The organism is Geminocystis sp. M7585_C2015_104, from assembly GCA_015295805.1.
In the GTDB taxonomy this organism is placed as follows: domain Bacteria; phylum Cyanobacteriota; class Cyanobacteriia; order Cyanobacteriales; family Cyanobacteriaceae; genus DVEF01.
This window is the reverse complement of the sequence record DVEF01000018.1, coordinates 1-47,462: the sequence shown is the minus strand read 5'-3', so window position 1 is coordinate 47,462 and position 47,462 is coordinate 1. Positions and strand designations below refer to the sequence as shown.

Sequence of the window (47,462 nt, the reverse complement as noted above, 5' to 3'; positions counted from 1 at the left end):
TAACAGGGAAGATGCCAAGAGACTTTTAAACCACAACCTCTTCCCCGTGGCAGTGGTGGTGGTAGTGGGAGTATTACCAAAAACCCTCACCATCGACGCAATTAATTTTTCAAGGAAATTCTCTTTTCCCCTTTCTATAAACAAGTCAACCCTGCCATTAGTCTTGTCAGTAACAACACCCCCAAGACACCATCCCAAAAACCATACTAACTCCCAGGTGATGGGAAGAAAACGGTCAAATTCCTCTTTCGGGGATGCAAAGGAGACAATTTTCACCTCTTCCTCTATAGTCATCAAATCTTGGAGAGTAAAACTGCTAAGAGGAAAACAATCAGTATTGTCATATTCCCGTTTGGTATTTTCCCTACTGTTGTGTTGGCGAAGAATATTTATATTTCCACCACCCCAGACAACACTGTCACTGGCACCAATAGCAGTAATATAGTTACAGATAAAAGGCCAATAATAAGTCTAGAGGGATTTTTGGGTGGGTCTGAGCCCACCCTATTGATTATACATCCAAATCGGTAATATTCAACTTGGGACCATAGGTTTCAATAAACTCCCTGCGGGGTCCAACTCGGTCCCCCATTAAAATGGTAAAAATACGATCGGCCTCAGCAGCATCCTCAATCTCTACCCTTTTTAAAATACGAGTTTCCGGATTCATGGTAGTCTCCCACAACTGCTCCGGCATCATCTCCCCTAACCCCTTAAATCTCTGAATGGTATAATTAGCATTGGGGCCAAAGGAGGCAATCCTTTCTTGCAATTCTCTCTCATTATAACAGTAATAGTAGTTCTTCCCCCTTTCTATCTTATACAACGGCGGGCAAGCAATATAAATGTAACCCTGTTCCACTAACTCCCGCTGGTAACGATAGAAGAAGGTTAGTAGAAGTGTGCGTATATGAGCCCCATCTACATCTGCATCAGTATTATGACAAGCTACAGCTCCGGTGCCACAAAGGAAATTCTCATCTTCTCTCACAGAGAAGTCATAAACATAATCCCCTTGTAAATCTACTTCTTGGTTAGCAATTACCCTCAACCCCATCAAGTCATCACTGATAGCAACACACTCTACTTCCTCCGCCTCGTCACCACTAGTAAGATACTTCTGCAACTGTTGACTATGGGGATGGAGTTGCCATATATGCCTACATTTTTCCAATTGTGACTTGCCGCTGATGCTGATAACATAACCGGAGGAAGAATGGTAATTGTCTGCAATGACACCCAACTGTAAGAGAAGATATAATAACCCCTCCTTCAACCAGTGAGAGGGGGTAATAAACAGGAGACTGTTGTTATGGATAAAGCCATCAGCCAAGAAATAAGCTTGCAAAAACTCATATTGTAACTCTTGAGGGAGGGTAAAAACCAAATTAGGCAAAGACTTTTGAGAGGGAGGTTTAGTCATCCCCCATGCCTGTAACAGGGAAGATGCCAAGAGACTTTTAAACCACAACCTCTTCCCCGTGGCAGTGGTGGTGGTAGTGGGAGTATTACCAAAAACCTTCACAATCGACGTGATTAATTTTTCAAGGAAATTCTCTTTCCCTCTTTCTATAAACAAGTCAACCCTGCTATTAGTCTTGTCAGTAACAACACCCCCAAGACACCATCCCAAAAACCATACTAACTCCCGGGTGATGGGAAGAAAACGGTCAAATTCCTCTTTCGGGGATGCAAAGGAGACAATTTTCACCTCTTCCCCTATAGTCATCAAATCTTGGAGAGTAAAACTACTAAGGGGAAAACAATCAGTATTGTCATATTCCCGTTTGGTATTTTCCCTACTGTTGTGTTGGCGAAGAATATTTACATTTCCACCACCGTAGACAACACTGTCACTGGCACCAATAGTAGTAATATAGTTCAGGAAGGAGAGTAAACTGGGTTTTGTTAACCCTTTTTCCCAGCGGTTGATTTCTCTTTCATCTGTTAACCCACAAACAGTAGCCAATTCTCTTTCAGTGATACCCCTTACCTTCCTCAGTGTCACTAATTTCTCCCACTGGCAATCATCTAAAGACACCCTCAAAGACTCGGCATCTACCCAAACAGTTACCCTTCGGCGAAAAATTTCAGACAATCCCCTACCACGAAGGTAAAAACTATCAGTAAAGCCTGCCTGGGAAAACAGCTGTAACAAGTCAATGGGAGTAGAGGGGGTATGACAGGAAGGCAAACGACGGGAGACTACCAGCCAGTCGCCTACTTTCACCTCATTCCCCTTTTTCAGTTTTACTTTGCCATCTTCATATACAAAGACACTATGAGAAGATGTTACCTTTACTGAACGATTATAACGAGTAGTGAGCTGATAAATTTTTCCGTGATGGGGATGACGGATAACGGCAGCAAGGGGGCGAAAACGAGTTAAATTAGTCTTCAAGTCAAAACACAATACCTGATAGTCTGTGGGGTTACGTCTGCCTTCCACACAGTCATCGATAAACCCCCCGACTGTAACTAACTGGATATTGCCATAATTGTCTTTTACTAGGGTAGTTTCATCGCCGGCAACGGACATGATAACAATCCTATGATAACGCAACTGGGAGGGGTCAAATTCGTCTCCCTTAATCCCCAAACCCAAGGCGGCAATGAGAGACTGAATTTCGGCATTTTTATAGATTTTGGCATCGTCAGTCTTTTCTATATTCAAAATTTTACCCCTCAATGGCAAGACTGCCTGGAAACGTCTATCTCTTCCCTGCTTTGCACTACCGCCTGCACTATCCCCTTCTACAAGAAAAATCTCCGATTCTGCTGGATCTTTTGAACTACAATCTGCTAATTTGCCAGGTAGGGGGGAAGACTCCAAAACCGATTTGCGTCTAACTAATTCCCGCGCGCGTCTTGCTGCCTCTGCCGCCTTGTATGCCTGAATTGCCTTTTCTATAATACTATCGGCCACTTGAGGATGGAATTCCAAATATTCACTTAAAGCCTCTCCCACTAATGAGTCGACTATGCCTCTCACCTCAGAATTGCCCAATTTAGTCTTAGTTTGCCCCTCAAATTCAGGATTAGGCACTTTTACAGAGATTACCGCCGTTAATCCCTCTCTGACATTCTCTCCCGCCAAATTAGGCTCATTTTCTTTAAGTTTATTTCTCCTACGGGCTATATTATTAAGAGTACGGGTTAAAACGGTTTTTAAACCCTCTAAATGTGTGCCTCCGTCTACAGTGCGGATATTATTAGCAAAGCCTAGAATAGTGTCACTATAAGAGTCTACACACCACTGCAAAGCCACCTCCACCTGGACACCATTTTTCTCCCCCGTAATGTATATGATGTCATCATGTAGCAACTCCTTGTCTTGTGTCATGTAGGCGACATATTCTTTAATACCCCCTTGATAACAATAGGTTTCTACCCTAGGGGGCTGAACTCGTTTGTCAGTGAAAGTAATACTAACACCGGCGTTGAGATAGGCTAATTCCCTAAGACGGGTGGCAATGGTGTTATAATCGAACTGGGTGGTTTCTGTAAAAATTTCCGCGTCGGGGAGAAAAGTAACGGAGGTGCCGCGGGGATGATTGGTATCATTGTCTCTAGTAATCAATTCAGTAACCGGCTTTCCTCTTTCAAAACGCTGGGTATACACTTTCCCATCACGCCATACTGTCACCTCCACCCAGGCAGACAAGGCATTGACAACAGAAATTCCTACCCCATGCAAGCCACCAGAAACCTTATAACCCCCGCCACCAAATTTACCCCCCGCATGTAATACAGTTAAAACTGTTTCTAGTGCGGATTTACCTGTACGTGGGTGAATGTCTGTGGGGATACCCCTCCCATTGTCTACCACCGTTACTGACCCGTCTTCGTTCAAGGATACATCAATATTGGTACAATAACCGGCCAAAGCCTCATCGATGGAGTTATCTACTACCTCATATACTAGATGGTGTAAACCTCTTATCCCAGTAGAACCAATATACATCCCCGGGCGCTTTCTGACAGGCTCTAATCCTTCCAATACCTGTATTTGTTCTGCACTATAATTGTCTGCTGGATTTTTTTTATTCATGGATAAATCCCCTTTTCTCGACCTCGACGACTTTTTTGTCAAAAAACAGACCATTTAACAGTCTAACATGATTTTATTTGCTTTTGGATGAATTTTTAGAAGGGGGTGCAGCTAAAGACTATTTTCCTGTATTACCTCAAAGTCCGACTCTTCCAAAGATAAAATTATCTCTTCTGGGATACTAGAGGGAATAACCACTCTTACTAGCCAACGGGAGGGAGATTCCTGCATGACTAGATAACCTACCAATCCCCTAGCATATTCTGGGTTTTTCACTCTCACCGCCATCCCCACTCGTAGCATTTCCTCCCTTCCACCTTTTTGTTATCCTTTCTTTAACAGCACCTTAAATTAAGGTTAAGATAGGGTTAATATAGATTAGTATAGGGCATTGTCCATATTTTGTTGAGGAAAAGGGAAGTTTCATCCCATGAAAAGACATTCAGAAGACTGCCAGTCAAAAAAAATAAGCCAAAAAAATAGCCTAGGAGAAAATTTGCGACTTTTTTCTCTAAAAGTGGAGTATATAGCCGGATTACATAGTAATGGTAAAATCTCTACCGCAGAGGCTATAGAGAGAATAAATCACCTGTGGCAACTAATAGAAGATCAGGTGAAAAATGGATACACTCAATAATAATATTAGCCTAAAATAAAACTGTGTTGTGTTGTTTTAAGGTTATAGAATAAAAGGGCAAAAAAATAGAGGCCATTTTCTCTCCTTTATTTTGACCTCAGGGGGGTGTGTTTTGGTAATTTTTATGCCAGTTTTAAGAGTTATTTTTTAACAAGCACCCTTGCCTTGGAATACTGCTTTAATCGTGAGGAGAATCAGGTATAAATCGTACCAGACTGACCATTTTCTTTGATATTCTAAGTCCATGTCTACAATTTTCTCAAAATCGGTGATAGATGAACGTCCTTTTGCCTGCCACTCACCAGTGATACCAGGTTTAACCCGTAGACGCGACCAGTGTCTTGCATTATAATATGCTACCTCATCAGGAATGGGAGGACGAGTCCCAACCAAACTCATATCCCCTATCAAGACATTCCAAAATTGTGGAAATTCGTCTATACTGGTTTTCCGTAGGAATCTACCGACTCTTGTAATTCTGGGATCATTTTCATTTTTGAATATATGTCCCCTCACCCTATTTTCCACTAGGTGTTTTTTCTTGTCGGCATCCTTATACATGCTACGGAATTTCCAGATGCGAAAGGGTTTCCCATTCAAGCCACAGCGAATCTGACTATAAAAAATTGGGCCTTCACTATCCAATTTAATGGCTATTGCCACAGGCAGGAAAATAATAGCCGTAATCGACAGGCCAATCAAAGCACCTACAATATCTATTACCCTCTTCCAGAAAGAGTAGACGGAGGGGTGTACTGTCTCATTATATCCCACAAGGGGAGCGAGGTTAGGATTCGACCACTTGTCGGTGTTATGAGTATCATTCACGAAGACTGCAAACATGGATCTAGACCTTAGGGCCACGGGGATTTATTTTTTTTGTTCAGAAAAAGAAGAATATATTGTGACAAAAAACTAAATAATATTTATTTCCTCTATCCTAAATTTTAAAACAGAAACCTCAAAAGTGTCACCAATCCTAGTATCAAGATTTTATTAAGTGACAATTTAAAGATTTTGTAAAGAGCAAATAATAACTTTAAATAAAATACATATTTTGCCCATGGCACCCCACAAATCCCTGGCTAATCCTTAAGAGCATGTAACTAAGTAGTCAAGAGGTATGGGGTTTGTAAGAGGCAAAAATAAGTTCAAACAGAATGTCCCACTCTTGCCCATTACAGCATATAGTTCCTCAACACTTAAGGAAAAACAACTAAGTATTGACTAAGGGGAGGGATTGCCCTTGAGGGAATCCAGGATTAGTTTGAATCCCAAGAGAGTTAAGCCTACAGCCACCAGGGAGAATACAAAGGTAGCAAGCATGGTAATACCAATAACTAAAGTCCTAACGGTGGCGGCAATATTGACAGCGAGGGGATTGGAGAAGGTGATAGGGGTGTTGGCATAGGTAAAAACCACTGCCTTAGTCAAATGGAAGGAGGCAAAACCTATACCGCCGGCAATGCTACCCCCTATAAAACAGCGTAGGGGGGTTATTTTTGTCTCGGCTGGTGAGGGGTTGGATTTGTTGTTTTCCTGGGGGTTGTTCATAATGAGGAGAAAATAGATGTTTATTACAGCCTTACATCGAGGGAAATTCTAACATAAATTGGTGGTATTTATTTGAGTCAGAATCAAGGCAAACCATTGGTTTTTGTCTGTCCAGTATTTTACTGTCTTCAAGTCATATTTCCCCAGAGTAGCCATTATATTTTGAAGGTCAAATTTGCGGGAAATTTCCGTCAGTATTCTATCTCCCCCTTTAAATGCTATTTCTAAATCTAGTTTATTTAGGACCACCGTGTGAGCTTTTACCGCTTGTAAATACATTTCTATTTGGTGTTTTTCAGGGTTATAGATTGCCTGATGTTCAAACAGAGCTAAATTAAAATTGCCTTCAAAACGCCAGTTGAGATGGGAAAGAATATTCAAATTGAAGGCAGCAGTAATACCCTGACTGTCATTGTAGGCTTTTTCTACGATGTCTATGGGTTTTTGTAAGTCAATACCCAAAAGGAAATAATCACCAGGATTTAAAACTTGCCTCACTAAGCCAAAAAACTCTTCAGTCTCTTCTGGGGTAAAATTGCCTAATGTACTCCCCAAAAAAATTAGCATTCTCCTATGCCAGGGAGAAGGCAACTGTAATAGGGCTTGTTCATAAGTACCCACTAAGCCTAGAATGGACAAAAGGGGATAATCGTGAAACAATTTAAGGGCACTATTGTAAAGAGTGTCCCTGCTAACGTCAATAGGGATATAACGCCAGGGTTTGCCCAAATTCTCATAAGCTGATAGTAGTAAACGGGTTTTTTGGGAATTGCCACTACCTAATTCCACTAACTCACATAACCCGGTAATAGAAGCAATCTCCTCACAAACAGAGACTAGAATAGCAGTCTCTGTGCGTGTTAAATAATACTCTGGCAATTCACAAATCCGTTCAAATAATTCCGAACCCCTACTATCATAGAAATACTTGGGGGGTAAAGTCTTGGGGGAGGAGGTTAAACCCCTAATAACATCTTCCCCCTCCCTGGCATCTGCCTGGTAGTTGTCTAGGTATTTGACTTCAAAACGGGCATCAGACAATAATCCGGGATTAGTGATAATCATAACTGTAAAAATGGATTAACTTTTCCCCTAAGATTAGCACTAAAGACGCCCCATTACTACTACTGCATTTTGACCACCAAAACCAAAGGCTAGGCTTAACATTATTCTCAGGGGGAGTAGGCGTGGCTGGGTTACAAAGTTGAGGGGAAACTCCAACTCCATCTCTGCTGTTTGGGGTAGTAATAACTGTTTTTGTAACGCCAAAAAATTCAAGGCTGTAGTAATGGCGCCTGCCCCTCCTAGTGTATGCCCTGTGTAGCACTTAGTAGAACTTACAAAACTGTGGGGGAAAAGAGATTGAATGATCTTAGCTTCCCTCTCATCGTTGAGGACAGTACCAGTGCCGTGGGCGTGGATATAATCAATATCAGAAGGGGAAATGCCACTGCGTCGTAAACAGTCTTCTATCATTCTGGTGGCAGTAATACCGTCAGCCGCAGGCGCAGTCAATTGCTGTGCGTCACAGGAAATGCCCCAACTGTAAATACGCCCATAAATCTTTGCACCACGTTTTTCCGCTTCCTCCAATGATTCCAATAGTAACATGGCACCTCCCTCTGCCAATACAAACCCATCCCGTTTTTTGGCAAAGGGATAACACCCCCTCCCGGACATCGCCTTCATCTGGATAAACCCTGCAATGGTTAACGGCGTAATCGCACTATCCAGCCCTCCTACTACAACTTTATCACATATATTTTGTTGAATTAATTCGTATCCCTGGGCAATAGCAACTAGGCCTGTAGCACAAGCATTGGCGGGAGATAATACTACTCCTTCACTCTGGAGATACTTAGCAGTGATTATGGCTGGCTGACAGGGGAGGGTATTTAACCAGTTGGAGGGGTGAATAGACTGCCGGAGGAATAATTCCCAATTACTCTGACAGCCTCTACTAGACCCAATTACCACTGCTATCTCTTTTTGGGGTATACTGAGGAGGGCATCTTGGCACAGTTGTTCAATCAGACTTACTGTTAAGTCTTCAATGGGGGTGGGTTTAGGGTTAATCATCCCCAGAGGCAGAGGCGGGAAACAAGAAAAGGGTTGATGCATTCTAATCCCCGACTTACCCTGAATAATACCTTCCCATGTCTGTTTTGTGTTGCCTAGACAGGAGATGATACTAATCCCCGTTACTACGACTACTTTTTTCTTTACATTCCCCATGATGCTTTCCTTGTCTCTAGTCAATGGTATTGGCGACTAGTATTTGGTGCTATGGAGGAATTATTGATTTTTATGGATGTCTATAGTACAATTGTCGGGCAGGACTGTCCCAATAGCCAAAAGGTAGGGCCTATTTATAGGGGGGTATGGCAATTCAAGAAGGGAAAGAAAAGATGCCCAATCTGACGCAACTTTTATTAGAGACTGGAATTGTTTTGGGAGAAAACTATAAACAATCAAAAACATGAGGACTTGACACAGGACTTTTACAATGGTTTATGATTATAAATACCCGCGTGGCGTTTTTTTATATTTTCTATTTTCTCTACAAAATTCCACGGTTTAACGCCAAAAGAAAGGTATAAAAACTCTTCCTTCGGGTAATAACAGATGGGAGATATAATATAGGCCTACATCTATTCCTCCCAGACAGTATAAGAGTGACATTATAAGAGTACCACAGGTTAAACCTCTTCCTAGAGAGGACATAAATATAGCCACAGTATACACGGAAATTTCAACAAACTTCTAAAACTAAAATTCCTAAAATCAAACACCTCTGTCAGTGCCGGCGGGGTTTGGATAGTTTTGTCTCCTACATCTAGAAGATATTTAAACAAATTTGTCTCAAGGTTGAAATAGGAGAATAAATGGTAGACCATTGCCTTATCCGGAGACAAAAATGAATGGTAATCCCCAAAAAAGTGACAAGGCTTTGGGGAAAGAAAACAATAGTAAATATGGGAGCATCGTTGCGGAATATTAGAAAAAAATGCCGGGGATAAATGGGTTTTCAAGAGATACAAAAAACAGCAAAAAAGTTCAGTTTTAAATTTAAAAATGCAGTTAAAAGGCGAAAGTAGGAACACAAAATCGGTCGTTTAGTAGGCCCATGGAGAAAAAAACAAGGCATACCAAGAAAATACAGACATGACATAATACGCCATTTGTGGTTCTAACCGTTGTGTTGAATGGGTTAAAATAGTGTTCAACCCTCCGGTAAACGAAAATTACTTTGGCAATGGGGAAAAACTTTTACATTAGAATCCTCAAGGACATCTCACTCAAAATCAAAAAAAATTCAATTCCTAAAAGTGGCTGAAGGTTTATAACTATATCCGCCATAAATGGAATAACTCCCATACCAAAAGGCCCTATCTCCTGTTGGATATACAGGGAAGTTAAAAGGTTAATTCAAAAAGAAGAAAATAGTTTAAAAAAATGACTAATGGGTTAGGGTAAGAAAAGGTGGAATACATGTCTTTTGACGAGGTGTGGACTTACGTTAAAGCAAGGAAAGGGGAGAAAAGAAAATCTGTACACATCTGGAATGCAGTAAAGTTTAAAGATGGAAGAGAAAAAACAGTTTTTGAGGTGGGGGATAGAAATGGGAAGACTTTTTTAGAGCCTTATGAAAAATTTTCCCTAGTATTTATGTATTAAAACATCTACTATAAAGTTTATAAAGAATGGATAGAGGGGTATAGACATGTGGTTGGGACCTATGGGGAAATAAATAACAACGAAGCTATACCCTCTATGTTAATAGATAAAAACAGTAGGTTAAGAGGAGGACAAAGGGATATAGTAGGAGTACAGATATGTTGAGGTATTCTATGGCTATAAGTCTTAAATTTGGAGATAATAAGCATGTATGGTGATAATCAACTATTGCAGTAAAATACCGGGGAATAAGGGATACATAGACGGGCCAATAAAAACCTACAGAAACCATTAGAAGATAGATGATAGGGAATAATACAAAACGAAGGAAAAAATCTAGGGGATAAAGATAGTAGAGATAAACCCGGCATACACGTCACAGAGATATAGTAGCTGTGGGTATAAAGATAAAAGCAACAGAAAAAAAAGACACACGGGGTATGGACTTTGTGGTGAAAGGGTAAAGAGTCAGGTAAACAAGGCAAAAAACATCCATTTGCCTATAAAAAGACATATTGAGGGATTAAACGGGTATAATGGTGTCCTTGTGGGGATTTTGATTTGAAGGGAAATCCATATTACAAGGATTCTCTGGATAAACTTATAAACCCCGCGAGTGTAATAAAAGCCAAGAGGTTTATGACTGTCAAGGATTGTGGTGTGATTTTGGTTACAACCAATAGTGAAGAAGAGGCTAAAAACATTGCCAGGATTTTGGTGTCGGAAAAATTGGCAGCCTGTGTTAATATTTTCCCTATTCACTCCATCTACCGTTGGCAAGGGGAAGTGTGTGAAGATAGGGAATGGCAGTTGGTAATCAAAACCAATTTAAAACTATTCCCCCAGCTAGCAGAAAAAATCAAAAGCCTACATTCCTATCAAACCCCAGAAATCATCGCTTTGCCACTAGTAGATGGCAGCCAATCCTATATTGAATGGTTACAAGACTCTGTTATTCACCTGTAGACATTGATTAGTACGTATATGGGATATATTATTAGTACAGTAAACATGAAAGGAGGGGTGGGAAAAACTACCCTCACCGTCAATTTAGCCGCTTGTCTAGCTAAAGCGTATAATAAAAAGGTTCTGGTATTGGATTTAGACAGCCAGATTAGTGCCACTTTAAGTCTTCTACCACCTCATGAGTTTGGCAAACTACGCAAAAACAGAAAAACCCTCAGCTACCTGCTTGATTTAGCAGTCACATCTAACCTCCATAGTAAACTCCCCACCACAGACCTTATCATATCCCCTCTTTCCAATTTGAGTCAACTACACCTTTTGCCAGGGGATATTGAATTGTATGACGAGTATCTTATCTCCGAAAAATTACACCAACAAGCCATTCAGGAGAATAAAGCAAGTGACTTTGAGGGGGTTTGGAATAATTTTGAGAGTCTATTGCTGCAGGATATTCTTAAACCTGTAGTAGCCAATTATGATTTTATCATTCTAGACTGTGCACCTGGCTATAATATTCTAACCCGTAGTGCCCTAGCTGCCAGTGATTTTTATATTCTACCAGCAAGGCCAGAATTTCTCTCCCTAGTGGGTATCCAGTTGTTAGAAAGAAGGGTGAGAAAACTGAGAGAAAGCCATCAGGATAACCATTCCCTCAAACTCCAACTGTTAGGTATTGTCTTCATCCTTTCTCAGAGTGGATTATTCGGGCGATACGCTAAGTATTACGAACAGGTAAAAAGAAGAATAAAACAAGACTTCCCCCCAGAGAAAATCTTTCTCACGGAAATCCCTATGGATGTAAATGTAGCCAAAGCGGTAGATGCTTCTATTCCGGTTACTATTATCACCCCTGACTGTAACGCCTCAAAGGCATTTTACCGTCTCACGGAGGAATTCTTACAAAAACTGACCCAACAAGCCACCCAAAAACAATCCGGCTAGTCACACCACTTCATCCCGGGGGGTGTTAGTCTTTATTTTTACTCCCCTATACTGCAACCCTTTAAACTGTGCCACTCTTCTATTCCCCCTTACACCATTATTATAATTGATGCCACGGTAAATCAGTGTAGACTTGCCTCCCAAATTGCCTGACTGTGTCTGTACTTGTTCTATCCTATTCTTATCCTCCTCTTTGATTAGGATATCCTCGCCGGCAGTTACACTATCAATGGATTTTTGGGTAAGAAGCAATCCAGCAGCCAGAATTACCAACAATACGGGGGTTGGTGCATTTATCAAGCCTATTATTCCCACCACCAATACCAGAAATACCGACAACACCACGGTTAAACAAATAATTAGTTCCATATTTGTTAGCCCCGCCTACATGCAAATTCTCCCAATATTCCTGTTATAACTCCATCTTATCCGAAAAATGCATTTTCCTCTATAGCATTCCCTATTATCTTTGTTTAAGACAAAGCCTAAAATTATTGGGTCTTTTATAATGGAGGACTGTAATGAAAAGGAGGGAAGGGATGTCATCAAAGAAAAAGACGATTTTGTTTATTCATCCCAATTTTCCGGCACAATTTCGTCATTTGGCAGTACATTTAGGGAAAGACACTAATTACAATGTCTTTTTTGCCACCAAACGAAAGGAAGGGGAAATAGAGGGGGTTAGGAAAATTCTATACCAGCCGGCGAGACAACCCCACCCTTCCACCCATCACTACGTCAAACCACTAGAAGGTCAGGTTTTAGAAGGACAGGCAGTATACAGGGCATTACAGGCTTTGAAACAGAAGGGGTTTTACCCCGACATTATATACGGTCATTCTGGATGGGGGGCAACACTGTTTATGAAAGACTTGTTTCCCAAGGCGCGATTTGTATGTTACTTTGAATGGTTTTATAGAGCACATGGGTCGGATGCCGATTTTGACCCAAATGAGCCCCTTACAGCCGATGATGAAGCTAGAATAAGGGTGAAAAACAGTAGCATCCTCATCGACTTATACACCTGTGAGGCTGGTTTGTCTCCCACCCACTGGCAGAAACAACAATTCCCCCCAGAATATCATTCTAAAATTACTGTCCTCCATGACGGCATAGATACAGACTACTTCAAACCTAATCCAGAAAATAAACTAATTCTCCCTAGGATAAATCTAGATCTCAGCCACGTATCAGAGATAGTTACATACGTAGCTCGAGGGATGGAGCCCTACCGGGGGTTTCCGCAACTAATAGAAACCATTGGTATTTTACAGAAAAGACGTCCTCATACTCATTTTGTGGTTGTGGGGGAAAATAGGGTGGCTTATGGCAAACAACCACCTGAAGGTCAGACCTATCTGGATATAATGTTAAAGAAGGTTCCTTTAGATCTTAGCCGAGTACATTTTACTGGTCGTTTGTCCTATGACGAATACTTGAAAGTAATACAGAATTCTTCTGCCCACATATACTTGACTCGTCCCTTTGTGTTATCCTGGTCTATGATGGAGGCCATGGCGACGGGTTGCGTGATAATAGGCTCGGACACTCCGCCGGTGAGGGAGGTTATCGTTGACAATTACAATGGCCTGTTAGTGCCATTTTTTGAGCCCAACAAGATTGCCGATAAAGTGGAGTATGCCTTAGATAATCCTGACTTGATGGTTAAAATCAAGGAAAGGGCGAGAGAGACTATTGTAAGGAATTATAATCTCAAGGAACTATTGCCGCAACATCTTCATTGGCTGGAGACTGGGGAATTGCCCAAAACCCCATCAGTAAACAAGAAAAAAGCCAAGGGTTTTGCTACTAAATTGGCCTAAAATTGGCTCAATAGTCTTGGGATTTTTTGTTTTGTCTTCCCCGTGGAGGTAAAACTAACAGTTGCCGTTTATTTTATTGCCAATTTCCAGGATGAAATCGGGTATTTTTACAGTTTCACGAGTCTGGGGTTGAATGCCTATATGACGGGTTAAGGCAACGGCAACTTCTTCTGTTTCTTTCTCCACAAAGTATTTAATTTCAAACACCTTTTCACTCACCCGATTAAACCGGGTTTTGATGGTAATTAAATCTCCTACAAACAGGGGTTTAAAGAAGTCTATTTCCGCGTGGATTATTGGAATAGCCAGATTCTCATTGCCGAAGAAATAATCCAGTTTTATCCCAGCCTGTCGCAGCATTTCCTCATAGGCTTCATGGCAAATAGCTAGTAGACTAGCGAAGTAGACAACCCCTGCCGCATCTGTGTCTGCAAATCGAATAATTCTCCGATAAACAAACACTACTTATCCTGCTATGTGTACCCATTGAAGAGAATAACACAATGTTGCCCTCTTTTTCTCCCCCAGCAAGGGCATATTGCTATATACCCCCAAATCCTATCCCCTACACCCTACATCAAGGGGAGCATCTTGTCCAATGACAACATTCATATTGGCAACAAAACACAGTTTGTAACATTTATTAAGCTCCTCCTAAATAACGCCGTCTTGGGAGATAAAGGTCCTTTCTTTAGGAAGGGGTGCAACAGGCTCGGTAAGAATGAATTTGCCCTCCATAATTAACTGTTTAAGAGTCTCTGCCACCTGACGGGAAAGATAGAGGCTGGCAAGGGGCGCAACGCGAACGATTTGCCCCTCGATTTTGATTTTCCCCTGTTTTAGCTGGGCATAGCTAACCAAACCAAAACTAGGGCGCACCCGACGAGGGATGGAGAAGTCCACCACGGGAGCAAGGATATCCTTATCCTCCACGGCACAGTATTCAATAACCTTTTCGTTTAACACCGGCAAGGGAATACCAACCCCCAGCATCAAAGATGGACCATAATTTTTGAAGTAACACCCCCTCACCCACTGTCTACTCATCTTTTTGGCATCCCCTATTAAAGCCACGGTGGCTCCTGGGCCAATGGGAGTGCCATTAGGACTCCTCTTCTGGGAAGGAAAATGTTGTGTGCCCTCCCAGACAATCATCCCTTCTGCACCCCCCAAGAAAACCTTGCTGCCGACACCCACCACTTCCAGATAGGGATCATTTAACAAGGGGGATAAAGCCCCAGTGCAGGAATAGACGGCATTGCCCAAACGAGGCAATAGAGGGCCTAAATAGGTGTAGAGAGTCCTGTCGCCTCCATTCACGCCCACAATAAAATTTTGATATAAATTCCTAGGATTGTATAAGTAAAACTGATTTATTGTGTCCTTGGTGATAACCCCCTCAAAGGTAGCACGGGGGTAACAATCGGTAACATGACCAATGGCCTTGACGGTGACTGACTCCCCCGCTACCAGACTTTCAATGACATGGCCACCACCTCTTTCCACAGGGTTTGGGGGGGGTTTTGGGGAAAAAGACAAAGGGCCACTGTTTTCCCCCTCTCCCACTTCTGACACAGCGGTAGCCCCCAGATACAAATCCACCGCCCCCAGGCCAGCATAGGCGGGAACTCCATCCAACCAGCATTGGCGGATTTTTATGGGAGGATCTGTATGTCCCAGGTTGAGAAACGCCCCCGACGACTCCATGGGCTCAAAGGTGCCAGTACAGATTACATCCACTTGTTCATAAGTTTCCCTTATACCCAATTTCTTGACGTTATTCTTCAATTCTTCCACGGTCCAAACCCTTACCTTGCCCTGGAGAATCTTGTCATTGATTTCGGGGATCGTTCTCTTTCTCTCCGCCATAACAATTACTTATACTAGCTTGTTAAATTTCCTCCCAACCGGTAATCCCTGAAGACATGACATAGCTGGTAACACTAGCCTCGAAGAAATTGGCTTTGGTGTTACCCTCTTTTTTGGTATCGGAGAATTTTTCCAGATGAGTATAGGGACTTTTTTGGTATTCTTCCCCTTTATAAATTGGTTCTAGTCCAATAGACTTTAACCTAATATTAGCAAGATATTTGGTATAACGTTCGGTACTGTTGTCCGTTATCCCCAAAATGTTATTGCCAATTATATGGTTTGTCCAGCGACATTCATGTTTTACAGCCTGGTCGAACATTTCGTATATTTGTTCCTTAGAATGGGGGAAAACCTGCATGGCTTCTGGGATTAGTCGCTGATACAATCGCACATGAGACAATTCGTCTCTATTTATCATTCTAAAAATGTCGGCGCTACCTGGCATTAACATTCTAGCCGCCAGATTGTAGAAGAAAATAAAGCCATTGTAGAAGTACAATCCCTCCAATAAATAATCAGCCACCAAGGCGATGAAATAATTTTCTGGGGTGGGATCATCCAGGTATTTTTGATACATTCCCGCAATAAATTCACATCTTTGAGCCAGCACTTTATCCGTCCGCCAAAAGTCATAAACTTTGTCTCTTTTTTCACTAGGAATAACTGTCTCAATTATGTACTGATATGCATGATTGTGCATCCCTTCTTGAGATATTTGTTCAGCCATACACAGGCTAACTTCCGGGGCTGTTATTGAACTTTTCAGGTGAGGAATATTGCAAGTTTGTATTGAGTCCAAAAAGGTTAAATAAGACAAAATGCCTTCATAGGCGCGTCTTTCGTCTTTTGTCAAATTCCAGTAATCTGTCACATCTTGAGTAATATCCAATTTCTGGGGAATCCAAAAATTCTCCCGCATCTGTTGATACAATCCTATTGCCCAACTATAGCGTACGTCATTCAGTTGCATTAAATTGGTAGTATTGCCGAACCAAATTCTCCTATTTTCGATGCGATCGTCGCCATTGGGATTAAAAATGGGGGTAAGAGGCATTTTCCCCGGCATTCTTTCTAGTGTTGCCATGTTTGATAACTAGAACTATAGAACTATATACAATAGATAATTGCAGTGCAGACCCACATTATATCACTTCCTCTCCTATTCGGGAAACCACATCTTGATCTGGGAAAATTATTTGTGACAAGATGAACAATAGGGGTAAAAACTAACTCTAAATGCCGTCAATTATACCTGTAAACTTGGATTGAGCCTATGAATAAGCTCCTAGAGAAAGGGAATATCACTATCCACACTGAGAACATATTTCCTATTATCAAAAAATCCCTTTATACCGACCATGAAATCTTCTTGAGAGAATTAATTTCTAATGCTGTGGATGCCATCACCAAGGCGAAAATGGCCTCTCTAGCGGGAGATATAACCAAAGATTTGCCCGAACCAGAGATTACAATCACCATTGACAAACAGAATAAAACTCTGGCCGTCAGCGATAATGGTATAGGCATGACGGCAGAAGAAGTGAAAAAATATATCAACCAGGTGGCCTTCTCCAGTGCAGAAGAATTCATTGCTAAATACGGGAAAAATCCAAATGATTTAATAGGGCATTTTGGCTTAGGATTTTATTCTGCCTTCATGGTGGCAAAGAGGGTGGAAATTGATACCCTATCTTACAAAGAGGGAGCCACTGCGGTACACTGGAGTTGTGATGGTTCGCCAGAATTCGAGTTAAGTGAGTCGGAGCGCACTACACCAGGCACTACTGTAACTCTCACCCTAATGGATGAGGAGACAGAGTATCTAGAAGAGGCTAGAATCAAAAACCTAGTGAAAAAATACTCCGACTTTGTGCCGGTGCCCATTAAAATGAATGGACAGGTGCTCAATCGTCAAAGGGCATTATGGAAAGAGTCTCCTCAAAACCTCACTAAGGAAGACTATCTGGAATTCTATCGTTATCTTTACCCCTACCAGGAAGACCCCCTATTGTGGGTACATTTAAGCACAGACTATCCCTTCTTACTTAATGGGATTTTGTATTTCCCCAAACTCCGACCTGATGTAGATGTTACCAGAGGACAAATAAAACTCTTCTGTAATCAGGTGTTTGTTAGCGATAATTGTGAGGAAATTATCCCTGAATTTTTGATGCCTTTGAGGGGGGTAATTGACAGTCCAGATATTCCCCTGAACGTCTCTCGTAGCGCCCTTACTAACCACCGCACTGTGAGAAGAATAGCTGATTTTATTAGCAAAAAAATAGCAGATCAACTCCGTTCATTGTACAACGAAAATAGGGGAGAATATATTCGTTGTTGGGAGGATGTGGGCACTTTTGTCAAGTATGGCAGTCTAAAAGACGAAAAATTCAAGAAACAGGTGGAGGATTTGATAATATTCCGTACCACCTATGAACCACCAAAGGAAACACCAGCAGGGGATAACAAGGAAGAAGATGTATGGCAAGACAACACTTATTACCCCTACACTACCCTCAAAGAGTATCTAGAGAGAAACAAAGACAAACACAAAAACAAGGTATTCTACTGCACCAACCCTGAAACCCAAGCCACTTATCTGGATTTATACAAAAAACAGGGGATTGAGGTATTGTACATGGATTCGTTTATTGACAACAACTACTTCATCCCCTTCTTAGAAAGAGAATACAAGGATGTAAAATTCCTACGGGTTGATGCGGAGTTGGATGCCAGTCTGATAGAAGAGGATAAGGCCTCTACTATTGTAGACCCTAAAACCAACAAAACCCGTGCCCAAGAAATCAAGGAATTATTTGAAAAAGCTATCAACAAGCCCAAGGTTAATGTAAAAACCCAGGCCATTAAAAGTGACAATCAAGAGGAAACCCCACCGGCAATGGTGTTGCTGCCAGAGGCCATGCGTCGTTTCCAAGAGATGACGGCTCTCTTGCAACAAAAGGAGATGAAATTCCCGGAAGAACACGTGTTGCTTATCAATACTGCCCATCCGTTAATTGAAAATATATATCAAATGCATAAAGGGGCAATTATTCAACCGGGAGGGGAGTCATCTCGTCAGGAGATGGTAAATCTGCTGTGTAGATATGTTTACGACTTGGCCCTGATGGCACAAAGGGCGTTTGATGCCGAGGGGATGAAAGAGTTTGTAGAAAGATCCAACAGAGTATTGACCAAACTAACACAAAGGTAATGCTGCCAAGGGGGGAAACCCCCTGTGGTGTGGTGGCAATTAAATGTCCTATCATGGGGGTATTATCCCAAGACGAGTCAAAATACCAGGAGGTAGACTATGACAACCAATCCTGAATTAGAAGTGAATCAAGAAACCAGTGAGGCAATGGCGACGGAAACCGAGGAATTAACGGGTGCCTCTTTAGGTTACAAGGAACAAATAGAGGCAGTAATTGCCACCTTGGCGGAGAATGACAGCGCCATGTTTCAAAAAAACGAGAATGGTCACCTGTGGCGATTCCAGTATGGCAGCGTAGAAGTGTTTGTACAATTAACCGGAGAGAAAGATGAAGATTTGTTAACAGTCTGGTCAGCTATAATGCCCTTCCCCAAGCAGAAGGAAAACGAGTTGATGCGTCAGCTGTTGGAGATGAATGGGAGTGGCACTTTTGAGACCAAATTTGCCATAATCAACGACCAGGTGGTGTTGTTGACCCAGAGAATAGTAGACGGGCTGTCGCCGTCGGAGATTTCTCGGGCTATTACCTTAGTTGCTTCCCTTGCCGATGAATACGATGATAAATTAAAGTCCCAATATGGATGAAAGGGGGATGCTACTGAGAGATATAATAATCCCTGGTCCCCCGGGCCGACATGGCTTCATTTAGGCGGTTGAGGGCATGGATGTAGGCGGAGGTGCGAAAGGAAACACCCAATTCCTGGTGAATTTGCCAAACCATATTAGTTTCCTCTAGGATTTTTTCCCTGAGCCGACTCTGTACTTCACTTAGACTCCAATAGTAGCCCAAGCGGTTTTGTACCCATTCCAAGTAGCTAACGGTAACCCCCCCGGCATTGACAAGAATATCTGGGAAGACAATAACGCCCTTTCCTTCTAGGATGGTGTCAGCATCTGCCGTAATAGGCCCGTTAGCCACCTCAAAGATAAAACGGGCCCTCACCTGGGGGGCATTTTTTTCTGTAATCTGTTTTTCTAAAGCTGCCGGTATCAAGACGTCTACGTCCAGGGTTAGCAACTCCTCATTGCTGATCACCTGGTGTTCTACAATGCTACAGACACTTTCTTGGCAATATACTCCCTTGAGGGACATGTGTTTACGCTTGTACTCTCGGATACTGGGGATATCTAGTCCATGGGGGGAATAGATACCGCCACGGGAGTCGCTTACTGCCACCACCTTGTAACCGGCCCTGCCTAGGAGTTCAGCTATTTCACTGCCAGCGTTGCCGAAGCCTTGTACAGCCACGGTGGTTTGCGGGGGGGTTTTGCCGAAGCGGGGAAGGATATTGCTAATGACATAAAAGGCCCCCATAGCAGTGGCGGTGTCTCTGCCCTTGCTACCACCCATGCTAAGGGGCTTGCCGGTAATCACTGCGGGACAGATACAACGACGGATGATGTTATACTGGTCCATCATCCACCCCATTATTATTTCGTTGGTGTAGACATCTGGTGCAGGTATATCCTTGTCTGGTCCGATAAAATCAGCAATAGCCTCTATGTATCCCCGGCTGAGACGTTCCAATTCCGCCTTAGACAATTCCTTAGGGTTGACAGTAATACCCCCTTTTGCCCCACCAAACGGGAGATTCAACAGGGCACACTTAAAAGTCATCCAGAAGGCCAGAGATTGTATTTCATCTAGGGTTACGTTTGGATGAAAGCGTATTCCTCCCTTACCAGGTCCTCTGGTGTCGTCGTAGCGCACACGGTATCCCTGGAAGACTTTGAGGCTGCCATCGTCCATCCTTACGGGGATAGACACGGTCAGACTAATTTTAGGGTATTTTAGACGTTCAATGGCGTCCTCGGAAACGGCGACGTATTTTAGCGCCTCTTGTAAACGCCTATGGGCATCTGCCAGCAATGAGGACATGGATAGACAACCGGAGATTTCCTTGTATCATCTTCGGTATTCCATTTAATCATCCCAAGCTGAGCCAAAGTTACGGCAAGACATAATTCTTAAACTGTTTTCCCTCTCACGCTATGTTTGTTTCCACTTGATATTACAGCCGATACTGGGTTTTTGTTCAGGATTAATGGGTTTGCCAGCCAGAAGGGCATCAATAGCCTCTCGTAAGTCTTTGCCGGTGACAGGGATGTCGAGACTGGGGCGGCTGTCGTCTAATTGTCCTCGGTAGACTAGAAGAAAATTCTCGTCAAACAGGAAGAAATCGGGGGTGCAGGCGGCTTGGAAGGCCCTTGCCACTTCTTGGGTTTCGTCATAACACAAGGGGAAGTTAAAACCAAGACTTTCCGCCATCTGTTTTAAGTTTTCCGGGGAGTCTTCAGGATACTGAGTCACATCGTTGCTGCTGATGGCCACAATGCCCAGATTCCTGTTAGCATAGTCTCGCCCTATTCTAGCCAATTCCTCCTGCACATGCCTAACAAAAGGACAATGTTTGCAGATAAACATTACCAATAAACCCTTACAGCCGCAAAAGTCGGACAGGGACACCATTTTGCCAGAGACGACATCCGGGAGGGAGAAATCCGGCGCTTTCATGCCCAGTGGTGGCATATTAGAGGGGGTTACAGCCATTGGTTTTTGCCTCCTTCAGTCAACAGACTTGAAGACTAATATACCATTGGGCGGGTAGGGGCTAACTGGTGTCTAAGGGAAACCACTGGGCCAATTATGGCAATAGCTGGTGCGGAAAAACCCGTATCTTGCACCTTTTGGACAATATCATCCAGACAGCCGTATAACTCTTCCTGTTGGGGGGTGGTGCCCCAACGAATGAGGGCAATTTCCGTATCTCCCTTTAACCCTCCCTCTTTCAGCCGGGCTATAATCTGGGGCAAGTTATGTAGCCCCATATAAACTACCAATGTTTCTGACCCTTGAGCCAAAGCCTGCCAATTCACCTGTGGACGGTATTTTCCAGCCGCCTCGTGGCCGGTGATCAAGGTCACTGAAGAACTATAGTTACGGTGAGTTACTGGAATACCTACATAAGCCGGAGCAGCAATACCCGAGGTTACACCTGGTACTACTTCTACGGGGATCCCAGCGGCCACCAAGTCGGCCATTTCCTCGCCTCCCCGGCCAAAAACGAAGGGATCTCCCCCTTTCAACCGTACCACAATAGCATGTTGATGGGCCTTCTCCACCAACAGTCGGGTGATATCTTCTTGTAACAGAGAGTGTCTTCCTCTTCTTTTGCCCACATTGATTTTCTCTGCCTTAGGATTAATCAGAGCTAATATCTCGGCACTCACCAAGGCATCATATATGACCACATCTGCCATTTCCAAGAGGGTTTTTCCTTTGACGGTCAAAAGGCCTGGATCTCCTGGTCCTGCCCCTACTAGATATACTTTCCCCACCAATTGCCCACTGTTCATGGTCTTTGTCCTTGCTCTCTATACTATTTTCCCCGTTTTGTCAAGAACGGTTTGTAAAATTTAATACTCCAGCCACGGGGAAAGATAATCATAACCCCAAAGACTATAATTAGGCAATGGGTAGTAAAAAGAATTAAGAAGTAGGAGTTGCATGACAGTAGACTGGCAGAAGGTTAAGGAATACGAAGACATCTTGTATTACAAGTGGGAAGGAATTGCCAAGATAGTAATAAACAGACCTCACAAGCGTAATGCGTTCCGACCCAAGACTATAGTTGAACTGTATGATGCCTTTTGTGACGCCAGAGAAGACCAGAAAATAGGGGTAATTTTGTTTACTGGTGCTGGCCCCCACACGGATGGGAAATATGCCTTTTGTGCTGGGGGGGATCAATCCGTCCGTGGCAAGGGTGGTTATTTAGACGAGGAGGGGGTGCCCCGTTTGAATGTCTTGGATTTACAAAGATTAATACGGAGCATCCCCAAGGTAGTAATAGCCCTAGTGGCAGGATATGCCATTGGCGGCGGTCATGTGCTACACGTGATTTGTGATCTAACTATCGCGGCAGACAATGCCATTTTTGGGCAAACGGGGCCAAAGGTGGGGAGTTTTGACGGGGGTTTTGGTGCTAGCTATCTAGCCCGTATTGTGGGACAGAAAAAGGCTAGAGAGATATGGTATTTGTGTCGTCAATACAACGCCCAACAGGCACTAGAAATGGGGCTGGTGAATGCGGTGGTGCCGGTGGAACAGTTAGAGGAGGAGGGGATCAAATGGGCCAAGGAGATTCTGGAAAAAAGCCCCATTGCCATTCGCTGTCTCAAGGCAGCCTTTAATGCTGATTGTGACGGACAGGTGGGCCTACAGGAATTAGCGGGAAATGCGACCCTTCTTTACTATATGACGGAAGAGGGGAATGAAGGGAAACAGGCTTTTTTGGAAAAACGTCCCCCCAATTTCCGCAATTATCCCTGGTTGCCCTAACCTCATTTCTTTCCCAGCCCCTATTGTTTTTTTTTTTAAACTGTTTTTTAATCTTACCACAATGAATTAGGTGTGTATGTTTGGCAAATACTATCCGGTATTTTGTCTTTCACTAGAGACTGTTTTGTGTGTTTCCAGGGACCATTGTACTGCTGGAGTGACACAGCTCAAGGAGAAAGATTTTTCTAATAAAACTAGATGGGGAATTTTGGTCTCCTTTTGTTCAAAGGCTGGAGAGGCAAAATAACAGGAGTTCCAGTCTGCTTTCACCATTACCCCCAGTTGAGAACACATTCCCCCCCTTCTTCCCTGTGGCGAGTAGAAGCGACAATGACGACAAAGCAGCCGACAACCGTTACTGGCAATCATTTTTACAGAGAAAACCCCCTCAACTTTTTCTTCTTTCTCTATTATTACCCACCGGGGATCAAGGATTTTTCCGCCAAAAACAAGTAATTTCGTTATTTCTAATCTTTTTTCCCTTTTTTCTTTTTTAGATTTTTTTAACTTTTCCTTAACAAAACTAAATAATAGGCTGCTTTTTCTTGAAGTTTATTTAAGTTTTTTAACTGGGAAAAAACAGGAAACATGTTAGAGATTCTTAGGCCATTTTATCCGATTTTTTTTGCTTCCCTAAAGAGGAATCCTGAGGGAGCACACAATAGTGTAATCAAGATATTGGAGGGGATTTGGAAGCAAAGGCACAAATATTGGGCGAAGTGGCTGATAAAGGAATTAGAAAGGAATTTTTGTGGAGATTATCCCCTGTTGCGTCAAAGGCTGTGGGGGTTAGACTTCCCCAATCCTTTGGGGTTAGCACCGGGTTTTGACAAAAATGCCCAGGCGGCGGGGATATGGAAGAGTTTTGGTTTTGGGTTTGCGGAATTGGGGGCAGTTACCTTTCACAGCCAGCCGGGTAATCCTCCCCCACGGATGTTTAGGCTGCCCAAGGATAAGGCTTTGTTGAATCGGATGGGTGCCAACAACGATGGTGCGGCGGCTATTGCCTCAAGACTACAAGAAACCTGGGAGAAAACAGAAACACGAATCCCCATTGGCATAAACCTGTGCAAGTCCAAAATCACCCCCAACAGAGAAGCCAAGGGGGATTATCTGGCCAGTTTTCGCCTACTAAAGGGATGGGCGGATTATTTTGTGGTGAATGTAAGCTCTCCCAATACCCCCGGACTACGAGAATTACAGGGGGGGGAGGAGTTGGAGTCTATTCTAGGGGCACTACAGGAGGAAAATAAAGGAGAAAAGCCCATTTTGCTAAAAATAGCACCAGATTTGGACAAACAGGCCATAGGGGAGATTGTAAAGGTTGCCAGGAAATACCAATTGGCAGGAATAGTTGCTACCAATACCACCACCAGCAGGGAGGGTTTAAAAACCAGGATTTTAGACGCCACTGGCAAACCCATTACAGAGGAGGCGGGAGGCATTAGTGGTTTACCATTGCAAAAACGTTCAACGGAAATAATAGCCTATATCTACCACCAGACTGGGGGAGAAATGCCCATTGTGGGTGTAGGGGGTATATTTGATGCCGAATCCGCCTGGGAGAAAATCACTGCCGGGGCGACCTTGCTACAATTTTACACGGGCTGGATTTACCAGGGGCCGTGGGTTGTGCCCACCATTTTACGCGGTTTAAGTCAGAAGGTGCAAGAAAACGGTTTCAAACACCTCTCGGAGGCCGTAGGTTGCCGCAGTGCCGCTTTTCTGGCCCAACAATAAAAGGGCAATACGGACTTTTAACTAGATGGCTTGGGACAGATTCGAACTGTCGACCTTGGGCTTATGAGTCCCTTGCTCTACCGCTGAGCTACCAAGCCTTAGTCACATTCCCATATTATAACCCCTCTCTGTTTATTTTGCAAGGGGTTTAGCATTACAAAAGTACAAGAACTACAGTTGTAACAATTGCTTGGTGACAGTCATGGTTTCTAGATAAAGACTATCTAATCCCCAACGCTGTAATTCTTGACTTAAGAGAATTTCAGGCTCTTGATCTGCCAAGGATGTAACCTGTTGTACTCGACAGGACTGGGCGCCGCCGCTGGCCTCCATACGCATACAGCCGGTGGTTTCTGAACACAAAACAGTACAACAGTCGGCCTCTTGGTTGGTGGAGGAGAGTTTTAGCCCGATTAAATCCCCTAGAATTTTCCCAGGGTTGCCTACAGGGGTGCCGGCCAATTCTGCAGAGATAGTTTTGCCTTCAGGGGTTTTAAGGGCAATTTTGTGAAGGTAGTAGTCTCCCTCTTCCTTCTCACAACTAAAGGGTTGCCAGTGAAGACGACTAGCTAGCCATCCCAGAAACAGGAATGCCTGAGAGGGGTTGCCCTTTTCATAGTCAATGGTGACGGTGTCCACCTCCCATATGGCTTGTCGTCTTTCTGGGGGATCAAAAGCTTCGGCGGTTAGTTCCAACCATGGGGCTAAACGATGCCAGTTCAGGTCAGCTACGGGAATATTATCTTGTATGAGTTCTGCCACTGCCAATAGTTCTTTTTCCGGTTGGGGGAAGATACTAGAATCCACAATGAGACGATCGCAGACCCCCATCAGTCTTTGAAATAGGGGGTAATCTTGATGAAGACTGGCTTTCCACCAGATATATTTGGGCAATTCTGGAATCATCAACTCAGTGATAACACCCCCTATCCTTTCCAGAGCTTTAGAGGTGCCGATGAGCGTAATATATTCACAACAAATCAAACTACCAGAAGCTCTTTTGGTGACGGGACAATAGGCAGATACTTGGGCTTTCACCCCCTCATCCTCGCCCAGAGAGGGACAAAGGGTTATAATACGACAGGGGTTAGTGGCAGCAATGGCATCGGCAATCCCCGCCCCACTGGAATCGGGGGAGTAGGTTTCATTAATTTTGCCCGCCTTTACAGAAGCTCTGTATTCTTTTTGTAGCTTTTCTAGTAACTCCGGGGTAGCAGCCCCGGTAACCGGCAAGCCGTAGGCCTTTTGTGCGGCTTTGATGGCGGAAATAGTCCTTGGGCCTTTGATGCCGTCAATGGGGCCTTTGTAAAAGCCTAAGGCCGCCAAGAGGGGCTGGATGGGCTCGGGCTCATAAATCAAGAGGGTGAAGCTAGAGGCCCTCGCTGCCGCCAGGCCATCTTTGGTGTCGCTGTGGGCTAACCATATTTGTCGTAGCTCGTTCTCGATGGCCTCCAAATCCACATCCTTTGGGGGTTGTAAGGCCACCATGGGGGTTGTGTTTACATCGGTATTATTTACTATCGCCATAATTGTCACCTCTTTGTACTTTGTCCGAAAGGGTAATACTGAAAAGGGAAAATTACAGTCGTCGCCAACGTCGTCCGTCTCGTTCAATTAACAGTTCAGCCTCCAGAGGTTGCCAAGTGCCTGCCTCGTACAGGGGAATGGAGTCAGGAGGGGTAGGGGCATCCCAGGCCACTAAAACCGGTTGTACCACCCGCCAGGCTTCTTCCACCTCGTCAGCACGGGTAAAGAGGGTTTGATCTCCCAACATGCAGTCTAACAGGAGACGATGATAGGCATCCTGAGTGGCCATGCCAAAGGAGGCCCCGTAACTGAAGTCCATTTCCACAGTGCGGGTGCGCAATTCGCTGCCCAACATTTTAGCCTCGAAACGGAGGGAGATGCCTTCGTTGGGTTGGATTCTTAACACCAGCACATTGGGGTTAGTTTGTTGTGCCGCCGAGGGAAAGATAGAAAGGGGGACGTCTTTGAACTGGATGGCGATTTCCGTAACCTTCTTGGGCAGTCTTTTGCCAGTGCGCAGGTAGAAGGGCACACCCCGCCAACGCCAGTTGTCTATCATCAGCTTTAAAGCCACAAAGGTAGGGGTGGTGGACAGGGGATTTACTCCTTTTTCCTCTCGATACCCCGGCACTGGTTTCCCCTTAATCCAGCCCGCTTTGTACTGTCCTCGTACTGCTGCATACTCCAGATTTTTCAGGTCGGCCAGGTGGGTGGCCTGAAGGACCTTTACCTTCTCGTTGCGAATACTGTCCGCATTCATGCCCACAGGGGGCTCCATGGCGGTTAGGGTGAGCAGTTGGAGGAGGTGATTTTGTACCATGTCTCGGAGGGCGCCCGCAGTCTCGTAGTATCCCGCTCTCTCTTCCACCCCCACCGTCTCCGCCACGGTGATTTGCACATTGTCAATATAGTTGCGATTCCATAGGGGTTCAAAGATGACATTGGCAAAACGGAAAACCAGGAGATTTTGCACTGTTTCCTTGCCCAAATAGTGGTCAATGCGATATACCTGTTCCTCCTTGCAGACACTCTGGACTATTTTGTTGAGGGCTTGGGCACTACTCAGGTCTTTACCAAAAGGTTTTTCGATTACCAGACGGTGTTTGAGGGGGTTAGACAGCATTTGTGCTGCGCCCAGCTGTTTAATAGCAGAGGGAAAAAACTCAGGGGAGACGGCTAGGTAGAAAACACGATTGCCGCGGGTGCCCCTCTTCTCATCCAATTCTGCCAAGAAGGTTTTTAATCTGTCATAGCTTTCCGCTTCGTCCAGATTCCCCTGACAATAATATAGTCCATCAGCGAAAGACTGCCACAACTCCTCTTTTTCTATGCCGTCGCCAAATTCTTCTACCCCCTGACGCATTTTTTCCCGGAATGTCTCATGAGCCCAGGGGCGTCTTGCCACCCCTACAATGGTCATTTGGGGGGGCAATTTCCTTTCTTTTTTCAGTTGATATAAGGCGGGCACCAGTTTCCGCTGGGTGAGATCGCCAGTTGCACCAAAAATCACCAATATCAGTGGTTCAGGGATTTTTGCCTGGTTAAGTCCCACCCTTAGGGGATTCTCTGGTATTGTCAGCATCTTGGCTATCTCTTAAGTATCCACTTTCATTCTAGTTACTCCTCCCCTAAAGCGGTCTGTTAAGTTTTGTAAAGGCTTTTGTTGAACCTTTCGGCAAACGGGAAAGTCTAAAAACACAGAAATCACAAGCCCAAGAGATAATGACTGTTTTGACGGATGCGGTTTTTGAGACTTGTGTCCAGTTGGTAAGAAAATGCCAACAGGGTGATAAACAGTCTTTCCGTCTTTTATATGAACGTTATCACCAGCGAGTGAGGAATACTTTGTACAGGCTATGTGGTAGTGAACACCTAGATGACTTACAGCAAGAGGTTTTCCTAAGGGTGTGGAGGTTCATACACCAACTGCGCAATCCCCAGTACTTCTCCACCTGGTTGTATCGAATTTGTTGGAATGTGGCTTGTGATCAAAATGCCCGCCTACAAAAAAAACAATGTCATCAGGTGGAAAACAGAAAAGAAGTGGAATTGGATAACCCTTTCCTCCTCCAATTGCACTATGAGGGGTTAGTGGCAAGGGGGTTACAACAACTCAGTTTAGAACATCGTGCCGTCATTGTACTACATGACCTGGAGGACTTGCCCCAAAAGGAAATAGCACAAATTCTGTCCATACCCGTGGGCACTGTCAAATCTCGACTTTTTAAAGCTAGGAAAAAACTACGTGAATTCTTGGAAAAAGAGGGAATAACCCTATGAGAGGCAATGATTGGGAAGACCAACAACTGATAAATTTTTTAAAAACCTATTCCCCCATGGCGCCTCCTTCCTCACCTCATCTCGAGGAATCCCTCATGACGGCCATCAGCACCTCAGAAACCCCACAAGCCAGGAAGAGAAGGCCATGGTGGTGGTTATCCCTGCCCACAGCCGTACTCTTGGGAGGCTATTGTTGGTTTCTGGTGATGGGCAGCAAATCTCCTCAGATGGCCTCCGGCAAAGAAGAAGAAATCGAAGCCTTTATGGTGGAAATCTGGAATTTGTCTACTACAAGTACTGACCCTCAGTCTTTTAGTTATGCCCAATAAGGAGGTTACAGAAATGAACAAACTGATTACTGGTTTAGCCTTTGTTACTCTTCTTGCCAGCAGTGGTGTGAATACTGCCGTATTGGCCCAAGGAATGCCATCTCCCGGAATGGGAAACGAAAACAGGGGGTGGATGAAAGAAGACAAAATGATGGGCAGACTCAACCTTACCCCCGAACAGAGACAAAAAATGGCCGCTGTAAGGGAAAAATATCGACCCCAAATCAGTAGTCTGAAAGAACAATTGCGTGCCGAAAGGGACACCCTCCAGGAAATGATGGCCAGAAACGAATCAGAAACTACTCTGCGTAACCAACACCAGAAGATTATTGCCCTAGAACAGAAAATAAAAACCCTCTCATTTGAGAGTATGTTAGAAATGCGAAGCATTCTCACCCCCGAACAAAGGCAACAATGGGCCTCCTGGATGAAGGAAAGACGGGCCTCCCGTCCCAGTAGACCTCGTTAAGAGATTGGCCTGCTAGCCCCGCCGAGGGGGAAGATTTTATACCTAGGCTTGTTGGGGTCATGACTGCATAATAATCTCCCGCAGGGTAGTGCCAAAAAAACAAAAAATGTCTTAAGATAGACCCATAATAGGTTAAGATTCTTAACAAATATAAAAGCACTTAGGTTAAGAAAAGGTTAAGGAGGGAATGTTATGGGTTTAGTGCCAATGCGGTTGTTGTTAGACCATGCCGCTGAACACGACTATGGAATTCCTGCCTTCAACGTGAACAACCTGGAGCAGGTAAAGGCCATCATGGAAGCCGCCCACGAAACCGATAGCCCTGTGATTTTGCAGGCCTCTCGTGGGGCTCGTTCCTATGCCGGGGAAAACTTCCTACGTCACCTGGTTTTGGCGGCGGCTGAAACCTATCCCCACATACCCATCGCCCTGCACCAGGATCATGGCAATAGCCCAGCCACCTGCTACAGCGCCATCCGTAATGGTTTTACCAGCGTAATGATGGATGGCTCTCTCCTAGAAGACGCTAAAACCCCCTCTGACTTCGAGTACAACGTGCGTGTTACAGCTGAAGTAGTAAAAGTAGCCCACGCTGTAGGGGTGAGCGTTGAAGGGGAATTGGGTTGCCTGGGATCCCTAGAAACCGGCATGGGAGATGCCGAAGACGGCCACGGGTTTGAAGGCAAATTGGATCGCTCTCAGTTGCTAACAGACCCAGATCAAGCGGTAGAATTCGTCGAAAGAACCCAAGTAGACGCTTTGGCAGTGGCCATTGGCACCAGCCACGGCGCCTACAAGTTCAGCCGCAAACCCACCGGTGAAATCCTCGCCATCAGCCGCATTGAGGAAATCCATGCCAAGCTGCCCAACACCCACCTAGTAATGCATGGGTCTTCTTCTGTCCCCAAAGAATGGATTGACATGATTAATCAATACGGTGGTAACATCCGTGAAACCTACGGAGTTCCCATCGAGGAAATCCAAAAAGGTATCAAGAGCGGTGTACGCAAAGTAAATATTGACACCGACAACCGTCTGGCCATCACCGCAGCCATTCGTGAGGCTGCCGCTAAAGATCCCTCCAACTTCGACCCCCGTCACTTCCTCAAGCCCTCCATCAAGTACATGAAACAAGTATGTATGGAGCGCTATCAGCAGTTCTGGACTGCCGGTAATGCCAGCAAGATCAAACAAATGAGCCTCGACGACTACGCCGCCAAGTATGCCAGAGGCGAACTGAAGGCCAAGACCACCATCGTGGTATAGTTATTTACACGGCAGTATTACCCCCTAGTGGTTGAGACCACCAGGGAAGCCCCCTTTAGGGGGGTCTTCTATTCTATCTTACTTTTCAGGGCGGGGTTCGATTCTTTCCAGTTGCCAAAGAATCTGATTCCCCTCTCTTCTAACTCTGGAAACCAGCCAGTTACGCCATGGCCACTCGTCTCCCCTACTAGTGACGGCACTGGCGTTGATGTCCATCAAGTCGGCTAACTCCGAACTGGTAATCAGGTAGCCATTCTGGGAGATTTGGTCTGCAATTTGTAGAGTTTTAATCATGTTTTCCAATTGTCTAACCCTCTCGTCGCGACTCAGGTGTTCTCCCATGTTATTGCCGTTGGACAGTTCACTCATAATCCCTTAATTATTATTGCCTTTGCCTGTATTCTTTTGCCCATTGATTCTAACATTTATATTAGAAAAAATGAGCCCCTTTGAGCAAATTTTAACAGAAAAAAGACGCCAAATCCCCCCCCATTGTTCTCCCCCATTCCGTTGAATCTATCGGGGGGTTTCTGTTTTTTCTATTTTTTTTTCTCAATAACAGTGCTGCTTACGTAATAACACTTAATCTTCTGGCCTAGGAAAAAGAGGTATTTTAAAAAGGAAGTAAATTTTAGGAATTTCTCTGGGGAAAGGACAATCTTCTTACAGGGATTTTTCAACCATTCCCAGACTCCAGGTTTTGTTTCATCATTCTAATTTGTGCCAGTTGTTGATGTTGTTGTTGAATCTGAATGGAAAGGGAGTTGCATACCAAGTCGCACAACTCGAAGACAAAGGGGTTGGCAATTTGATAATACACGTGGATTCCCTTTTGAGTTCTAGAAACTATGCCGGCTTGGGCTAGAATCTTAAGGTGTTTGGAGACGTTGGCCTGCCCCAATTTTGTTTTTTCAATGATTTCGGTAACATTTTTTGGGCCATTTCGCAGACAGCAGACTATGCTTAGACGGCTAGTCTCTGACAACACCTTGAAAAAATCTGCTACCATACTCAGGGCAGCCGGCGACATTTCCGCCATCACACAATCGTATTGTCGGTTTTGGTTCCCATCGGGTGTCAACTCTATGTTACTAGTGTACATATAGGGTTTTAGCTAGTCACGAACACTATAGAGCACTAGTTTAATTCTATCAAGACTCATCAAAAAAAGCATTGTATCCCCGTGAAAAGGAGGAATTAATTTGTCTCAGTTGGCCTATTTAGGTATTTTTTTCTCCCCCTGTTATCTTATTTTTTTGCCGGTTTTCCAGTCAAAATCTTTGAAACCACCAGGGATTTTGGTGGCGAGGGGAGACAGGTTAACAACTAAAAAAGCTAGAAGGATTTTTAACAGCCAATCTCCCCATAAAAGATAAGGGGTAGTAGTTTGACGACGATAGATTAGATGACTGTGGGTTTGGTATTCATCTAATCGAGACAGCCAAAGAGTATTACCATGGGGGTCTATAATAGCAGAATAACCAGTATTAGTTGCCCTTGCCACCCATCTATCCATTTCAATCCCCCGCATCACATCCAAGGCGTGGTGTTGTAAGGGCATACTCCTACTATAATGGGCATTGTTGGCTGCACTGACAATAAACTCTCCCCCTTTTAAGGCTTGTTGTCGGAATACCTCACTAAAGGCAGAGTCGTAGCAGATGGCAGCAATGGCTTTGCCAAAAGGAGTATAAAATACCTGTTGCATGCTACCGGCTACCAGGTGGGTATCCAACGGCGATAGTCTTCTTATGATACCCCCAAAAATCCCCTCCAGTGGTATATATTCCCCCAAGGGCACTAGTTTGATTTTGTCATATCTAGAAATCACCATTCCTTCCCCGTCGATGCTCAATAAACTGTTGGCATAATCTTCCCCATTAAAAGAGTAAAATGCCCCTAGTAATATTGGGATTTTCTCCTGTTTTATGATTTGATTAAATTTTATTTTTTCTCGAATATCATCATAGAAAAAAGGCAAAGCTGTCTCCGGGGTTAACACCAAATCTACTCCCTCTCTTGCCAGTTTTATGTATCCCCTGGTATAGTTAACAATAGCCCTTCGAAATCCCGGGTCTTCTAGTTTAATCTCATTGGGTATATTTCCCTGAATAATCCCCACTTTCACCCCATATTCCGGCTTATCCGCCAAGGGTTTTTTGTAGATAGCATAGCCTCCATAGTGAGTTGAAAACAGTATCACAACCCCTAGACAGATATTAACTAATTTTTGGCCAGTATTTTTTACAACTCCCACTCCCGCTATGGCCTGGTAAAATAGAAAATTAACCAAGACTATAATACCAGTCACAGTGGTTGAGCCTGAGATTTTTAATAGTTGAAGGAGGTAGAGATTGTGTGGACTTTGGGTTAATGCTAGGGATGACCACCACAGGGGAGTATTACTCCAAATTGTCTCCAAAATACACCACAAAGTAACGCCGGCCATTGAGATAGTTACAGAAGGAGCAAAAAGACAAAATCCCCGCGAAATATAGCGAGAAACAAGGTTGATTCCCCCTGCCCAAATTGTGACTAAAAGTGCCCCCCATACAGTAATAAAAACCCAACAGAAAGTGGCAATCAAAAGACTATAAAACCATGGAACTCCCATCCAAGTCATGGGATGAATGCCAGTAATCCAAAACAACATTAACCCGTGGAAACCAACCCCCCATAAAAAGCCTGCTAAAATAGCTTGGAAAAAGTTTTTATCCACCGCCACAGAAATAAGAGGTACAATGGCCACAAAAGCAAGGGGGAAAAGACTAAATGGTGCCCCATTTAAACCCATGGCAATTCCCCCTATAATGGGTAAAATGAGCGAATTTTTATCGGCAAATAAATGAAGTTTTATCATTCTATAATTGTTCATCACGATATAGTTTTACTATCCAAATACTGGCAAACAGTAAAGGCCCATTGTCTGGGATTTGATTATCCCATGACTGGCTACAAATAATGGGTTTATAGAAAAAAATAAATGGGATAACCGGAACACCTCTAGACGGTTAACACCATATTTTTGTGAGCAGAGCCCTACAGGTATGATTTACAATAGAAGAGGTGAAGGGAGATAAAATTCGGCCAAATACTTGACAACAGGGAGCATTTAAACATCTGAATTGCCGGAATGATATCTCAGCCAAAAGGAATAAAAGAAAAGGAGATTTTTAGATTATGAAAGGAAGCATAAAGGTTGGGAATTTGTTTGGCATTCCCTTTTATATCCATCCCTCTTGGTTTCTGGTGTTGAGTTTGATGACTTTGACGTTAGGAGTGGATTTAGCCTATCAAACCAGTCTGCCAGGTATTCTCCCCTGGTTGCTTGGACTTTTGGCCTCACTACTATTGTTTGCATCCGTACTAGCCCATGAATTAGGTCACAGTTTTGTGGCCCAAAGTCAAGGGATAAAGGTAAAGTCAATCACCCTATTCATATTTGGCGGCTTGGCAACCCTGGAAAAGGAATCCAACACCCCCCTTGAGGCTTTTTTGGTGGCTATTGCAGGGCCTGTAGTAAGTTTGATTATATTCAGCATCTTGTTGTTCATAGAAACTCATGTGGCAATGCCATTATTTTTACGCTCTATAGTATCCCTATTGGCGACAATTAATCTTATCCTGGCATTATTCAACATGATTCCCGGATTACCCCTAGATGGTGGCAATGTTTTAAAGGCTATCGTATGGAAGATAACAGGCAATCCCCAAAAAGGGATAATTTTTGCGGGCCATGTGGGAGAATTTTTCGGTTGGACAGCAGTCATGGTAGGATTATTAGGCACACTGGGTATTATCCCTTTTGGTAGCATCTGGACGGCCCTAGTAGGTTGGTTTTTATTACAAAATGCCGGCATTGCCGCCCAATCTGCCGAAATTGAAGACAGACTCAAACACTACCTAGCCAGGGAAGCAGTAACACCCAACAGTCCAATTGTACGAGGAGATTTAACTATCAGGGAATTTGTCAACGAGTATATCATAGGGAAAAAAGCCTGGCAGAGATTCCTGGTAACCGATGAAAATGGCATCCTCATAGGAGTTATCCCAGTAGAAAAATTACGCACCATCCCCACATCCCAGTGGAATGAAATTCGAGTAGCAGAGGCAATGAATCCCAAAGATGACATAAAAACCGTGGTAGAAACCGTTTCCCTCCTAGAAGTAGTCAGACTATTAGAGCAAAATAAAGAATCAGAAGTCACCGTAGTCCGGGAAGACGGGTATGTGTTAGGCTTAGTGGAAAAACAGGGCATTATAAACTTTCTCCAGTCTAGGCTGCAGACCAGTTAGAATAATTCTCTTAGCTAACAACCTAAAGAAGTACTAAAATAATTCTGATATGATCAGTCAGAGTAGCCATAGGCAGGGAAACCTGTAGTAGAGTTGGGAAGGAGTAGCCTATCATGATAAAGATAAACGGGCATTTAGCTGGCAACTCCAACCCAGTTTTAGCCACTGGTGTCAGTTTGATGGAATATCCCAGGTAGTCGAAAATGCCAAGTCCACGGACAGAAGTGACCAATTATTATCAGATACTAGGAGTATCGCCATCAGCCTCTGCAGAGGAGATAAAAAGGGCATTTCGTAGTCTGGCAAGACGCTATCATCCCGATGTCAATCCGGGAGACAGGAATGCAGAAGAGATGTTCAAACAAATCAACGAGGCTTATGACATTCTCTCCGATCCCATAAAACGACAACAGTATGACAATTCTCTCTTTGGTGTAGCCAGACGGCGGCTAACAACTTCTGGGAAAAAGGGGGGCGGATTTCCTTTTGTTGCTGGTAATATTACTAATTTCTGGCAAAATGATGAGCGCCCTAGCGACGGCAATGGAAACCCCCACGGGAAAACTCCTGTTTCTCGCACCCCTGCTAATAATTTCAGCGATTTTCGTCCAGGCAATACGAAAACCGTCAAACCAGTGCCTCCCCTCCGTCAACCAAAAGACATTGAAGCCCAATTGAGTCTCCCCCTCCTAAAAGCCTATAAGGGAGGAAGGGAAAGGATTAGACTAGAAGACGGACGCTCTTTAGAGGTGGATATGCCCCCTTGTATGTATCATGGCCAAAAACTTCGTCTGAGGGGACAGGGCATTAATGGGGGCGACTTGTATCTTAAAATTCTTATTGAGCCCCATCCCTTCTTTATTCTAGAGGGCTCAGACATCCGATGTGAGATACCCATTACCCCGGCAGAAGCAGTGTTGGGGGGTGCCATTGAAGTGCCCACCATTGACGGTTTGGTTAAAATGAATCTCCCCGCTGGGGTGCAATCAGGACAGGTGTTAAAATTGGCCAACAAGGGTTATCCCAACATTCGTGGGGAAAGAGGAGATCAACTTGTAGTGATCAACATTGTCACCCCCACTCAAGTCAGTGAGGAGGAAAGACAATTGTACCAAAAAATCAAAGAAATAGAGACATTCAATCCACGTAAAAACCTTCTAGACATTTAACCCCCTGGCCACTGCAACTCTTGCAACTCCTCAAAGGCTTGAACCGTGCCATCAGGGCTTAAAATTAATCGGATAGTCAGGGGGGAATCCTCATCGCCGGGGGGGGAGACTATTTTTTCTCCTAGCAGGGGCATGCCCGTCTTGTCCAAATATACCACCGCAACTTGTCCTATTGGTGTAATCTTGGCAACTGCACCCTCGGGATTGATTTCTAGGCGATACTGAATACTCTGTCTGAGACTTTCGGGGGGTAGCCAACGGGAGGAGAAATACTCTTTTATCTGGCCAATTAATAGGCTATTGTCTTTTCTGCCCTCCACCACTGGGTAGGGAGAAAGAGATTCCAAATTAGAGATTGTCTTGGAAAGGGTGTCATTGGCGAAAAGAGGGGGAGAGACACCCTCAACACCACCATCAACATTGCCGTCAACCCCACTTTGTGGAGATGGGGCATCTTTTTGAGGGGATAATACTGGCAACTTGGACAATCTTATGGGCAATTTAGGCTTTTCCATAGGCGGGGATTCAGGGCTTGGCGGTTGAGGGGCAGGGGGTAGGGGCTTATAATCCATAGCCCTTATAGGGGATTGGGTGATAGGGGTATTGGAGGACACCCTCTTGGTGGGGGGAGATGACGGAATGGTGGAAAAAGTGGGTTTTTTGGACGGAACAGTGACGGCGGGGGCAGAATTGGAAATGGAGGATGGGGGTTGGAAAGTAGGTTGTAGAGGCTTATGCTCCATGGAGCCTACAGGGGATTGGGAGACTATTGGGGGTTTTCTCACTGGCGGTGGTGGTGGCAGAGGGGGTAGGTTTTGCAGATTTTTAGGCAGTGTTGGTGTTATCACCTGGGGTAAATTTTTCTCATCTAGGGGAGTGGGGGGTAACACCTTGTGTAATTCGTTGTTGTCAGTGGGAGAGGTAGTGTTGGTTCCCGTCTCCGTCTTACTCTCACTAATTGGAGGGTTATTCATTGACTCCCTTTCATAGTACCACCACCAGCTCCCCACACCGGTGAACACTAAACTGGTAATCAGTATACTCAAACCTAGGTGGCTGGAAATGCTTTCTTTCCTTTCCCGACTCTCGCAAGCATCCTGGTAGTAGGCTTCCAGGGCATTTAACAGGTCTAACAACTGTGTATTACTTAGGACTATGTTCAAGGTCTCCTGCTCTGATTCCCAGGACCTATAATAGAAACGATGACTGTATTCCGACTCCCTGCTAATACAAATATACTCCCCCTGAGCCTGCTGTGGCGGCAAGTCACATTTTTCCCCCTCTGGCAGCAAGTCGGGTTTTGCTAAATACTTTTGGATATAGTCGTTTACCTCCTTCCTCAATTTTTCCAACAAGGTGCGATCGCCTATTATTTTCCCCTGTTCCCCCTTACGTGGGTCTTCGAATTGCAGTTGAAAGCTAAAGTATTCCGGGAAAGACTGATAGGGCCACCTGCCCCAGAATGACTGAGGATTGTAGATTTGTAGGGTACAGGTGGGGGGAGTGTAGTGTCGGAAGAAATGGGAATAATTGCAAGTCATAGTTGACAGTCCGATTTGGCCAGTGGGGCGGGCACACCAGGCAAACTTAGGTCATGTTTCTATGTTAAAACAGCCACAGTTCTTTTGCCCCAGCTATTTTTGTTTAGAATGTCTTAATATTAAGATATAAAACTTTACAATTACTTTACAATTGAGGTAAGGGTAAAAACAAAGCAAAGGAGGGAAAAATGACTACCATCAAGTTTGTAAATGAAAACAAGGAAGTGGTGGTGGCAGAAGGGGCAAATTTGCGGAGAAAGGCCATAGAAAATGGGGTTGACATTTACAGGTGGCGGGGAAAACTGATGAATTGTGGCGGCTATGGACAATGTGGCACTTGTATTGTAGAGATTGTGGAAGGAATGGAGAATCTCTCGCCAAAAACCGATTTTGAGCTAAGAAAATTAAAAAGAAAACCAGAAAATTACCGTCTAGCGTGTCAAACCCTGGTAAAAGGGCCCGTGGTGGTCAAAACTAAACCTCAATAGCCATTAATCCCCTACAATACGTAAGCGTATACTTTTGCAGCCCTGTTGGTCAAGGGGCACTTCTATTACCTCCCCAGTTAGTTTTTCTAGACAGCTCAAAAGGGAGCGTAAATTGGGAGTACTACTCCCCGTTTCCACATAGAGACGATCTGCCAAACCCCCCAGTTTCTTCCACAGGGTGTATAATTTGACCACAACTTGTTCTAGTTGAGTGGCCTGTTTTACCAAATCAGCGGTAAGACTTAAACAGTCTAGTCTCATAGCCTCCTCTAGGGCGGCAGATATGTCTACAGGAGAATTTTTAAGGGTTTCTACCCGGGCTACTGCGTCAAAATACCTACTTAAGCTCTTAGCGGTAGATGTCATTTGTTTAACGGTGTCCAAATAGGGATTGGATTCGATTTCCCTTTGAATCTCCTCCACTTGCGGCGGTGGCAGCTTTTCCAACTCCTTTACTAGTGGTGCTAAATGACGTGGTGGTAGACTTCCATCTACTGCTTTTTCTTTGACAGTGTCGGGCAACAATTCCGAATTAATGGCGGTGTATTCTTCTGTGAGTTGTTTCACCTCCCTGCGGGTGATGCGTTTGCCTTTTTTTGCCTCCTCCCCTACCAGTTTTTGAATCTCCGGTTGCGCCTTAGCGGTTTCCAGAAATGCCCTTTTACTGAAGTTGTTAATGGCTTCAAAAGATAAATTTCCCTCTGCTAACAAGGCATCCGCACTGTTAGCCAACTGGATTAGGGCATAGGCTTGGCTTTTGGTAATGTCTTTTTGTTTTAACCAGTTGAGAAAACCACTTCCCCTCCCCTCGCCGCCTATTTTTTCCCTATCCCTTACTGCCCTTAGAATTCTACCTCTCCATATATCTGTCTGTAGGTCAAACCGATCGCATACCCGCCACACATCATCCACTCTTCGGAAAAACTCCTCTTCCTCTATCTCCTCGTCATGGGGATCTGGTAATTCAAATTGTAGTTCCGCAGTTACAGATAAGGCCTCAACTATCTCTGTTTGGGAAGGTTGTGTTTCTGCCATAGTTCACAAGTAAACGGGAGACTAAAGACTTGTTTGTAGAGAATATCACAAAAAGCTCCCCCCCTTTCCCCAAGAGTGCTAAAGTGATATGAGGAATAAATACCACTAGGATAAATTGTATTTATGGCCAAAATTGTATCCTTCAAGGAAGAGTCCAGAAAGAATCTAGAAAGGGGAGTAAATGCCCTAGCAGATGCGGTTAAGGTAACATTAGGCCCCAGGGGCAGGAATGTACTTTTAGAAAGAAAATTTGGCCCCCCAGAGTTGGTAAAGGATGGGGTAAGTGTCGCCAAGGAAATCGAATTAGAAAACCCCCTGGAAAATGCTGGTGCCCGTTTGGTTAAAGAGGTAGCCTCCAAAACAAAAGACGTTGCTGGCGATGGCACCACCACTGCTACAGTTATCGCCCAGGCTATCATTAGACAGGGATTGAAAAATGTAGTAGCTGGCGCCAATCCCATCCCTCTTCGTCGTGGCATTGATAAGGCTATCTCCCTTCTGGTTAAAGAAATTGCCGCCATGGCCAAACCAGTAGAAGGGGAGGCTATCAAACAGGTAGCCACTGTCTCTGCTGGCAATGACGAAGAAATTGGGGGTATTATTGCCGATGCCATAGCCAAGGTTACCAAGGATGGTGTTATCACTGTAGAGGAATCTAAATCCCTTACCACCGAAGTGGATGTGGTAATGGGGATGCAAATAGATAGGGGTTATATCTCCCCCTACTTCATCACCGACCAGGTAAAACAAATTGTAGAATTAGAAAACCCCTATATCCTCATTACCGACAAAAAAATTAGTTCCATTACCGACTTAGTGCCCGTTTTGGAAAATGTAGCACGAGCTGGCAGGGCACTACTGATCATTGCTGAGGATGTGGAAGGGGAAGCCCTAGCCACTCTTATTGTCAACAAGGCCCGTGGTGTCTTAAAGGTAGCCGCCATTAAAGCCCCTAGTTTTGGCGAACGTCGTAAGGCTATACTAGAGGACATTGCTATCCTCACTGGTGGGCGTCTTATCTCTGAAGAGGTTGGCTTGACCTTGGAAGATGCTAGCATTGACATGCTGGGACAGGCCCGCAAAGTTACCATTGAAAAGGATAATACCGTCATTGTGGCCAATGGCGCCAACCAAGAAGCCATCCAGAAAAGGGTGGCCCAACTTAAAAAGGAATTGGCACAAACTGATTCTGAGTATGATACAGAAAAACTACAAGAACGCATCGCCAAACTGGTGGGGGGAATAGCCGTCATCAAGGTGGGCGCCGCCACGGAAACCGAAATGAAAGAGAAAAAACTACGCTTTGAGGATGCCATTAATGCCACCAAGGCAGCCGTAGCTGAGGGAATTATCCCCGGTGGTGGGGCAACCCTTATCCATCTTTGTCCCAAACTGGAACAATTAAAAAACAGTCTCACCGACGACGAGGAGAAGATTGGCGTGGACATTGTAATCAAGGCCATTCAGGCGCCTCTGGCTCAAATTGCCCACAATGCCGGCGTGGATGGGGAAGTGGTGGTGGAAAAGGTAAAACAAGCCCCAGATAATATTGGTTTTAATGCCCTCAATGGCCAATACGAAGACCTTCTGGCGGCTGGTATTATAGATCCTGCAAAGGTAGTACGCATTGCCCTCCAAAACGCTGCCTCCATTGCCGGTTTGGTTTTGACTACCGAGGCTGTGGTAGTGGAAAAACCCACCCCCGCCAAGTCTAAACCCGGCAACGACATGTCTGACATGGACTTTTAGTCATCCCACCCCCCTTCCCCCCACTACCCCCTCCAGGGGGGCCACCCTTTCCAATTGTGTGTCGAAATGTCGAAAAAATTGGCTCTTTTCCTAATAATAAATCCCCTCTTTCTGCTCCTCACATTCTCCCCCGCATTTGCCGGAATACTACAAGATAGAATTAACCAATACCCTCACTGGGAGAGTCAGATATTGTTGCTGAACAATCAGCAAGATTTATACTTCCCCGAATGGTTTGAGGGAGAATGGGAGGTCACTAGTGTTTTGGAGGAACAAATTGCCCCTATGGCCCCAAAATTAGTTACTCCCGGATTTGAAAACAATAAGAGATATTTGAACAAAGAAGTTAACTTTGAGGTAAGATACATTCGGGATAAAATTGCCCCAAAATTCTCTCTGTTTTTCCCGGATACATTTTCCAGTAAGGAGGTGATCGTTGCAGATAGGGCTTTTAATGGCCTGGCCATTGCTAAAGCCTATTTGGGAGAAGAGAATGTGCAATCTGTAACGGTAAACCCCAAAAATCCAAATGAACAAACTACTATACTTACAGAGAACAACAAACTAATATCAACAGTAATTGGCAGACAACAAGAAACAGTTTCCCCCACCAGATTTATCACCTGCGAAATCACTAGACAGTTTTTTAGCAGCCCAGAAGGGGTGTATAAAAATGAACCTATATTGTATGTAAACCTGGTAGAGACCTTGACTGATTATAACCTTGTTGAGCCCAATTTAATTAGAGCAAAACAATGGACTGCCATATATTTATCCTGGGAAGATCCAGATTATTTTTTGGCATTAAATAGGCCTGTAGCACTTTATTTTTACAACATCGAATTGAGGAAGAAATAGAGAGGGTTTTGTATCAAATTTAACTGAATGATTCCACGGTGGAAGAAAAAAAATGCTATAACATAGGGGAAAATATCATCACTCACCGCAGAAGAATAAAATGTCATTAGCCTTAGCTAAATCGGAGGGTAGTAGGGTATCAGTTTCCTTATCTTTGTTGATGGTTTTTGCCTTTGTCACCGCCTGGTTGGGGGATAAATACCATTTGCCCATCACTTGGCTACTGATGCCCCTATTGTGTGCAGTACTATTTGTAGTATTTCAAAAGAAATCACTGCCACTACCAAAATCCATCAATGTCGTGGCCCAAGCTATAATTGCCCTGGTCACCGCTAGTCGTTTTTCCCCGGATACCCTTTTACAAGCCAAAGATTATTTTCTCCCCCTACTGTTGTGTATTGTGGTAACCGGGAGTCTGAGCCTGCTTAATGGCTATATAATCCATAAATTGGCCAAAATCGACGCAGCTACCAGTTTTTTAGGCTGTATACCTGGGGCTGGCCCGAGTTTGGTGGCTATGAGTGAACAGATGGGAGCAGATGCCATTGCCGTGGCTGTGTTACAATACCTGCGAATCCTCATGGTGTCTATAATTATCCCCCTTATTGCTACCTTTTTCCTCTCGGGAATGGCCCCCTCTGGTAAACAATTTGGTATTACAACCGTAATAAACAATCGGCCCTCTCTGCCGCCACTGTTGAATATTTGTCTAGTGGCCATTTTGTTGACTGCAAGTGTGTGGTTAGCGAAGAGAATTTCAATTCCCTCTAATCTGTTTTTAGTCCCCTTTTTCTTTGGTTTGTTGGTATTTATTCTGTTTCCTTATCAAATTCAAATTCCTACTCCTATTTTCAGAGGAGCCTTATTCTTCCTGGGTTTAAGCATAGGTTTGAAATTTGAAACCGAAACAGCACAAAAATTGCTAAATGCAGTACTACTAGAAGTAGTGTTAGTGCTACTACTGATCTTTGCTTGCTTCTTAACGGGGCATCTGTTTCATCTTATCACCCATATTGACCCCTTGACTGCCCTATTGGGTTCGACTCCTGGTGGTATAACTGCTATGATGGCAACGGTGGTGGAATTGGGAGGGGATTGTGCCCTGGTTTTAACCATGCAGATGACAAGGATGCTTCTGATATTGATTCTCAGTCCTTTTCTGGCTTCCTACCTGTTGAAGGGGAGATTCTCCTAGCCTTACCAATCCCCTTCATATTCCGCTATGGTATAGCCGTTACGCCCATTCCTCTTGGTAACATACAGTGCCTCATCCGCCCTTTTCAAAAGGGATTCCAAATCCTCTCCATGTTTTGGGAAAAGGGAGATGCCAATACTGGTAGAGGTTTTAACGGTTATCTTGTCGAAAACAAATGGACGGCGGACGTTGTTTATAATTCTCTCTACAATCATTACTAGGTTTTCTAAGGAGGGGATGTCACAAGCGAGTACTACAAACTCATCTCCTCCCCACCTGGCAATACAATCTTTTTTCTTCAAACACCCTTTCAGTCTTTCGGCAAAACTTTTCAATAGTAAATCTCCTATATCATGGCCATAATTGTCGTTAATCTCTTTAAAATAGTCCACATCTAGAAACATCAAGGCCATTTTACTATTTGTCTGTTTGGCATTCCTCAGCATTTTTGAGGCGTTTTCCCGGAAATAATTCCGCTTGCACACCCCAGTTAAACTGTCATGATACGCCATGTATTTTAGTTCTTTTTCCAATTTTTTCCTCTCACTAATGTCCCTAAAAACGGAACAGTAAACCAACTTATTGTGGTAGCTTATTAAACTGACACTTAACTCCACATCTACAGCGGTATTGTTTTTGGCTTTTAGTTTTAATTCCTCCCGAAAACAGCCACCAGTTTCCCTTAATACCCTAAGTTTGTACTTCAAATCCACAGCAACATTTTCTACCAATTCCAGGAATCTTAAGTCAGTTAATTCCTCCACGCTGCGGCCCAGAATTTTGCTGGCGTAGGCATTGGCTTCTATAATTTGATATTCGTCGGATGTGAAGACGAGTATTCCCTCTTTAATTTGTTCCACTACGGCGCGGTATTTAGCTTCACTATCCTTCAGCTGAGCCTCTGCCCGTTTTCTTTCCGTAAAGTCAAAAATGTAAGTTCTAATCACCTTTAAATCTGGTAGATAATGGGTGTATTGTTCAAAGATTCTGTCACCGTGACGCACTTCTCTGACAAGAAGGTTGCCGTGGACAGTATACTGTGAAGCCAGAAAAATACCATCGAAGAGCGGATGATTTTTTCCTTGCAATCTTAAGTCGGGGAATAGGATAATAGCTGCCGGATTATAATAAGTGATTTCTCCTTGAAGGTTTAATTCTATGATGGGATAGGGGCTCAATTCGGCGAAGGAGTCTACTTTGCTTGCCGAGTCTGACTTTCTCTTTTCCTCCTCAAGTGCTTCTTTTGTATCGTTTTCATCCAGAGTAAGAGTGTTTTTAGAGAAATCTACAATGGCTTTTTCAGAGACGATTTTGCCAAAACTTTCTGTCAGGAGTTTCTGTTTTTCTTCCAGGTTATTTTCTATTACAAAGTAACGAGCCAATGTTTTGGGGCTAAAATAGATTATGTCTCCGTGTTCTAGAATCTTGAAGATGTACTTTTTTCTGTTGACTATTAAGCCGTTTTTACATCTTTTTCCCGACAAAGTCCCATCAATTATTTTATAGAAGTAGGTATTATTTTCCCCATCGTATTCCTTGATAAGGGTAGCCTGGTAGCGGGAAACAGCTGCGTCTTCAACGAGTATATCTGCATCTTTCCGGCGCCCTATTTCATAGACAGGCTTATGGAGGTGGAAAAAATTATAGTTATCCCCCTCCCGAATTATAAGAACATGTTTATATTTGTCACTTTCGGCCCCCATTTCCATAGGCAAAACAGAATATTGATGCTTACTTATGTCTATTCCCCCGCTATTATTCTCCCAATATTCTTCGGCCCTATTTTTGGCCACTAAATGTAACATTTTTTTTCTTAAAAGCTTGGCTGGCTCTCTCACTATTGCTTAATACAGAATACAGTTATATTATAAGGTAATATACAAAGTTTTTTTAGAAAAAACAGTTTTGAGTTTTGTAAACCCATAGGTAGGAGGGTTAATAAGTCATCGGACTGACTTGTGCCCCTGGGACCATGTTAATACCAAGAGTCGATAAACGGAGTCATATTTAGAATTATTTCACATAGGTGTGGAGAAAATGTGCATTCTTCCATAGTTATATTCTCCCCCAAAGGGCTATATTGTATTCTGTGATACAATATATAGGGATGGTGTTTGGTGTGGTAGCCTGTTAGCTGGCGGAAGGGGAAAGATTAAACAAAAGTGGGCAAAAGGTGGAAAAAAGTATTATTATTATTCCCAAAACGGGAGATTTTTTGAACTGGCGAATATAAATCGACGGAAATAAAAAAGAATCTTATTGGATGAGGAGTGAAGGAATATGAACAAGAGGGAAATATTCAAGCCAACGGGTATAATAGACCACACAAACCAGGGTCAGTTTGAGGAGAAACTGCTCAGCTTAATTGAAAACAGTAGAGAAAAGGAAATTATTGTGGATTTTAGCGAGGTGGAGTTGGTGAACTCCAGTGGTTTAATCGCGTTGGTGAAAGCGTATCAGGAAGCGAAAAAACGGGGGAAGAGTCTCTATCTGACGAATGTATGCCCTTCCGTTAGGATGATTTTTGAGATTAGTCGTTTGGATCAAGTTTTAGGGATAAAAGAGGACAATTATGAAAAGGTGGTAGATGATGTTTCCCTGGTAGCTTAGTGGAAAAAATAAGGAGGGTAGCAGGTATTTTCTGAGAAAAAATGTCCCCCACAAGGGGGCAAAATATGGTGGAACAAACGACTCACTATATTAGTTTGAAAACTTCCTCAGCTACGGCTAGGGTTTTGTCTATGTCTTCTTCGGTATGGGCAAGGGAGGTAAAGCCGGCTTCAAATTGGGATGGGGCCAAATAAATACCCCTCTCCAGCATGGCGCGGTGGAAACGGGCAAATTTGGCGGTGTCGGACTTCTTGGCGTCATTATAGTTGCGCACTGGCCCTTCAGTGAAGAATAGGCCAAACATACCGCTTATATTGCCGCCGCTGACTTGGTGTCCAGCTTTGCGGGCGATTTCTAACAGGCCGGTGATGAGTTTATTAGTGATTTTTTCCAGATATTCATAGGTGCCGGGTTTTTGGAGCAATTCTAGGGTTTTAATGCCGGCAGTCATGGCGAGGGGGTTACCAGAAAGGGTGCCAGCTTGATACATGGGGCCTGCGGGTGCTACCATGGACATGATTTCTTTTTTGCCACCATAGGCGCCGACAGGTAAACCACCACCGATAATTTTACCTAGGGTGGTTAGATCGGGTATGACGCCGAATTTGGCTTGGGCACCCCCATAGGCTACACGGAAGCCAGTCATCACCTCGTCGAATACCAACAGGGCATTATTCTCCTGGGTAAGTATCCTCAAGCCTTCCAGGAAACCGGCATCGGGGGGGATAAAACCGGCATTGCCCACTACAGGTTCTAATATTACTCCGGCGATCTCATTTTTGTGCTCCATGAACAGTTTTTTTACCGCCTCTAGGTCATTGTAGGGGGCAGTGAGGGTATCGGCGGTGACAGACTTGGGCACGCCAGGGGAGTCGGGCAATCCGAGAGTGGCAACCCCCGAACCAGCTTTGACTAGAAACATGTCCCCGTGTCCATGATAACACCCTTCGAATTTGATGATCTTGTTTTTGCCGGTATAGGCACGCACCAGTCTTAACACGGAGATACAGGCTTCGGTGCCAGAGTTAACAAAACGCACCATTTCAATACTGGGCACCGCTTCTATTACCATTTGTGCCAGGATGTTTTCTTGGATACAGGGGGCACCGAAACTAGTGCCTTTTTCTAGGGCCTCTTTGAGGGCTTGAATTACCTCGGGATGAGCATGTCCGCAAATAGCTGGCCCCCAGGAGCCTACGTAGTCGATATACTGGTTACCATCCACATCCCAGATATATGCTCCTTTTACCCTATCGAATACTATAGGTTGGCCACCCACGGACTTGAATGCCCTTACGGGGGAGTTAACACCGCCGGGCATTAGTTTTTGGGCGGCGGCGAAGATTTCTTCTGATTTTGTAGTTTTAAATGTGCTTGTCGTAATCAAATCTATCTCCTCTTTTTCTCCACATTTTTCATGATCCTCCTATTTTACTCTTGTATGGCTTTTGGGCACAATCTTCTTTTCTTCTTGTAACTGGTATTAAGTACATGCATATCATTAAAAAAAATTGCTACTGTTAATTTTGGTGTGTTTATTGTAGAGTTTTGATAAGGTTGCCCCTTCTGGAGGAGAGGAATGAACGGGTTGTTTCTGGGAATTCTGGTTTATGTTGCCTTACAACTGGTAATAGGTTTTGTAGTATCCAAAGGCATTAAAAATGAGAACGATTATCTGTTGGGGGGAAGGTCACTAGGTTATCCCCTAGCGATATTTTCCATTTTCGCCACCTGGTTTGGGGCAGAAAGTTGTGTGGGCACAGCAGGGGCAGCCTATGCGGAGGGTTTGGCGGGGGTTAGGACTGATCCCTTTGGTTATACCCTCTGTTTG

Annotated in this window: 46 protein-coding genes and 1 tRNA gene; 22 read left to right on the top strand and 25 right to left on the bottom strand. The window is 44.0% G+C overall.

Annotated elements, in window-relative coordinates:
- The 3 genes from IGQ44_02305 to IGQ44_02295 form a co-directional block, all read right to left on the bottom strand.
- On the bottom strand, positions 1 to 294 hold a 294-nt coding region (locus IGQ44_02305; GenBank protein ID HIK36811.1), incomplete at its 3' end, for a hypothetical protein.
- 217 nt (positions 295 to 511) lie between these two features.
- Positions 512 to 4,051, bottom strand: coding sequence for a DNA gyrase subunit B (locus IGQ44_02300; GenBank protein ID HIK36810.1), 3,540 nt, complete (start codon positions 4,049 to 4,051; stop codon positions 512 to 514).
- A 111-nt stretch (positions 4,052 to 4,162) separates the two neighbouring features.
- The gene (locus IGQ44_02295; GenBank protein HIK36809.1) at positions 4,163 to 4,354 is read right to left on the bottom strand and encodes a hypothetical protein; all 192 of its coding nucleotides are present in this window, start codon (positions 4,352 to 4,354) and stop codon (positions 4,163 to 4,165) included.
- Between the two features lie 127 nt (positions 4,355 to 4,481).
- On the opposite strand from IGQ44_02295, the gene IGQ44_02290 reads away from it, so the two are divergent.
- The gene (locus IGQ44_02290) at positions 4,482 to 4,688 is read left to right on the top strand and encodes a hypothetical protein (GenBank protein HIK36808.1); all 207 of its coding nucleotides are present in this window, start codon (positions 4,482 to 4,484) and stop codon (positions 4,686 to 4,688) included.
- Between the two features lie 147 nt (positions 4,689 to 4,835).
- Here IGQ44_02290 and IGQ44_02285 read toward each other — a convergent pair whose 3' ends face one another.
- The 4 genes from IGQ44_02285 to IGQ44_02270 form a co-directional block, all read right to left on the bottom strand.
- Positions 4,836 to 5,531, bottom strand: coding sequence for a sugar transferase (locus tag IGQ44_02285; protein ID HIK36807.1), 696 nt, complete (start codon positions 5,529 to 5,531; stop codon positions 4,836 to 4,838).
- 384 nt (positions 5,532 to 5,915) lie between these two features.
- On the bottom strand, positions 5,916 to 6,242 hold the full coding sequence (locus tag IGQ44_02280; protein HIK36806.1) for a DUF3082 domain-containing protein: 327 nt from the start codon (positions 6,240 to 6,242) through the stop codon (positions 5,916 to 5,918).
- A gap of 48 nt (positions 6,243 to 6,290) precedes the next feature.
- Complete coding sequence (egtD, locus tag IGQ44_02275) at positions 6,291 to 7,307, bottom strand: L-histidine N(alpha)-methyltransferase (protein ID HIK36805.1); 1,017 nt, start codon at positions 7,305 to 7,307, stop codon at positions 6,291 to 6,293.
- 39 nt (positions 7,308 to 7,346) lie between these two features.
- Entirely contained in the window at positions 7,347 to 8,477 is a 1,131-nt protein-coding gene (locus IGQ44_02270) for a beta-ketoacyl-ACP synthase (protein ID HIK36804.1), read from the bottom strand.
- Positions 8,478 to 9,734: 1,257 nt separating this feature from the next.
- Here IGQ44_02270 and IGQ44_02265 point away from each other — a divergent pair.
- The 4 genes from IGQ44_02265 to IGQ44_02250 all read left to right on the top strand — a co-directional run bounded on the left by IGQ44_02265 (position 9,735) and on the right by IGQ44_02250 (position 11,828).
- Positions 9,735 to 9,920, top strand: coding sequence for a hypothetical protein (locus IGQ44_02265; protein ID HIK36803.1), 186 nt, complete (start codon positions 9,735 to 9,737; stop codon positions 9,918 to 9,920).
- A gap of 343 nt (positions 9,921 to 10,263) precedes the next feature.
- A complete protein-coding gene (locus IGQ44_02260; GenBank protein HIK36802.1) occupies positions 10,264 to 10,485 on the top strand; it encodes a transposase in 222 nt (73 codons plus the stop codon).
- Positions 10,486 to 10,559: 74 nt separating this feature from the next.
- Positions 10,560 to 10,886: a divalent-cation tolerance protein CutA gene (locus tag IGQ44_02255; protein ID HIK36801.1), complete on the top strand. Its 327-nt coding sequence runs from the start codon at positions 10,560 to 10,562 to the stop codon at positions 10,884 to 10,886.
- A gap of 18 nt (positions 10,887 to 10,904) precedes the next feature.
- Positions 10,905 to 11,828 carry a ParA family protein gene (locus IGQ44_02250; protein HIK36800.1) on the top strand — a complete coding sequence of 308 codons (924 nt, stop codon included), beginning with the start codon at positions 10,905 to 10,907 and terminating at the stop codon, positions 11,826 to 11,828.
- Here IGQ44_02250 and IGQ44_02245 read toward each other — a convergent pair whose 3' ends face one another.
- Complete coding sequence (locus tag IGQ44_02245) at positions 11,829 to 12,197, bottom strand: hypothetical protein (GenBank protein ID HIK36799.1); 369 nt, start codon at positions 12,195 to 12,197, stop codon at positions 11,829 to 11,831.
- A gap of 170 nt (positions 12,198 to 12,367) precedes the next feature.
- On the opposite strand from IGQ44_02245, the gene IGQ44_02240 reads away from it, so the two are divergent.
- Positions 12,368 to 13,651: a glycosyltransferase family 4 protein gene (locus IGQ44_02240; GenBank protein HIK36798.1), complete on the top strand. Its 1,284-nt coding sequence runs from the start codon at positions 12,368 to 12,370 to the stop codon at positions 13,649 to 13,651.
- 54 nt (positions 13,652 to 13,705) lie between these two features.
- On the opposite strand, the gene IGQ44_02235 is transcribed toward IGQ44_02240, so the two are convergent.
- From IGQ44_02235 to IGQ44_02225, 3 genes are all read right to left on the bottom strand, one after another.
- Positions 13,706 to 14,113 carry an acyl-CoA thioesterase gene (locus tag IGQ44_02235; GenBank protein HIK36797.1) on the bottom strand — a complete coding sequence of 136 codons (408 nt, stop codon included), beginning with the start codon at positions 14,111 to 14,113 and terminating at the stop codon, positions 13,706 to 13,708.
- Positions 14,114 to 14,305: 192 nt separating this feature from the next.
- Positions 14,306 to 15,520: a homocysteine biosynthesis protein gene (locus tag IGQ44_02230; GenBank protein HIK36796.1), complete on the bottom strand. Its 1,215-nt coding sequence runs from the start codon at positions 15,518 to 15,520 to the stop codon at positions 14,306 to 14,308.
- A 22-nt stretch (positions 15,521 to 15,542) separates the two neighbouring features.
- Complete coding sequence (locus tag IGQ44_02225; GenBank protein ID HIK36795.1) at positions 15,543 to 16,577, bottom strand: ribonucleotide-diphosphate reductase subunit beta; 1,035 nt, start codon at positions 16,575 to 16,577, stop codon at positions 15,543 to 15,545.
- A gap of 219 nt (positions 16,578 to 16,796) precedes the next feature.
- Between IGQ44_02225 and htpG the strand changes: the two genes are divergently transcribed.
- Positions 16,797 to 18,737 (top strand): molecular chaperone HtpG, encoded by a 1,941-nt coding sequence (gene htpG / locus IGQ44_02220; GenBank protein ID HIK36794.1) that lies wholly within the window; start codon positions 16,797 to 16,799, stop codon positions 18,735 to 18,737.
- A 99-nt stretch (positions 18,738 to 18,836) separates the two neighbouring features.
- Positions 18,837 to 19,322 (top strand): YbjN domain-containing protein, encoded by a 486-nt coding sequence (locus tag IGQ44_02215; protein HIK36793.1) that lies wholly within the window; start codon positions 18,837 to 18,839, stop codon positions 19,320 to 19,322.
- Positions 19,323 to 19,332: 10 nt separating this feature from the next.
- Here IGQ44_02215 and IGQ44_02210 read toward each other — a convergent pair whose 3' ends face one another.
- The 3 genes from IGQ44_02210 to cobA form a co-directional block, all read right to left on the bottom strand.
- Positions 19,333 to 20,616 carry a Glu/Leu/Phe/Val dehydrogenase gene (locus IGQ44_02210; GenBank protein HIK36792.1) on the bottom strand — a complete coding sequence of 428 codons (1,284 nt, stop codon included), beginning with the start codon at positions 20,614 to 20,616 and terminating at the stop codon, positions 19,333 to 19,335.
- Between the two features lie 111 nt (positions 20,617 to 20,727).
- Positions 20,728 to 21,288: a thioredoxin family protein gene (locus IGQ44_02205; GenBank protein ID HIK36791.1), complete on the bottom strand. Its 561-nt coding sequence runs from the start codon at positions 21,286 to 21,288 to the stop codon at positions 20,728 to 20,730.
- A 35-nt stretch (positions 21,289 to 21,323) separates the two neighbouring features.
- Complete coding sequence (gene cobA, locus IGQ44_02200) at positions 21,324 to 22,094, bottom strand: uroporphyrinogen-III C-methyltransferase (protein HIK36790.1); 771 nt, start codon at positions 22,092 to 22,094, stop codon at positions 21,324 to 21,326.
- Between the two features lie 151 nt (positions 22,095 to 22,245).
- On the opposite strand from cobA, the gene menB reads away from it, so the two are divergent.
- On the top strand, positions 22,246 to 23,079 hold the full coding sequence (gene menB, locus IGQ44_02195; GenBank protein HIK36789.1) for a 1,4-dihydroxy-2-naphthoyl-CoA synthase: 834 nt from the start codon (positions 22,246 to 22,248) through the stop codon (positions 23,077 to 23,079).
- Between the two features lie 90 nt (positions 23,080 to 23,169).
- Here the strand turns inward: menB and IGQ44_02190 are convergent, their stop codons facing one another.
- Positions 23,170 to 23,448 carry a hypothetical protein gene (locus tag IGQ44_02190; protein HIK36788.1) on the bottom strand — a complete coding sequence of 93 codons (279 nt, stop codon included), beginning with the start codon at positions 23,446 to 23,448 and terminating at the stop codon, positions 23,170 to 23,172.
- 219 nt (positions 23,449 to 23,667) lie between these two features.
- On the opposite strand from IGQ44_02190, the gene IGQ44_02185 reads away from it, so the two are divergent.
- Positions 23,668 to 24,819 carry a quinone-dependent dihydroorotate dehydrogenase gene (locus tag IGQ44_02185; protein ID HIK36787.1) on the top strand — a complete coding sequence of 384 codons (1,152 nt, stop codon included), beginning with the start codon at positions 23,668 to 23,670 and terminating at the stop codon, positions 24,817 to 24,819.
- Between the two features lie 26 nt (positions 24,820 to 24,845).
- On the opposite strand, the gene IGQ44_02180 is transcribed toward IGQ44_02185, so the two are convergent.
- The 3 genes from IGQ44_02180 to IGQ44_02170 all read right to left on the bottom strand — a co-directional run bounded on the left by IGQ44_02180 (position 24,846) and on the right by IGQ44_02170 (position 27,928).
- Positions 24,846 to 24,917: transfer RNA gene (locus tag IGQ44_02180), tRNA-Met, on the bottom strand.
- Between the two features lie 73 nt (positions 24,918 to 24,990).
- Entirely contained in the window at positions 24,991 to 26,346 is a 1,356-nt protein-coding gene (opcA, locus tag IGQ44_02175) for a glucose-6-phosphate dehydrogenase assembly protein OpcA (protein HIK36786.1), read from the bottom strand.
- Positions 26,347 to 26,398: 52 nt separating this feature from the next.
- Positions 26,399 to 27,928, bottom strand: a complete 1,530-nt coding sequence (locus IGQ44_02170; protein ID HIK36785.1) for a glucose-6-phosphate dehydrogenase — start codon at positions 27,926 to 27,928, stop codon at positions 26,399 to 26,401.
- Positions 27,929 to 28,068: 140 nt separating this feature from the next.
- Here IGQ44_02170 and IGQ44_02165 point away from each other — a divergent pair, with 140 nt between their 5' ends.
- The 4 genes from IGQ44_02165 (at position 28,069) to fba (ending at position 30,690) form a co-directional block, all read left to right on the top strand.
- On the top strand, positions 28,069 to 28,626 hold the full coding sequence (locus IGQ44_02165; GenBank protein ID HIK36784.1) for a sigma-70 family RNA polymerase sigma factor: 558 nt from the start codon (positions 28,069 to 28,071) through the stop codon (positions 28,624 to 28,626).
- Positions 28,623 to 28,955 (top strand): hypothetical protein, encoded by a 333-nt coding sequence (locus IGQ44_02160; protein HIK36783.1) that lies wholly within the window; start codon positions 28,623 to 28,625, stop codon positions 28,953 to 28,955. The genes IGQ44_02165 and IGQ44_02160 overlap by 4 nt, the downstream gene beginning before the upstream one ends.
- Before the next feature lie 13 nt (positions 28,956 to 28,968).
- Entirely contained in the window at positions 28,969 to 29,424 is a 456-nt protein-coding gene (locus IGQ44_02155) for a Spy/CpxP family protein refolding chaperone (protein ID HIK36782.1), read from the top strand.
- Between the two features lie 192 nt (positions 29,425 to 29,616).
- The gene (gene fba / locus IGQ44_02150) at positions 29,617 to 30,690 is read left to right on the top strand and encodes a fructose-bisphosphate aldolase class II (protein HIK36781.1); all 1,074 of its coding nucleotides are present in this window, start codon (positions 29,617 to 29,619) and stop codon (positions 30,688 to 30,690) included.
- Positions 30,691 to 30,768: 78 nt separating this feature from the next.
- Here fba and IGQ44_02145 read toward each other — a convergent pair whose 3' ends face one another.
- The 3 genes from IGQ44_02145 to lnt form a co-directional block, all read right to left on the bottom strand.
- On the bottom strand, positions 30,769 to 31,059 hold the full coding sequence (locus IGQ44_02145) for a hypothetical protein (GenBank protein HIK36780.1): 291 nt from the start codon (positions 31,057 to 31,059) through the stop codon (positions 30,769 to 30,771).
- Positions 31,060 to 31,366: 307 nt separating this feature from the next.
- The gene (locus IGQ44_02140) at positions 31,367 to 31,792 is read right to left on the bottom strand and encodes a winged helix-turn-helix transcriptional regulator (protein ID HIK36779.1); all 426 of its coding nucleotides are present in this window, start codon (positions 31,790 to 31,792) and stop codon (positions 31,367 to 31,369) included.
- A gap of 141 nt (positions 31,793 to 31,933) precedes the next feature.
- On the bottom strand, positions 31,934 to 33,484 hold the full coding sequence (gene lnt, locus IGQ44_02135; protein HIK36778.1) for an apolipoprotein N-acyltransferase: 1,551 nt from the start codon (positions 33,482 to 33,484) through the stop codon (positions 31,934 to 31,936).
- Positions 33,485 to 33,870: 386 nt separating this feature from the next.
- Between lnt and IGQ44_02130 the strand changes: the two genes are divergently transcribed.
- Both IGQ44_02130 and IGQ44_02125 read left to right on the top strand, forming a co-directional pair.
- On the top strand, positions 33,871 to 34,986 hold the full coding sequence (locus IGQ44_02130; protein HIK36777.1) for a site-2 protease family protein: 1,116 nt from the start codon (positions 33,871 to 33,873) through the stop codon (positions 34,984 to 34,986).
- A 203-nt stretch (positions 34,987 to 35,189) separates the two neighbouring features.
- A complete protein-coding gene (locus IGQ44_02125; protein HIK36776.1) occupies positions 35,190 to 36,155 on the top strand; it encodes a J domain-containing protein in 966 nt (321 codons plus the stop codon).
- Here IGQ44_02125 and IGQ44_02120 read toward each other — a convergent pair.
- The gene (locus tag IGQ44_02120) at positions 36,152 to 37,696 is read right to left on the bottom strand and encodes a DUF4335 domain-containing protein (protein ID HIK36775.1); all 1,545 of its coding nucleotides are present in this window, start codon (positions 37,694 to 37,696) and stop codon (positions 36,152 to 36,154) included. The genes IGQ44_02125 and IGQ44_02120 overlap by 4 nt on opposite strands.
- Before the next feature lie 188 nt (positions 37,697 to 37,884).
- Here IGQ44_02120 and IGQ44_02115 point away from each other — a divergent pair, with 188 nt between their 5' ends.
- Entirely contained in the window at positions 37,885 to 38,184 is a 300-nt protein-coding gene (locus IGQ44_02115; GenBank protein HIK36774.1) for a (2Fe-2S)-binding protein, read from the top strand.
- 3 nt (positions 38,185 to 38,187) lie between these two features.
- Here IGQ44_02115 and IGQ44_02110 read toward each other — a convergent pair whose 3' ends face one another.
- Positions 38,188 to 39,219 (bottom strand): hypothetical protein, encoded by a 1,032-nt coding sequence (locus IGQ44_02110; protein HIK36773.1) that lies wholly within the window; start codon positions 39,217 to 39,219, stop codon positions 38,188 to 38,190.
- Between the two features lie 123 nt (positions 39,220 to 39,342).
- On the opposite strand from IGQ44_02110, the gene groL reads away from it, so the two are divergent.
- From groL to IGQ44_02095, 3 genes are all read left to right on the top strand, one after another.
- Positions 39,343 to 40,968 (top strand): chaperonin GroEL, encoded by a 1,626-nt coding sequence (groL, locus tag IGQ44_02105; protein HIK36772.1) that lies wholly within the window; start codon positions 39,343 to 39,345, stop codon positions 40,966 to 40,968.
- Positions 40,969 to 41,034: 66 nt separating this feature from the next.
- Positions 41,035 to 41,826: a hypothetical protein gene (locus IGQ44_02100; GenBank protein HIK36771.1), complete on the top strand. Its 792-nt coding sequence runs from the start codon at positions 41,035 to 41,037 to the stop codon at positions 41,824 to 41,826.
- Positions 41,827 to 41,926: 100 nt separating this feature from the next.
- Positions 41,927 to 43,021: an AbrB family transcriptional regulator gene (locus IGQ44_02095; protein HIK36770.1), complete on the top strand. Its 1,095-nt coding sequence runs from the start codon at positions 41,927 to 41,929 to the stop codon at positions 43,019 to 43,021.
- 2 nt (positions 43,022 to 43,023) lie between these two features.
- On the opposite strand, the gene IGQ44_02090 is transcribed toward IGQ44_02095, so the two are convergent.
- Positions 43,024 to 44,826 (bottom strand): diguanylate cyclase, encoded by a 1,803-nt coding sequence (locus IGQ44_02090; protein HIK36769.1) that lies wholly within the window; start codon positions 44,824 to 44,826, stop codon positions 43,024 to 43,026.
- A 475-nt stretch (positions 44,827 to 45,301) separates the two neighbouring features.
- Between IGQ44_02090 and IGQ44_02085 the strand changes: the two genes are divergently transcribed.
- A complete protein-coding gene (locus IGQ44_02085) occupies positions 45,302 to 45,631 on the top strand; it encodes an STAS domain-containing protein (protein HIK36768.1) in 330 nt (109 codons plus the stop codon).
- 85 nt (positions 45,632 to 45,716) lie between these two features.
- On the opposite strand, the gene hemL is transcribed toward IGQ44_02085, so the two are convergent.
- Positions 45,717 to 47,015: a glutamate-1-semialdehyde 2,1-aminomutase gene (gene hemL, locus IGQ44_02080; GenBank protein ID HIK36767.1), complete on the bottom strand. Its 1,299-nt coding sequence runs from the start codon at positions 47,013 to 47,015 to the stop codon at positions 45,717 to 45,719.
- Positions 47,016 to 47,210: 195 nt separating this feature from the next.
- On the opposite strand from hemL, the gene IGQ44_02075 reads away from it, so the two are divergent.
- The coding region (locus tag IGQ44_02075) for a sodium:solute symporter (protein ID HIK36766.1) at positions 47,211 to 47,462 on the top strand (252 nt) is incomplete at its 3' end.

Bases quoted from the DNA above. Each gene is read 5' to 3' on its own strand.
- IGQ44_02155 (HIK36782.1), top strand. From the start codon at position 28,969: ATGAACAAACTGATTACTGGTTTAGCCTTTGTTACTCTTCTTGCCAGC.
- IGQ44_02115 (HIK36774.1), top strand. From the start codon at position 37,885: ATGACTACCATCAAGTTTGTAAATGAAAACAAGGAAGTGGTGGTGGCA.
- lnt (HIK36778.1), bottom strand. From the start codon at position 33,484: ATGGGTTTAAATGGGGCACCATTTAGTCTTTTCCCCCTTGCTTTTGTG.
- IGQ44_02245 (HIK36799.1), bottom strand. From the start codon at position 12,197: ATGGAACTAATTATTTGTTTAACCGTGGTGTTGTCGGTATTTCTGGTA.
- cobA (HIK36790.1), bottom strand. From the start codon at position 22,094: ATGAACAGTGGGCAATTGGTGGGGAAAGTATATCTAGTAGGGGCAGGA.
- IGQ44_02295 (HIK36809.1), bottom strand. From the start codon at position 4,354: ATGCTACGAGTGGGGATGGCGGTGAGAGTGAAAAACCCAGAATATGCT.
- IGQ44_02205 (HIK36791.1), bottom strand. From the start codon at position 21,288: ATGGCTGTAACCCCCTCTAATATGCCACCACTGGGCATGAAAGCGCCG.
- egtD (HIK36805.1), bottom strand. From the start codon at position 7,307: ATGATTATCACTAATCCCGGATTATTGTCTGATGCCCGTTTTGAAGTC.
- opcA (HIK36786.1), bottom strand. From the start codon at position 26,346: ATGGCGATAGTAAATAATACCGATGTAAACACAACCCCCATGGTGGCC.
- IGQ44_02290 (HIK36808.1), top strand. From the start codon at position 4,482: ATGAAAAGACATTCAGAAGACTGCCAGTCAAAAAAAATAAGCCAAAAA.
- IGQ44_02140 (HIK36779.1), bottom strand. From the start codon at position 31,792: ATGTACACTAGTAACATAGAGTTGACACCCGATGGGAACCAAAACCGA.
- IGQ44_02185 (HIK36787.1), top strand. From the start codon at position 23,668: ATGTTAGAGATTCTTAGGCCATTTTATCCGATTTTTTTTGCTTCCCTA.
- IGQ44_02250 (HIK36800.1), top strand. From the start codon at position 10,905: ATGGGATATATTATTAGTACAGTAAACATGAAAGGAGGGGTGGGAAAA.
- IGQ44_02145 (HIK36780.1), bottom strand. From the start codon at position 31,059: ATGAGTGAACTGTCCAACGGCAATAACATGGGAGAACACCTGAGTCGC.
- IGQ44_02190 (HIK36788.1), bottom strand. From the start codon at position 23,448: ATGATTGCCAGTAACGGTTGTCGGCTGCTTTGTCGTCATTGTCGCTTC.
- IGQ44_02255 (HIK36801.1), top strand. From the start codon at position 10,560: ATGACTGTCAAGGATTGTGGTGTGATTTTGGTTACAACCAATAGTGAA.
- IGQ44_02085 (HIK36768.1), top strand. From the start codon at position 45,302: ATGAACAAGAGGGAAATATTCAAGCCAACGGGTATAATAGACCACACA.
- IGQ44_02240 (HIK36798.1), top strand. From the start codon at position 12,368: ATGTCATCAAAGAAAAAGACGATTTTGTTTATTCATCCCAATTTTCCG.
- menB (HIK36789.1), top strand. From the start codon at position 22,246: ATGACAGTAGACTGGCAGAAGGTTAAGGAATACGAAGACATCTTGTAT.
- IGQ44_02160 (HIK36783.1), top strand. From the start codon at position 28,623: ATGAGAGGCAATGATTGGGAAGACCAACAACTGATAAATTTTTTAAAA.
- IGQ44_02170 (HIK36785.1), bottom strand. From the start codon at position 27,928: ATGCTGACAATACCAGAGAATCCCCTAAGGGTGGGACTTAACCAGGCA.
- IGQ44_02225 (HIK36795.1), bottom strand. From the start codon at position 16,577: ATGCCTCTTACCCCCATTTTTAATCCCAATGGCGACGATCGCATCGAA.
- IGQ44_02265 (HIK36803.1), top strand. From the start codon at position 9,735: ATGTCTTTTGACGAGGTGTGGACTTACGTTAAAGCAAGGAAAGGGGAG.
- IGQ44_02215 (HIK36793.1), top strand. From the start codon at position 18,837: ATGACAACCAATCCTGAATTAGAAGTGAATCAAGAAACCAGTGAGGCA.
- IGQ44_02130 (HIK36777.1), top strand. From the start codon at position 33,871: ATGAAAGGAAGCATAAAGGTTGGGAATTTGTTTGGCATTCCCTTTTAT.
- IGQ44_02095 (HIK36770.1), top strand. From the start codon at position 41,927: ATGTCATTAGCCTTAGCTAAATCGGAGGGTAGTAGGGTATCAGTTTCC.
- IGQ44_02110 (HIK36773.1), bottom strand. From the start codon at position 39,219: ATGGCAGAAACACAACCTTCCCAAACAGAGATAGTTGAGGCCTTATCT.
- IGQ44_02125 (HIK36776.1), top strand. From the start codon at position 35,190: ATGCCAAGTCCACGGACAGAAGTGACCAATTATTATCAGATACTAGGA.
- IGQ44_02210 (HIK36792.1), bottom strand. From the start codon at position 20,616: ATGTCCTCATTGCTGGCAGATGCCCATAGGCGTTTACAAGAGGCGCTA.
- IGQ44_02120 (HIK36775.1), bottom strand. From the start codon at position 37,696: ATGACTTGCAATTATTCCCATTTCTTCCGACACTACACTCCCCCCACC.
- IGQ44_02300 (HIK36810.1), bottom strand. From the start codon at position 4,051: ATGAATAAAAAAAATCCAGCAGACAATTATAGTGCAGAACAAATACAG.
- IGQ44_02285 (HIK36807.1), bottom strand. From the start codon at position 5,531: ATGTTTGCAGTCTTCGTGAATGATACTCATAACACCGACAAGTGGTCG.
- groL (HIK36772.1), top strand. From the start codon at position 39,343: ATGGCCAAAATTGTATCCTTCAAGGAAGAGTCCAGAAAGAATCTAGAA.
- IGQ44_02280 (HIK36806.1), bottom strand. From the start codon at position 6,242: ATGAACAACCCCCAGGAAAACAACAAATCCAACCCCTCACCAGCCGAG.
- IGQ44_02165 (HIK36784.1), top strand. From the start codon at position 28,069: ATGACTGTTTTGACGGATGCGGTTTTTGAGACTTGTGTCCAGTTGGTA.
- IGQ44_02230 (HIK36796.1), bottom strand. From the start codon at position 15,520: ATGGCGGAGAGAAAGAGAACGATCCCCGAAATCAATGACAAGATTCTC.
- fba (HIK36781.1), top strand. From the start codon at position 29,617: ATGGGTTTAGTGCCAATGCGGTTGTTGTTAGACCATGCCGCTGAACAC.
- htpG (HIK36794.1), top strand. From the start codon at position 16,797: ATGAATAAGCTCCTAGAGAAAGGGAATATCACTATCCACACTGAGAAC.
- IGQ44_02100 (HIK36771.1), top strand. From the start codon at position 41,035: ATGTCGAAAAAATTGGCTCTTTTCCTAATAATAAATCCCCTCTTTCTG.
- IGQ44_02270 (HIK36804.1), bottom strand. From the start codon at position 8,477: ATGGGGAATGTAAAGAAAAAAGTAGTCGTAGTAACGGGGATTAGTATC.
- IGQ44_02090 (HIK36769.1), bottom strand. From the start codon at position 44,826: ATGTTACATTTAGTGGCCAAAAATAGGGCCGAAGAATATTGGGAGAAT.